We start from the raw sequence: 57,002 nt of genomic DNA on the forward strand, positions 1-57,002 counted from the left end.
CAAGGTCATCAAGCGTCGGGCCTATGGCTATCGCGACCAGGAATACTTCTTCCTCAAAATCCGCGCAGCCTTCCCCGGTAATGCTCGATGAACCACAAAAAAGCCGGGGCGCAAGGCCCCGGCAATGGGTACAGTCGTTGGAGAGACCACAGTCCTTGGGCGGCCCTCAGGCCGCGTGCGATTCCTTCGCCTCGCGGGCGGCCTTCGCCTGTTCCGGATCATAGGCGGCTCCGGACCAGAGCATCTCGTAGGCGATCTCCTCGTTCCCGTTCTCGCACAGTTCCAGAACCTGCTGGAACAGCGGCTGGAAGGTTTCGCTCTGGTGCGAGGCCTCGTGTTCCTCGAAGCTGTTCCAGAACGTGATGATCAGCGCTTCCTTGTCCTTCATCGGGCTCTCGACCGCCTGGCCGATGGTGGATCCCTCGTTGGAGACGGCCCCGGAGTTCAGCGCCACAAAGCCGCCCACGAACCCGGTATCCGAGTGATAGGTCTTCACGTTCTCGCAGAGGACGGCGACACGCTCCTGCAGGTCGTCGATGGTGTATTCCGGCTTGAGGATCACGCGATTGATGGTGACCACGCCGTCGGCCGGGAAGTTGTTGATCAGTTGGCTCATGACGTCCTCCTTTTACAGGGGAAGGGTGCCCGGAGGCACAGGGTGCTCATTCAGTTAGTAAGCAACTTCTAATCGAAGTTCCCGAGTAACGTACTCGGGAATTAGCGTGCCTGCCAGGATCACCCAAAAACCGGAGGGGCGGACCGATGGCGAACCTCGGGGAAGGGGCGTGGATCCGCGAAGGCCTCGTGCGGCCCCGGGGGTTGCGCGAGCGGTTTCGATCTTATAGCTTACATTCTAACGAATATTGGAATGTAAGCTGTGTCCGGACGCGAACTCAAGGATCTGCTGTACGAGCAAGTGGCCCGTATTGCCCGGGCCGCGGCCAGCCCGAAACGGCTGGAATTGATCGAGGTGCTGGTGCAGGGCGAGAAGAGTGTCGAGCAGCTGGCGGCGGATGCCGAGATCAGCGTGAAACTCGCCAGTGCCCATCTGAAGGAGTTGCGCCAGGCGCGGCTGGTCGAGGCGCGGCGCGAGGGTCGGCGCATGTTCTATCGCCTGGTGGACCGGCATGTCGCCGATTTCTGGGTGATGCTCCGCAGTCTGGCGGAAGAACGTCTGCTGGAGCTTCAGGCCGCCACCCGCGAGATGGCCGAGGGTCCCGGCGAGCTGGCCCCGATGGCCGGGCCGGAGCTTCTCGAGCAAGCCCGCCGCGGAGATCTCATCGTTCTGGATGTCCGTCCGGGCATGGAATACGCGAACGCCCATCTGCCGTATGCCCGGTCCATCCCCATCAACGAACTGCGCAACCGTCTGGACGAGCTGCCGACGGATCGCCCGGTGGTGGCGTATTGCCGCGGTCCGTACTGCCTGATGGCCAGCGAGGCCGTCGAGATCCTGGGTACGCACGGCATTCGCGCGACCCGGCTCGAGGATGGCGTGGCCGAGTGGCGCTATCAGGGCCTGCCCATTACCCAGGACGCGGAATCCAGGTAACCCAAGTAACCCATGCAGATGCAGAGACCGGAAGTCGGTCCAGGAGGCGTGTCATGTTTTTTCATCAGTTGCCCACGCGGGAATCGTCGCTGTCCTATCTGTTCGGCTGTGGCTCGCTGGGGAAGGCGATCGCCGTGGATGTCGTGGACGGGGACCAGGACTGGTTCCTAGAGCGTGCCCGCGAGGCGGGTGTGGCAATCACCCATGTGATCGACACGCATGTCCATGCCGACCACTATTCTGGCGGCCGTGACCTGGCAAGGCGGGCCGGCGCCGAGTACTGCCTGCACGCATCGGATCGTTCGGTGGTCGAGTTCGACTTCCACGCGCTGGAGGATGGCGATCGCATCGTGGCCGGAAATGTCGAGGCCGAGGTGATCCATACCCCGGGTCATACCGAGGACAGCGTGTGCCTGTTGGTGACGGACAAGCGGCGCGGCGATCAGCCCTGGTTCGTGCTGACTGGCGATACGCTGTTCATCGGCAGCATCGGGCGCCCCGACCTGGCCGGGCGCGAGCGCGAGATGGCCGGTCGCCTGTTCGACAGCCTGCATGAACGCCTGCTGGGTCTGCCGGACGAACTGGAGATCTATCCGGGCCATTACGCCGGCAGTGCCTGCGGCGCGGGCCTGTCCGGCAAGCCGTCGTCCACGCTGGGCTTCGAGAAGCGCTTCAACCCCGGGCTTGCGATCCGTGACCGCGAGGCGTTCGTCGATTTCCTGACCCAGAACATCCCGCCACGCCCGGCGGGCATGGATGCCTACGTCGCCGCGAATATCGCGGCCTGATCCGGAACCAGAGGGATACGTCATGACCGACCATCACAAGGCCGCGGAGGCCTATTCCCACCTGACGCACGGGATCCGGGAGAACCTCGGGCAATTCGGCCAGCAACTGATCCAGGTCTTCTTCGTGGGCCTGACGATCGGGATGATGCGCACGGTCGTGCCGGCGCTGGCGGAGAGCGAGTTCGGCGTGGCCGAGGGCTCGTTCATGTTGCTGACCGCGTTCGTGGTGGCCTTCGGCGTGGTCAAGGGGGCACTCAATTTTGTTGCCGGGCGCCTGTCCGAGCGGCTGGGCCGCAAGACCGTCCTGATGCTGGGCTGGGTGGCGGCGATCCCGATCCCGTTCATGATCCTCTACGCACCGTCCTGGAGCTGGATCGTGGCCGCGACCGTGCTGCTGGGCGTGAACCAGGGCCTGGCCTGGTCGATGACCCAGACCGCCAAGATGGACATCACCCGTGCCGATGAGCGCGGCTTCACCATGGGCATGAACGAGTTCTCCGGCTATGTCGGGGTTGCGGTGGCGGGGATCGTGACCGGCTACATGGCGGCCGCCTTTGGCCCCCGTGTAGGTCTGCTGATCTTTGGCCTGGTCGTGATCGCGCTGGCGATCATCATGACCGCGGTGTTCGTGCGCGAGACCCTGGACTGGGCCAGGGCCGAGGGCGCCCGGCATGCGGCCGGTCAGTCCACCGGCCCGGCGCCGCGCTATCCGAAGAACATCGCGGACACGCCCACCACGTGGGAGGTATTCACGCTGATGTCCTGGCGCGACCGGCGGATGGCCGCGTTCAGCCAGGCCGGGCTGGTCGAGAAGTTCGTGGATGCCCTGGTCTGGGTGTTCTACCCCGTGTTCCTGTACCAGCAGGGGCTCAGCCTGGCGGCGATTGGCTGGGTGGTCGGGATCTACGGCTTCGTCTGGGGCGGCTCCCAGTTCATGACCGGGCGCCTGTCGGACCACATCGGGCGCCGCCAGCCGATCATCTGGGGCATGTGGATCTGTGGTGGCGGGGTGGCCCTGACGCTGCTGGGCGAGGGCGTGCTGTGGTGGTCGTTCGCGGCCGCCGTGACCGGTCTCGGCATGGCGCTGCTGTACCCGAATCTGAGCGCCGCGGTGGCGGATATCGCCCATCCGAACTGGCGCGGATCGGCCATCGGCACTTACCGCTTCTGGCGTGATCTCGGATACGGTGTTGGTGCGCTCGGGCTGGGCATCGTGGCTCACCTGGGCGGATCGGTGATCTGGGGATTCTGGTTCGTGGTGATCGCGATGTTCCTCTCCGGTGGGCTGGTCTGGTGGTGGGGCGAGGAGACCCATCCGCGCCTGAACCCGGACGACTGAACGGCCACTGACGGGGGTGGGGAGGGCCGCGAGGCGCGCTACCAGCGCGCCTTGTCCCACATCTCCGGGTTGGCCCAGAAGCGGGCGTTGAGCCAGTCGGGCGTCAGCTTGTAGTCGTACAGACTGGTGCGATAGACGGCGTGGTCCGGTGCGGCCGTCTCGGCCTCCGGGTCGTGGCGAAAGCCCAGGGCCAGGAAGTCGTTCAGGCCCCAGCGTTCGTCGTCGCGCCGGTGCAGGATCAAGACCTCGTCGGCCCAGCGATCGCGCAAGCCGCCCAGCAGTTGCTGCCCCGTCGCGGTGTCCAGCGCGCTCAGCGTATCCGGGAGCACGACCAGCGGCACGCGTGGCCCGGGCGGCTGGCGGAGAAATGCTTCCACCGTTTCGGTTTCGGCACCCGGAGGCGGTTCGGTGTTTGCGCCGTCGGTCACCAGCACGATGGCGCGCCCGTCGCGCAGGCGCCTTGGCAGGTGGCGGCGCAGGACCTCGATGTCGATCAAATGATCCTCCTTCGGCATGTTCGTGACCCCGCTTCGGGGCTTCGTTCGTTATACTCTAAAGCCTCTCACAGCCCATTGCGGACCCGTCAGAAGGAACCCTCTCCATGTCCAAGGAACTGCTGACCGAATTCCTCTCCAAGCACCCGATCTCCGCGTCACTGACGCCGGCCGAGGTCGAGGTCCTGCTCGAGTACCTGGAGGTGGTGGAGACCCACCACAAGCAGGTGATCGCCGATATTGGCGAGGTCGGGGAGTCGCTGTTCTTCGTGGTCAGCGGGACCGCCGCGCTTTATCACGACGACGGCAGCCAGGAGATCGAGGTCGGTCGCATGCAGACCGGCGAACTGGCGGGTTCCATGTCGTTCTTCGACCGTGTGCCGCGGGGCGTGCGCATGCGCGCCCTGAGCGACAACACTCGTCTGCTGCGGCTGTCGCGCTCGATGTACGACCGCCTGCGCGTCGAGCAGCCGTACATCGCGGTGAATCTGCTCGAGTTCGCCATCATCAGTCTGGATCACCTGATCCGCCGGGTCTCCGAGGACGTGGCCACCTACGCCCACTATCTCTACTCCCCGGGCAAGAAGTAAACCCGACCGCGGGCGGAGACCGCCGTGCTCGCCACCCTGCAAACGATCGCCGAGCACCTCCTGCTGCCGCCCGGGCTGGGTATCGCGCTGACCCTGGTCGGTGTAGCCTTCTGGCGCGCCGACTGGCGCGGCGGGCGCCCGCTACTCGCCGCAGGCCTGCTGGCGCTGGTACTGCCGAGCCTGAACGTCGTGGCACAGCCGCTGGCCCACAGCATGGAGCACGACCTGCGCGACACGGTGATCGCGGTGGGCCGGGCCGATGCCATCGTGGTGCTGGGCGGGGGACGCTGGCCCGGACGCGGGGAGGACGGCGGACGCGATGCCCTGAACCCGTGGACCCATGAGCGTCTGCGCCATGCCGCCCGGCTGCACCGCGATACCGGCCTGCCGATCCTGGTCTCGGGCGGGCGTCCGGGGGCACTACCCGGCCGGCGTTCCGAGGCCGAGTTGATGGCGGCGTCGTTGCAGACGGATCTGGGGGTGCCGGTGCGCTGGCTGGAGAGCACGTCGCGCAATACCTGCGAAAACGCCGCCCACACCCGTCAGCGGCTTCAGCACAGTGACGTGCAGCGGGTGCTGGTGGTGACCCAGGCGCTGCATCTGCCGCGGGCGCTGGCCTGCTTCGAGCGTGCGGGGCTGGCCGCCGATCCGGCCCCGGCGGGTTTTCGCGGCCCCACCGGCGACCCGCGCCGGGTCGAGGATTTCCTGCCGCGCCTGGAGGCCCTGGAGGTCTCCCGCTTTGCCCTGCGCGAGTGGCTTGCCCGGCTCGCGCGCCCGCTGCGCGATCGCCTGCCGGAGCGGGGCGACCCGGTCTGATGGACGCGCTGCGCGGGGCACCGGGTGGGGTTTCCGCGGCGGCCGGCCTGGTGCTCTTCCTGCTGGCGGGGGCCGTCATGGCATCGGAACCCGCGAATGCATCCGGCGGTATCCAGCTCGATCTTCAGATTGAATCCCTGTTGCGCGAGGACCTCGAGGCTCGCGGTCTGAGCACGCAGGTGCAGTGGACCCCCGCCGGTTTGTCGCTGGAGATGCGCGCGGAGCGCGTGCAATTCCCCGAGCCACTGGGGACGCTGAGGCAGCTCCGTGTGGAATGCGGTGACCTGCGGATTGGTCGTGCCGAGATTCGCTGCGATGCGGCGCGACTGTGGGGGGATGCGGGGGATCTGCACCTGCACGGGGCCCGGGTGGGCCTGCGCTGGGGACGCGAGGCGGGCGAGTTTGCGCTGGCGGGCGCGTGGCCGGGCTGGTACGGGGCGAGCGGAGACTTTCGCGTACATCGGGACTCCGCTCGGGGCTGGGATGTGCGGGCCGATCTGGAGGGCATCGACCTTGCGGCCCTGGCCGCGTCCCCGCGCCTGCCGCTGGAGCTGCCCGTACAGCTGGGTGATGGCGCGGCGGATCTCGCGCTGCGCTGGCGCCAGCACGGGCACTCGATGGCCACGCTGGTGGTTCACGATCTGGCCTTCAGCGACGATCTCGGGCTCCAGGCGGGCGAGGAGCTGGATGGGCAACTCCGGGTCTCGGGGGATGCGGGGGGCTGGGACGTGGATGCGGCCGTAACCAAGGGTGTCGTGTTCGTCGATCCGTGGTTCGTGGATCTGGATGCCGAAGGACCGGTGAAGCTGGAGGCCCTGGGGGTCGTGGCGGATGGGGACGGCATGGCGCTACGGGCGCGCTCGTTGGCGATGGAGTATGGCGAGGCTGCGTCGCTGACCGGACAGGGCCTCGCGTTTTCGCCCGAGCGCGGTCTCGACGGACGATTCCGGGGCGAGGTCGCCGCGCTGGGCGTGATCTACGACAGCTTGCTGTCCCCCTGGCTGGTGGGGACCGCCCTGGGGGAACTGGACGCGGCGGGCCGCTTGGGCGGCGAGATCGAGCTGGAGGCCTCAGCGCCGCGTTACGCCCGCGTTGCATGGTCCGGGGTGGAGGCCCAGGATCGGCGCGGACGCTTCGGTGTGAGCGGTGCCCGGGGCGAGCTGGACTGGTCGGATACGGTGCCCGGTGGACCGGGTCGGGTCGGGTTCGAGGGCGCCCACCTGTACGGACTGCCGTTCGATGCCTTCACCGCCCGCGTGCGCACCCGGCCGCAGGGGCTGGAGCTGCTGGAGGCGACCGAGATCCCGATCCTCGACGGGGGGCTGCGGGTCCAGGCCTTCAGCGTGCAGCAGACGGATACGGGGCCGGATGTGCAGTTCCAGGGCGGGATCCGCGCGATCAGCCTGGAGGCGCTGACCGGGGTGCTGGGCTGGCCCCGTTTCTCCGGGCAGGTCGCCGGGATGATCCCGCGGGTGCGCCTGGAGGACGGTGATCTGAACGTGGACGGGCGCTTGCTGGTCCAGGTGTTCGATGGCGAGGTGGTGCTGCGCGATGTCTATATTCACGATCTGTTCGGGTATGCGCCCGAGCTGGGGCTGTCGACGCAGATCCAGCGCCTGGACCTGGAGCTGGTCACGCGGGCGTTCGACTTCGGGCGCATTCAGGGCCGGTTGTCGGGACATGTGAACGATCTGGTCATGGTGGACTGGTCGCCGGTGCACATGGATCTGGAGCTGATGACACCAATGGACGATCCGGGGCGTCGCCGGATCAGCCAGCGGGCGGTGGAAAACATCACCGAGCTGGGTGGCGGGCTCCAGGCGGCGGCTTCGTCGATCTTCCTGCGTTTTTTCGAAAACTTCAGCTATCGCCGCCTGGGCTTCCGCTGCGAGCTGCGCGGGGACGTATGCACCGCCTCGGGTGTCGCGGATCGCCCGGATGGCGGGTTCGTGCTGGTGCAGGGGGGCGGTTTGCCGCAGATCCAGGTGATCGGCTACAACCGCCGGGTGGACTGGCCGGAACTGATCGACCGCCTGGCGACCATCCAGGCGGGCGACGGCCCGGTAGTACAGTAATTCCTGGGCCGCGTTTGGTTGCCATTCAGGCGGATGGTGTAGATTGGGCACACGCGGGGTTCACCCGCCCGAACAAGGGAAGACAGGCATGAAGGCTTTGTGGAGTGTTCCGGGACTGGCGCTGCTGTTCACGCTGCTTGCGGGTTGCGTGACCATCAATATCTATTTCCCGACCGCTGCGGCGGAAGAGGCGGCCCGCGCCATCGTGCGCGACGCGCTGCAGGTGCCGGACGGCGAGGTTGTACCCGAGCCCGAGTCCGAGTCGGGAGCGCTGCTGCCGGCGGAACAGCCAGTGCACGCGGGTGGGGTGGGCGCCACGCCGGTATTGGCGTGGGTGCTGGAACGCCTGGTCAGCCCGGCCGCGGCGCAAAGCCCGGACCTGCAGATCGAGACCCCCGCGATCAACCGCATCCGGGCGTCGATGCGCGAGCGGTCGCCGCAGCTGGCCCCCCACTTCCGTAGCGGGGCGATTGGCTTCGGCAGCAATGCCGACGTGGTGATCCGCGACCTGTCCGAGGTCCCGCTGCGGGATCGCAGCACGGTACAGCGCCTGGTCAGCGAGGAGAACTCGGACCGCGATTCGCTCTACCGCGAGATCGCCCGCGCCAACGACCGCCCGGACTGGGAACGCCAGATCCGCGAGACCTTCGCCCGCGTTTGGGTGGAGGAGGCCCCCTCGGGTTACTGGTACCAGGACCGCAACGGCCAGTGGCAGCAGAAGTAGGGCCACGTGACGGGAACCCCCAACCGCGGGAGTGACGGGTGGCGAGTGTAGCCTGGGCCGAGCGCCTGGACGCCCGGCGTCGCCAGCTGACCGAACTGGTCAATGACACGGACCTGTCGGCGCTGCCGCGCTGGAAGGCCGTTCCGCTCGGGGTGGTGCGCGGTCTTTTCGCTCTGGTGCGAGAGGTCTCCGACGGGCAGCTGACCCTGCGCGCGATGAGCCTGGTCTATACCACGCTGCTGTCAATGGTGCCGTTGGTGGCGTTGTCGTTTTCGGTACTCAAGGCCTTTGGTGCGCATAACGCGGTGGAGCCGTTCCTGCTGGGCGTGCTCGAGCCCCTGGGCGAGCAGGGGGTGGAGATAGCCCACAACGTGCTCGAGTTTGTCGACAACATGCGCGTGGGCGTACTCGGATTCGTGGGTCTGCTGTTCCTGATCTATACGGTCATCGCGCTGGTGCAGAAGATCGAGCTGGCCTTCAACACCATCTGGCGGGTGGAGAACAGCCGCAGCCTGGCGCAACGTTTCTCCAACTACCTCTCGGTCATCCTGATCGGTCCGGTGCTGGTGGTCTCGGCGCTGGGGATTACCGCGACGGTGATGTCATCCGCGGCCATGCAGGCAATTGCCGGGGTCCAGCCCTTGGGCATGCTGATCACCGAGATCTCGCGGCTGGTGCCGTATTTCCTGATCATTGCCGCGTTTGCCTTCATCTACGTGTTTGTGCCGAACACCCGGGTGAAGGTGATTCCGGCGCTGATCGGGGCCGTGGTGGCGGGGTTGCTGTGGCAGAGCGTGGGCTGGGTGTTCGCCAACATGGTGGCGGGTTCCACCCGCTATGCGGCGATCTACTCCAGCTTCGCAATCATGATCATGCTGCTGATCTGGATCTACCTCGCCTGGCTGATCCTGTTGATCGGGGCGAACGTCGCCTTCTTCGTGCAGCACCCGGAATACATGAACGTGCGCGGCATCCGTCCGCGCCTGTCCGGTGCGGCCCGCGAGCGCATGGGCCTGCACCTGATGCAGCAGGTCGGGCAGCGTTTCCATGACGGCCATCCGGCGCCAACGCTGGACGAGGTCGCTGGCGCGCTGGCGGTTCCGGGCAACGCCCTGGGCGATGCGGCGCGGCGGCTGGAAGAGGCGGGGCTGCTGCTGAGGGCGGGCGAAGACCGCCAGCTACTGGTCCCGGCCCGGGACCTCGACGCCATTCGCGTGGACGCGATCCTGGAGGCCTTGCGCGAGGACACCGACGATCACGCCATCCGCCGCCTGCGCGGCAGCGCTGCGGTGGAGACGACCCTGAAGGAAGTCGATTCGGCCCGTCGCGAGCGGCTGGACGGGCGCACGCTGCGCGACCTGCTGAATATCGACGGTGAGCCCGGGGCGGTGACCGACCCGGCCTGACGGGGTGTCAGGGGCGGGCTGCCTCGGCGTCCAGCCGCTGCTGCGCGCGGGCCATCAGTTGTCCCGATATCCGCTCCACCAGGGACTGGGCCGCGCGCCGCACCGCAGCGTCGAGGAACGGGTTCAGCTTGTACTCCAGCTCGAATTCCACCCGGGTGTGGCCCTCGCCGTCGGGGCTCAACCGATAGCTTCCGCGGTTATGAACGCCGCGGATCGAGCGCCAGGCGAAGTGCTCGGGGGCGATGGCGCTGCAGACCTCGACGTCGAAGTCCATGCGCATCCCGGCGGCGCGCACGGTCCAGCGATAGCAATCGTTCCCGAGACACTCGATGTGCTCCACGTGGTCGCACAGGTCCACGAAATTGGGGACATGGCTCAGCAACTCGAAGACCCGGTCCGGTTCGGCGCGCAGGCAGGTGGCGTGGCTGATGGTTCGCATGGCGGATCGTCTTCGCTGGCAGATGGTGACGGGGCGTACATCTCTTCCTGAGAGCCTCGCGTTTTTCCGGGGTTCCGTGCAAGGGTGATGCAGGTTGTCCGGGGGGCGGGCGTCCTCCGTCGGTCCGGGCGTGCATATTGGGCGGCGTTTCCCCTACGATGGCGGGATACTCTGGCGACCCCCGGAACCCCCGCATGTCCACCGCGCAAAAAGACCCCGAGTCCGACTTCCTGCGACGATTCGAGGCCGGTTCCACCGGTATTCTCCACTGGGAGCAGCTGGACGAGTTGTGGCAGCGCCTGCGCGAGCGCGCGGACGCCGGCTGGTTTGTCTACGCGGTGGGAGACGCCGTTCCGGAGGATCCGGCGCCGGAGGAGACCTTCCTGCGTTTTGTCGACGAGGTCGATGCCCTGTTGCGGCGCGACCACGACGAGGACTACTGCGGGATCGTCTATGTCGACGACCGCGAACACCCGGAGTTCGTGAAGATATTCGACCCCAACAACCTCGGCTCGAGTTGCGGCTCCTCCGGGCTGCGCGTGCTGCCGGGATGGGTCGTGTCGCGGGTCCCGCCGGTGGACCTGGAAGTTGCCGTGCCGCCCACCGGTAGCCGCCGGCGCTGGTGGCAGCGGCTGTTCGGATCGACGCAATGAGCCGATCGCTGTGGTCGCGCCTGCGCGGCCAGGCCCGATTGCTGGTCGCACTCGGGGTGGTGGTGCTGGTCGTGGCCTGGATTGCGTCCGGGATGTTCGGGCGCGAGGCGGACGAACCCCGCGAGGCCGCGGAGCCGAGGCCGATGACCGTGGCAGTCACCGAGCTGGAGGCCGAACCGGTGGAGCGGCTGCTGGTGCTCCAGGGCCGAGTGGAACCGGACCTGCGGGTGATGGTCCGGGCCGAGACCGCCGGCCAGGTGGCGGAATGGACCGTGGCGCGGGGCGCGACGGTCGCGGCGGAGGACTTGCTGGCACAGTTGCGCATGGACGACCGTGAGGCGCGTCGGCGCCAGGCGATCGCCCGCCTGCGGGGGGCGGAGAGCGAATACGAGGCGGCGCAGCGCCTGCATGACCAGGGGCATGTGTCGCGCACACAGCTGGAGGCGCGCGAGGCCGAGCGCGAGGCCGCCCGGGCGGAACTGCAGGCGATCGAGCTGGATATCCGCAATACCCGAATCACGGCCCCGGTCGCGGGTGTCGTCAATCAGCGCCTGGCCGATCGTGGCGAGTTCGTCGGCCGGGGGGATCCGGTGGCCGAGGTGGTGGACAACGATCCGCTGCTGGCGGTGGTGCATGTGGCCCAGCACCAGATCGGCCGGGTCGAGACGGGGCAGCGGGCGCGCATCCGGTTTCTCGACGGGCGCCGCGCCGAGGGCGAGGTGCGGTTTGTTGCACGGGTGGCCGAGCCGGGGACGCAGACATTCCGGGTCGAGATCGCCGTGCCGAACCCGGAGGCGGCGCTGCCCTCCGGGATCAGCGCGGGGGTGGAGATCCCGACCGCGACGGTGCTGGCGCACAAGCTTTCGCCGGCGTGGATGGGGCTGGATGACGAGGGCCGGGTGGGCGCCAAGACGGTCGACGACGATGACCGGGTGGTGTTTCACGGGGTGGAGGTGATCCGGGCCGCGGCCGACGGCGTTTGGGTAACCGGTCTGCCGGAGCACGTCCGCGTGATCACCATCGGTCAGGGGTTCGTGACCGCCGGGGAACGGGTGCAGACGCAGCCGGTGGACCGGGAGGCCGAGGCCCCGGGCGCGACGGCGCCGGATACGGTGGACGGGGCATTGCCGTGAAATCCCTGATCGCCTGGGCCGTTGCGCACGCCCGGACGGTGCTGCTTTTTTTGCTGCTGATTCTGGCGCTGGGCGCGACGGCCTACAGCATCGTACCCAAGGAGGCGGCGCCTGAGATCGACGTTCCCATCTTCTTTGTCTCGGTGCCGTATCCCGGTGTCAGCCCGGAGGATGCCGAGCGGCTGATGCTGCGGCCGCTGGAGCGCGAGCTGCAGTCCCTGCCCGGGGTAGACGAGATGCACTCCTGGGCGGGCGAGGGCTTCGCCCTGGTGCGGCTGGACTTCGAACCGGGCTGGGACAACCGTCGCGCGCTCTCGGATCTGCGCGAGGAAGTCGACCAGGTGCGCCCTGAGCTGCCGGCGGGCGTGGAGGAACCCAGCGTCTCCGAGGTCGATCTGTCGCTGTTTCCGGTACTGACGCTGAACCTCTCGGGCCCCCTGGACGAGCGCACGCTGGTGCGCCTGGCGCGCGACCTGCGCGATCGGGTCGAGGCGATCCCCGGAGTGCTGGAGGCCGATGTCGGCGGCGACCGCGAGGAGCAGATGGAGGTCCTGGTCGACCCGCTGGTGCTGGAGACCTTCGAGCTGTCGTTCAACGAACTGACCCGGGCGATCGAGCGCAACAACCGGCTGGTGGCCGCCGGTGCGCTGGATACCGGGGCGGGCCGCATCCCGCTGCGCGTGCCGGGCACCATCGACGATGTCAACGATGTGCTGGACACCGCGATCCGTGTGGAGGGCGATGCGGTGGTCCGGGTGCGCGATGTCGCCGAGGTGCGCCAGAGCTACCGCGACCCGGAGGGGTTCACCCGGATCGATGGCCAGCCTTCGGTGTCACTGGAGATCCGCAAGGCCTCCGAGGCCAATATCCTGGAGGTGGTCGCGGCCGCCCGTGCGACCATCGACGCGGCGCGCGACGACTGGCCGGACTCGGTAGAGGTGACCTACCTCCAGGACATGGCGCGGGATGTCGGCGACCTGCTGGGGGATCTGGAGAACAGCGTGATTACGGCCATGCTGATCGTGGCGCTGGTGATTCTGACCATGATGGGGGCGCGGGCGGCGCTGCTGGTGGGGCTGGCGATCCCGGGTGCCTTCCTCGGCGGCATCCTGGCGATCTACCTGATGGGCTTCACGCTGAATGTGGTGGTGCTGTTCGGCCTGATCCTCGTGGTCGGGATGCTGGTGGATGGCGCGGTCGTGGTGGTGGAGCTGGCGGATCGCTATGTGGCCGAGGGTATGGCGCGGGCGGATGCATTCCGTGCCGCCGCCCAGCGCATGGCCTGGCCGATCACCACGGCCATCGGCACGACGCTGGCGGTGTTCGCGCCCATGTTGTTCTGGCCCGGGATGGTGGGCGAGTTCATCGTCTACCTGCCGGCCACGGTGATCGTGACCCTTGTGGCCTCGCTGGCGATGGCCCTGGTCTTTATCCCCGCGCTCGGATCGGTGATCGGTCAGACGCGGCCGATCAATGCCGCCCAGACAGGCTACGTACGCGCGGCGGAGGAGGGACGCTACGACGAACTGCAGGGCATCACGCGGGCCTATATTCGCCTGCTGCAGCCACTGGTTCGCAGTCCCGGGTGGACGCTTCTCGCGACCCTGGCGGTGGTGCTGGTCGCCTACGCGCTGTACGCCAGCCAGGGGCGGGGTGTCGAGTTCTTCCCGCAGGTGGAACCGGACTTCGTGCAGGTCCAGGTGCAGGCGCGTGGCGACCTCTCCGTCTGGGAGGCGGATGCCCTGGTGCGGCAGGTGGAGGGCCGGCTGCGGGGCGTGCCCGAGATCCGGCACGTCTATGCGCGGACCATCGGCACTCAGCTGGGGCGCCTGCAGGGCGACTACGCCGAGGACGTGATCGGGCTGATCCAGCTGGAACTCGTCAACTGGCGCCAGCGGCCGCCGGCCCGGGAGATCATCGAGGACCTGCGCCGGCGCACCGGGGATCTTCCGGGGCTGCGCCTGCAATTCCGCGCCCAGGAACGCGGCCCCAGTGAGGGACGCCCGATCGTGGTCGAGGCGTCCAGCGCCGATCCCGAGCGCATCGCACCGGTGATCCGGCAGCTGCGCGCCGAGATGGACCAACTCGGCGGGTTCGAGGATGTGACCGACGACCTCCCCCTGCCGGGGGTGGAGCTGGAGGTGCGTTTCGACCGGGAACAGGCCGCCCGTTTCGGGGTGGATGTCCCGTTGCTGGGCGACGGGGTGCAGCTGATCACCAGCGGCATCCTGCTGGGTACCTATCGCCCGGACTACAGCGACGAGGAGGTCGATATCCGCCTGCGCCTGCCGGCGGAGCAGCGGCATCTGCAGCAACTGGCCGGCCTGAACCTGCCCGGGGCCGCGGGCCTGGTGCCGCTGGCGCATTTCGCGGAACTGGTGCCGGTGCCGGCGACTGGCCTGATCAAGCGTCGGGATGGCGACCGCGCCTATACCCTGGAGGCGGACGCTGCCCCGGGCTATCTGGTGGACGAGCGCCAGCGCTCGCTCGAAGGCCGGATGGCCGGCATGGAGCTTGACCCCCAGGTGCAGCTGCGCTTTCGCGGCCAGGCCGAGGAGCAGGCCGAGGCGACACGCTTCCTGCTGGGGGCGTTCGGGCTGTCGCTGTTCCTGATGCTGGCGATGATGGTGACCCAGTTCAATCGCTTCTCCCAGGCCCTGCTGGTGCTCTCGGCGATCGTGTTTTCCACCGCCGGAGTACTGCTCGCGCTGCTGGTGCGCGGCGAGCCCTTCGGCATCGTGATGAGCGGGATTGGCGTGCTGGCCCTGGCCGGCATCGTGGTCAACAACAACATCGTGCTGATCGATACCTACAACGAGCAGCGCGGGCGCGGGCTGGATGCGATGGAGGCCGCCCTGCGCGCGGCGTCGCAGCGCATGCGGCCGGTGCTGCTGACGGCGATCACCACCATCCTCGGGTTGTTGCCGATGGTCCTGGCGTGGACCGTGGATTTCGCCGGGCGCGACTTCTATGTGGGGGCACCGGTGACCGGGTTCTGGGTCCAGCTGGCGACCGCGATTGCCGGCGGCCTGCTGTTCGCGACCCCGCTGACGCTGCTGTTCACGCCGGCGGCGCTGGTGCTGCTGGATCGCTGGGGTCTGGATCGACCGCCGGTGGCCGCCAAACGGGCGGCTAGCGGCTCGCCAACCGCTTGAGACACTCGAGGTAGGCGTTCTCGTCCGGCGCGGCGTTGCTGCGCTGGGCCTCCCACAGGGTCTGGCCGAGGCATTCCATCATCCGGTGCTCGGCGTCCATGACGCCGAAGCGCCCACAAAGGCCCTGATGCAGCTGTCGGATCCCGGCCGGGCGGTCGGTGCGGGCCTGGTCGCGCAGGCTCAGGTGCATCGCCATGTGCAGGAACGGGTTGGAGGTGCCGAGCTCCGGCGGGAACTCGCCGGTCAGCGCGGTCTCGCGGTCCTTCAGGTAGTCGTGGTACTCGGGGTGTTCCGAGATCACGTCCACCAGTTGCTGTTCCAGATCGGTCAGGGCCTCGCCGGCCTGCGCCTTTTGCCACGCGTCGACGAACTGGGTGCGGATCTGGTCGCGGTTACCGTACATGGGATGTTCCTTGAAGGGGACAGGTTCGTTCAGGCGCCGGCGGGCGGTGGTGTCTTTGCCTTGTATTCGCACAGGTCCGCGATCGGGCAGCGCCAGCACTCCGGCTTGCGTGCCTTGCAGACGTAGCGCCCGTGCAGGATCAGCCAGTGATGGGCGTCCTGCAAGTAGGCCTTCGGGGTCAGGCGCATCAGGCGCTTCTCCACCTCCAGCACTGTCTTGCCCGGGGCCAGGCCGGTACGGTTGGCGACCCGGAAGATGTGGGTGTCGACCGCGATGGTGGGGACGCCGAAGGCGGTGTTGAGGATGACGTTCGCGGTCTTGCGCCCGACCCCGGGCAGGGCCTCCAGCGATTCGCGGTCGCGCGGAACTTCGCCGCCGTGGCGTTCGACCAGCATGCGGCAGGTCTTCATTACGTTCTCGGCCTTGGCGTTGTACAGGCCGATGGTCTTGATGTGTTCCTTGAGGCCGTCCAGGCCCAGCTCGAGGATCGCCTCGGGGGTGTTCGCCACCGGGTACAGGCGGCGCGTGGCCTTGTTGACGCCGACATCCGTGGCCTGGGCCGACAGGATCACCGCGATCAGAAGCTCGAACGGTGTTTCGTACTCGAGTTCGGTGGTGGGCGCGGGGTTGGCCGCCTTCAGGCGCTCGAAGATGGCTTCACGCTTCGCGGCGTTCATGAATGCGGGGGCTCCAAACAAACCGGCCCCGCGTCGCGGGGCCGGTAACTCGCGTAATGGCGTTGCTCAGACGTGGCGGAAGAGGCCGACATCCGGCGCGGCGTCGCGCGGATTGGACTCGGCTTCCTTCTCCAGGTCCTTGATTAGCTTGGCGTGCTTCTCTTCCAGGTCGTGCATCGCCTTCTCGTCCAGCTTCGGGAAGATGACGTCACGGATGAACGAGCCCAGCTCGTCCAGGCAGCTCGGCCAGTACTTGTCGTTCAGGTGGAACGAGTGATGGGCATGGGTGCCCATCGGGTAGCTGTCGAACTTGCGGATCATGGTGTAGGACAGGTCGCTGTCCTTCTCGACGAAGTCCTTGGCCCAGTCGTACCACCACTTGTAGTACTTCTCCTGCAGGTCGTCGTTGAACCCGTGGTTCTCGAAAAAGGCGGCGATGGTGCCGCGCGGGGCGAGGCCGTAGCGCGTGCCGCGCTTGCCAGCAAACGGGAAATGTCCAGCCATGCCTATCTCCTGGGACGTTTGAGTGTCCGGGGCGTGTGGCCCCGGTAGAACGAATTCGTGGCGCCGGAAGTTTACCGGCTGACGGCCAGGAATCAAGGCCGGAGCCGATCAGGCGTTGTCGGGGCTCGCCTCGGTTGCGGTCGCGGTCTCGTCGCCGGTAGGGCTCGGTTCCGCTTCGAACTGGCTGTCGATCCAGTTCTTGGCGGCGATCAGCAGGCCCATGGCCATGAAGGCGCCGGGGGGCAGCAGGGCCAGCAGGAAGCCGTGCTCGGACGGGTAGAGCTGCAGGGTCATGCCGTGGCCCCAGTCGCCGAACAGGAGGTGGGCGTTGGCCATCAGGGTGCCCTGGCCGAGGACCTCGCGCAGGGCACCCAGGGCAATCAGCACGCCGGTGAAGCCCAGCCCCATCATCAGCCCGTCCAGCGCCGCGCGCGGGACCGAGTTGCGCGAGGCGAAGGCCTCGGCGCGGCCGATGATCGCGCAGTTGGTCACGATCAGCGGGATGAAGATGCCGAGGATCAGGTACAGCCCGTGAAACCAGGCGTTCATCGCCAGTTCGATGGCGGTGACGATGGAGGCGATGATTAGCACGTACACCGGGATGCGGATCTCCGGGCGCGCGTGGTCGCGGATCAGCGAGACCAGCACGTTCGACAGCAGCAGGGTGAGGGTGGTCGCGATGCCGAGGCCAATCGCGTTGACCATGGTCCCGGAGATTGCCAGTAGCGGGCACAGGCCCAGCAATTGCACCAGCCCGGGGTTGTTGTGCCACAGGCCGTCGCGAATGATGTCGGTCAGGGTCGGATTCATCGGTTTGCCTCGTCGTCCCCGTTGGCTTCGGACTGAGGGAGCGGTGCTGCCACGGAACCGGTGTCGTCGGGCCGGGTGGACAGCAGTTCCTCGCGGTGTTCGTCGAAGTATTCCAGGGTGCGGTAAACGGCGCGAACCACCGCGCGCGGGGTGATGGTGGCCCCGGTGAACTGGTCGAAGGCGCCGCCGTCCTTGCGTACCCGCCAGTCCTCGGCCGGTGGATTCCCCAGCGAGCGGCCGTCGAAGTCGTGGATCCAGTCCGATCGCTCGGCCTCGATCGCGTCACCCAGCCCCGGCGTCTCGCGATGCGCGGAGACGCGCACGCCCTGGAGCTCGCCGCGGCGATCCACGCCGATCAGCAGGTGAATGTCGCCACTGTAGCCGTCCGGAGCGACCGCGGAAAAGACGATGCCGACCACCTCGTCGTCGGCATCGCGGGCGAACCAGGCGGGCAGGTGGTCCCCGCCGAGCAGTTCGTGGCCCAGCTTGACGGTGTCATGGACCGGGTCGTTGCGGTAATCGAGATCGCCGGTCAGCTCCGCAATGCGGTTGCGGTTGACCGCCATGCGGTTGTCCTCGATACGCGCCTCGGTGGCGTCCTGCACCAGGGCGACGACACCGGCGCCGACCGCGGCAAAGCCGGCGAGCAGGGCCGTGGCCACCAGGATGTCGCGGGGTTTCAGGTCAAGCATGACCGTCCCCCGGGGGTGGCCCGCGCCGCGAGCGCCCGAAGATGCGCGGTCGCGTCAGGTGGTCCAGGGTCGGGGCGACCATGTTCATCAACAGCACGGCGAAGGCGACCGCGTCCGGGTAGCCGCCCCAGGTGCGGATGACGAAGATCAGCACGCCAATGCCGGCCCCGTAGAGGATGCGGCCCAGCGGGGTGGTGGAGGCGGAGACCGGATCGGTCGCGATGAAGAAGGCCCCGATGATCACGGCCCCACTGAAGACGTGGAACGCGGGCGACGCGAAGGAGTCCGGGTCGAGCATCCAGAAGAAGCCGGCCGGGATCGCCACGCCGAGGATGACCGCCACCGGGATATGCCAGTGGATGATGCGCCGGAACAGCAGGTACAGCCCGCCGAGCAGGAAGAAGTTGCCGATCCATTCCCAGCTGGTCTCGCTGAAGCTGCCGAACAGCGGGCTCACGGTGATCTCGCTGACCGTGCGCCCGGAAGCCAGGCCCTCACGCATGGCATCCAGTGGCGTGGCACGGGTGATTGCGTCCCACTCGTGGGTCCCCGGGAGGCTGCCGGTGAGGACCGCCTGCAGCGTCTGGCCCAGGCCCAGCGACATGTCGGCCAGGGTGTCCGGTGCCGGCCACAGGGCCATTTCCCGCGGGAACGAGACCAGCACGACCACATAGCCGACCATGGCGGGATTGAACGGGTTGTAGCCCAGGCCGCCATAGAGGTGCTTGGCCACGATGATGGCGAAGGCGATACCGATCAGGGTGACCCAGACGGGCGTGAGGGGCGGGACGGCCAGGGCAAACAACCAGCCGGTGACGATGGCCGAGTTGTCGCCCAGGGTGGCCATGACCGGGCGCTTGCGGGCAGCGACGATCGCCGCCTCGAAGGCCACGGCAAACAGGACCGCCAGGACCACGTTGACCAGCACGCCCCAACCGAAGAACCAGGCCATCGCCAGGGTGCCCGGCACCAGCGCCATCAGGACCTGCTGCATCACCCCGCCCACCGAGTGGGACGGAATCATGTGCGGCGAGGATTCGGTGCGAAAGCGCATCAGCGGTGGCCCGTGTCCGTGGGATCGGATTCGCCGGACTCGGCGGTGGTCCCGGTGCCATCCGGGGCCGTGGCGGCCTTCTCGGTGTTGTTATCCTCGTTGGTCCCGCCGGCCTTTGCGGCCTTGCGCGCGCGGGCGCGCTCGAGCGCGGCCTGGATGGCGGCCTGTTTGTCGCTGTCGCCGCCTTCCTCGCCTTCCTTCTTCTTGACCGCAGCCTTCTTCTTGGCCAGGCGCTCGGCCTTCTCGCGTTCCTCGCGCTCGATGCGTTCCTGGCGGAACTCGTAGCGTTCGCGCGCGATGTCCGACTTCTGGCGCTCCTTCTCCCGCGCCCAGATCTCGTTCTTGGCGTAGCGGTAGTACTGCACCAGCGGGATGTTGCTGGGGCAGACATGGGCGCAGCAGCCGCACTCGATGCAGTCGAACAGGCCGTAGTCCTGGATCGCATCGAAATCCTTGGCCTTCGCCTGCCAGTAGAGCTGCTGTGGCAGCAGCTGGGCGGGACAGACGGCCGCGCACTCACCGCAGCGGATGCAGGGCATGACCGGGCCCGGGGGTGGGGTGTCCTGCGGCCGGGTGGCGAGCAGGCAATTGGTGCCCTTGATCACCGGGATGGCGTCATCGTGGACCGCGAAGCCCATCATCGGGCCGCCCATCACCAGCCGGTCCACGCCCTTGGCATAGCCGCCGGTGGCGGCGATCACGTCGGCGAACGGGGTGCCGAGCAACGCCTCGACGTTGCGCGGGTGCCGCACGCCCGGCCCGGTGACGGTGACGATGCGCGACAGCAGGGGGCGCCCCTGGATGACGGCATCGCAGACCGCCTTGAAGGTGCCGGGGTTGTTGCAGACCATGCCGATGTCCGCCGGCAGACCGCCGCTCGGCACTTCCTGGCCGGTCAGGACCTTGATTAGCTGGCGCTCGCCGCCGGTGGGATACAGCGCCGGGACCGAGACGAGCTGGATCAGCTCGCGCAACTCTCCGGGGAGGGTTTCGGTGAGCGCCCGCATGGCCTCCGGCATGTTGTCCTCGACCGCGAACAGGACACGGTCCACGCCGAGCAGGTGGGCGACGATGCGGATTCCCTCGAACACCGCCTCCGGGGCCGTGCGCAGCAGCATGTCGTCGGCGCTGATGTACGGCTCGCACTCCGCCCCGTTCACGATCAGCGTGTGGATGCGCTGCCCCGCCCGCGGGTTCAGCTTGACCGCGGTGGGGAAGGCGGCCCCGCCCAGCCCGACGATACCGGCGTCACGGATGCGCTGGCGCAGCTTGCGCGGGTCGCGGGTATCCCAGTCCAGCCAGGGCTCCATGCGGGTGTCGCCCCAGGCGTCGCGGCCGTCGGTCTGGATCACCATGCAGGGTGCGCTGAGCCCGGAGGGGTGGGGCACGGCATGCGGGGCGATCTCGATCACCTCGCCGGAACTGGGCGCGTGCACGTGGGCCGCGATGTAGCCCTTCGACTGGCCGATACGCTGGCCCTTGGTGACGTGGTCGCCGACCGTCACGCAGGGTTCCGCGGCCTCGCCGATGTGCTGGCCCAGCGGGACAATCAGCTGCGACGGCACGCCCATCACCAGCACCGGATCGCGGGTGCTGGCTTCGGTCTCGTCGGCCAGTTTCAGGCCCCCGTGGAAACGATGCAGCTGCATAAGCGTATTCTAACGGTTTGCGGGCTCCGGCTTAGCCGGATCGCGAACCGTCCGCGATGGCGTGGATGGGCCGCTCGATGGGCGAGGGTTCCGGCTCCGACCAGCGCCATTCGGTGATGTCGGTGCCGACCGGGACCATGGTGATGCAGTCCACCGGGCAGGGCTCGATGCACAGCTCGCAGCCGGTGCATTCCTCCTCGATCACGGTATGCATCTGCTTGGCGGCCCCGAGGATCGCGTCGACCGGGCAGGCCTGGATGCACAGGGTGCAGCCGATGCAGATGTTCTCGTCGATGATGGCGACGGCCTTCTCCTGCTCTTCCTCCTCCAGTGGGGTGGGTTCGCGGTCGAGCAGGTCCGCAAGGGCCTGGACGGTGGCCTGGCCGCCGGGCGGGCAGCGGTTGATGTCCGCCTCGCCGGCGGCGATGGCCTCGGCGTACGGGCGGCAGCCGGGGTAGGAGCACTGGCCGCACTGGGTCTGCGGCAGCAGGGCGTCGATCTGATCCACGACCGGGTCGGACTCCACCCGGAAACGCTGGGCGGCGAAGCCCAGGATCACCCCGAAGGCGGCCGCCAGGCCACCGATCGCGAGGATGGCGTAGAGCACGCTCACAGCCGCACCAGCCCGGAGAAGCCCATGAACGCCAGGGACATCAGCCCGGCGGTGACCATGGCGATCGCGCTACCGCGGAACATCACCGGCACGTCGGCCACGGCGATGCGCTCGCGGATGGCGGAGAACAGGATCAGCACCAGCGAGAAGCCCACGGCGGCGCCGAAGCCGTACAGGGCGGACTCGACGAAGTTGTGCGCCTCCTGGACGTTCAGCAGGGCCACGCCCAGTACCGCGCAGTTGGTGGTGATCAGTGGCAGGAAGATCCCCAGCACGTTGTAGAGCAGCGGCGAGGTCTTGCGCACGACCAGTTCGGTGAACTGCACCACGGCGGCGATCACCAGGATGAAGGCGATGGTACGCAGGTACTCGAGCCCGAGCGGGATCAGCAGGTGTTCGTTGATCACATAGGAGCTGACCGCGGACAACGTGAGCACGAAGGTCGTGGCCAGGCCCATGCCGGTGGCCGTCTCGACCTTGCGCGAGACCCCCATGAACGGGCACAGGCCCAGAAACTTCACCAGTACGAAGTTGTTCACGAGGATCGTACTGATGAGGATCAGGACGTATTCCACGAAAAATCCGAGTCGTCAGGTCAACAACACAGTATCGGCGACGGGCCGTGCCCGCTCAACCCTGCCCATTACGGGGCGATTGCCCTGTCCGGACGTAAATCCCCGCCCTGGAGCGGGATGAGGGCCGGGTCGTCGAAACAGCTTACCGGTCGCCGGCGCCGTCGGGGATGAGCGAGGTCAAGGACCGGACCGGATGGTCATCCCCGGCCTGCGGATCCGCCGCCGGGCGTGCGGTCAGCAGCCAGGCCTGGTGGGCGGCATCCAGCTCGTCGCCGCGGGTGGACAGTACCAGAACGGCCTCCGGCGTCAGGCCGATCTCCGCCGCCAGGCGGCGGTAGCTGCCGGCATCGCGGCGCCCGCCGATGCGGGTGTCGAACCATCCGGCAAGGCGTTGCTCGACCTCCGGATGCGGGCCGTGGCGCAGCCAGTCGCGCTGCACCGGTGCCGGGGTTGCCCCGAAGCTGTACAGGGCGACGCCGGACTGGTGCAGCCGGTCCAGTGCGGCTGCCGTGGTGTCGTCGAGTTCGGGCTGCAGGGCCCCGGCTTCCAGTGCGTCGGCCCAGACCATCCCCTGGAGCTGGCGCACCGGCGTGATGTCCTGGCCGCCGCGGATCCAGGCGTGGATCTGGGCGAGCAGCCCGTCGACGTCCAGTTCGCGTCCGGAATAGGCCAGGATGTCCGTCAGGGTGCGCTGCACGGCGGTGGTTTCGGCGTGGCGTTCGAGGAAGTCCGGCAGCGCCTCCAGCGCATGGGGCTCCAGTGTCTCGCGCAGCACGCCGGAGGGGACGAGGATGCCCTCGAAGGCCAGGATGACGGCCTGCGGGGCGGGGTGTGCGTCGCCGCGGTTCATTGGGGCAGCTGGCGCGCCAGCGACTCGCATTCGAACATGAACTCGAAGGCCTCGGTGCGCTGCATGGCCCGTTCGACGGTCTGGCCCCAAGTGTAGAGACCGTGGCCGCTGATCAGGTAGCCGGCAAGCGCCGGATCGCGGTCCATGGCGGCATCGACCCGGGCGGCCAGCTGCTGCATGTCCGGGTGGTTGGCGAAGACCGGGACCTGGATGCCGCGCGTGGGGTGCTCGCAACCCGGGAGTTCGCGCAGGGCCTCGTAGTCGCGCAGCAGCAGGGAGCCCCCGACCTGACGCGACAGCACCGTGCCGTGGATGCTGTGGGTGTGGAGCACGGCCCCGAGATCGGCGTCGCGGCGGTACATGATGATGTGCAGGAAGGTCTCGGGGCCGGGCTCGCCGCTACCGGAGACCAGGTGCCCTTCGAGATCGACGACCATGAAGTCGTGCGCGTCCAGAAGGTCCTTGCTGCGGCCCGGTGCGGTAATGGCGATGTGCTGGTCATCCAGGCGCGCGGAGAAGTGCCCGGTGCGCGCGGGGAGCCAGCCGCGGTCCGCGAGCTCGCGTCCGGCGTCGGCCAGCAGGCGGACCTGCGCTTTGAATTCGGGGCTTTGTTCCATGCGTCCGGGTGTCGACAAAAGAGCGGCAGCTTACGCGAGGCTCGGGTGCAAATCCATGGGCCGTCGCGGTTCGGCGCGAAACACGCGATCGGGAGCGGGCATTACTTGACGCGCATGCCGGGGCGGGCGCCGTCGTCCGGGTTCAGGATGTAGAGCTCCGAACCGCCCGGCCCGGCGGCCAGCACCATGCCTTCGGAGACGCCGAAGCGCATCTTGCGCGGGGCCAGGTTGGCGACCATCACGGTGTGTCGGCCGATGAGGTCGTCGGGGGCGTAGGCGGACTTGATGCCGGCGAAGACCTGGCGCGTGTCGCTGCCGATGTCCAGGGTCAGCTTCAGCAGCTTGTCGGCGCCCTCGACGTGCTCGGCGTTGGCGATGCGCGCGATGCGCAGGTCCACCTGGGCGAAGGTGTCGAAGTCGATGGTCGCGGCGATCGGGTCCACGTTCGCCTCGGGGGTGGCGTTGCCGGGGGCGCTGGATGCCTCGGTGGCGGCCAGCGTGGCCTTCGAGGCCTCCAGCAGCTTGTCGATGGTCTCCGGCTCGATGCGGGTCATCAGCGGCTTGAACTTCTGGATGGAACGCCCGACCAGCGGCTCGCGGCTCGCCCAGCGGGTGTCCTCCAGGTTCAGGAACGCGGCGGCGTCGGCGGCCAGTTTCGGCAGCACCGGGGCGAGATAGACGATCAGGATGCGGAACAGGTCCAGGCCCTGGGTGTTGATCGCCTGGACCTCGGCCTCGCGCCCTTCCTGTTTCGCCAGGACCCAGGGCTGGGCCTCGTCGATGTACTGGTTGGCCTGGTCGGCCAGGGCCATGATGCGGCGCATGGCCTGGGCGAACTCGCGCTTCTCGAAGGCCTGGGCGATCGCCTCGCCCTCGGCGACGAAGGCCTCGTGCAGGTCGGGGCGCGGGAGTTCTGCGGCCAGTTCGCCTTCGAAACGCTTGTTGATGAATCCGGCGCAGCGACTGGCGATGTTGACCACCTTGCCGACCAGGTCCGAGTTCACCCGTTGTACGAAGTCGTCGAAATTCAGGTCCAGGTCGTCGACGCTGTCGCCCAGTTTGGCGGCCAGGTAGTAACGCAGAGACTCCGGGTTCAGGTGGTCCAGGTAATCGCGGGCGCGGATGAAGGTCCCGCGCGACTTCGACATCTTCTGACCATTGACGGTCAGGAAGCCGTGGCAGAACACCGCCGAGGGGGTGCGATAGCCCGCACCGTGCAGCATGGCCGGCCAGAACAGGGTGTGGAAGTAGGCGATGTCCTTGCCGATGAAGTGATACAGCTCGGCATCGGAGTCCGCGCCCCACCAGGCGTCGAAGTCCAGGCCCTGCTGCGCGGCGTAGGCGCGAAAGCTCGCCATATAGCCGATCGGCGCGTCGAGCCAGACGTAGAAGTACTTGCCCGGCGCATCGGGGATCTCGAAGCCGAAGTAGGGTTTGTCGCGGGAGATGTCCCAGTCGCTGAGACCGGTGTCGAACCACTCGTCCAGCTTGTTGCGGATCGCGTCCTGCAGGCGCCCGGAACGGGTCCATTCGCGCAGGAAGGCCTCGAAGTCCCCGAGCTTGAAGAAGTAGTGCTCGGAGGCGCGGGACTCGGGCCGCGCGCCGCTGATCGCGGAGACCGGATCCTTCAGGTCCAGTGGGCTGTAGGTGGCGCCGCAGGCCTCGCAGGAGTCGCCGTACTGTTCTTGCGCCCCGCACTTGGGGCAGGTGCCCTTGATGAAACGATCCGGCAGGAACATCCCGGCCTCGGGGTCATAGGCCTGATCGATCGTGCGGGTCTCGATGTGTCCGGCGTCGCGCAGCGCGGTGTAGATCTGCCCGGCCAGCTCGCGGTTCTCGTCCGAATGGGTCGAGTGGTAGTGGTCGAACCCGATCAGGAACTCGCCGAAGTCGGCCTCGTGCTCCTGGCGCACACGTGCGATCAGCTCCTCCGGCTCGATGCCCTCGGCGCGTGCCTTGAGCATGATCGGGGTGCCGTGGGCGTCGTCCGCGCAGACATAGATCACCTCGTGACCGCGCGAACGCTGGAACCGCACCCAGATATCGGTCTGGATGTATTCCACCAGATGGCCCAGGTGGATCGGGCCGTTGGCGTAGGGCAGGGCGCTGGTGACGAGGATCTTGCGCGGGGTATCGGTCATTGCTTGGCTCGTTTGGGTGGCACCGGGCGCGGGTGCAGGGGCGCTATTGTCGGGTTTGGCTCGAGGGTTGTCGAGGCGTACAGCGGGCCTCGGCGTGTTGTCCACAGAACCTGTGGATAACTCTGTGGGAAACCCGGTGGAATCCGTCGCCAGGCCTTGCCACACAAGGGCTCGTGACAGATTGGTTAAAAATCGACCAACATTCGAAATAGCAATAATAACAATCGGATATAAAACTATTGTGCAGCGGTTTGGATGCTTGTGCGCCTATCTCGGGCCGTTTCCTCCATCGGCACGCCCTTTGTGCATAAAAACGGCGCCAGGGGGTTGACACTCGCCTGGTATCCGCCCGGTCGGGAGGCATCGACAGGTCCGGAAAGGACTGGCGGCGCGTGGTGCCATTGGCGTGGTCCGCCGGGGCCAGTAGAATCGCGCGGTCACCCCCCAATTGCTGGATGGAACGAACACCATGGCCGAACTCTCGCGCGAGCAGATCGAAAACGCCCTGAAGACCGTTCAGGACAAGTACCTGGAGCAGGACTTGGTGGCCGCCGGCGCGGTCAAGAACATCCAGGTGGAAGGCGCCCGCGCCTCCATCGCGATCGAGATGGGGTATTCCGCGAACGGCTATCACGATGAACTGCGCGCCGCGATCCAGGGTGCGCTGGCCGCGGTGCCCGGGCTCGAATCCTCCGAAGTCACGATCGGCACCAAGGTCACCACCCATGCGGTGCAGAAAAGCCTGAAGCCGATGGCCGGGATCAAGAACATCATTGCCGTCGCCTCCGGCAAGGGCGGGGTGGGCAAGTCCACCACCGCAGTCAACCTGGCGCTGGGCCTGGCGGCCGAGGGCGCCCAGGTCGGTATCCTGGACGCGGATATCTACGGCCCCAGCCAGCCGCGCATGCTGGGCATCAAGGGCAATCCGGAGTCCAAGGATGGCAAGAGCATGGAGCCGCTGGAACGTCACGGCGTGCAGGCCATGTCGATCGGCTTCCTGATCGAGGAGGACACGCCGATGATCTGGCGTGGCCCGATGGTCACCCAGGCGCTGGAGCAACTCCTGAACGAGACCAACTGGAAGGAGCTTGATTACCTGATCATCGACCTGCCGCCGGGGACCGGCGATATCCAGCTGACCCTGTCGCAGAAGATTCCCGTGTCCGGCGCGGTCATCGTGACCACGCCGCAGGACATCGCGCTGCTGGACGCGCGCAAGGGCCTGCGCATGTTCGAGAAGGTCGAGGTGCCGGTGCTCGGGATCATCGAGAACATGAGCATCCACATCTGCTCGAAGTGCGGGAACGAGGAATACATCTTTGGCCAGGGCGGTGCGGAGAACATGGCGGAAGAATACGGCGTGGACATGCTGGGTGCCCTGCCGCTGGATATCCGCATCCGCGAACAGGCCGACGGTGGCGAGCCGACCGTGATCGCCGATCCCGACGGCCGCATCACCGAGATCTACCGCGAGATTGCGCGGCGTACTGGGGCCAAGCTGGCGGAGCAGTCCAAGGACTACAGCAGCAAGTTCCCCAACATCGTGATCCAGGACAGCTGATCCATGGGGCACCAGGGACAGGGCCAATGAGCATCAAGTCGGACCGCTGGATCCGGGAGATGGCCGAGACGAAGGGCATGATCGAGCCCTTCGAGCCTGGCCAGATCCGCTATCGCGACGACCAGCGCATCGTGTCCTATGGCACGTCCAGCTACGGCTACGACGTGCGCTGCTCGGATCACTTCAAGATCTTCACCAACATCAATTCCAGCATCGTCGACCCCAAGGGGTTCGACGAGGGCAGCTTTGTGGATGTGCAGTCCGAAGTCTGCATCATCCCGCCGAACTCCTTTGCCCTGGCGCACACGGTGGAGTACTTCCGCATCCCGCGCGACGTGCTGACCATTTGCCTCGGCAAGTCCACCTACGCGCGCTGCGGCATCATCGTCAACGTGACCCCGCTGGAGCCCGAGTGGGAGGGCCACGTGACCCTGGAGTTCTCCAACACCACGCCACTGCCGGCCAAGATCTACGCCAACGAGGGCGTCGCGCAGATGCTGTTCCTGCAGTCCGACGAGGTCTGCGAGACCTCCTACAAGGACCGTGGCGGCAAGTACCAGGGCCAGCGCGGCGTCACACTGCCCCGCACCTGATCGTTCCCCGGGAGGAGGCCCCGCCATGCGCATCGTGATCGCGCTGGGCGGAAACGCCCTGCTGCAACGCGGCGAGACCCTGTCGGCCGAGGTCCAGCAACGCAACGCACGACAGGCGGCCGCGGCCATCGCGGCCGTGGCCCGCGAGCACGAGGTGGTTGTCACCCACGGGAATGGCCCCCAGGTGGGTCTGCTCGCCAACCAGGCGGAATGCGATCGCATCGCCTGGCCGCTGGACGTGGTGGGCGCCGAGAGTCACGGCATGATCGGATATGTCCTCGCGCGCGAGCTGCACAACGCGCTGGGGCACGACCGGGTGGCGAGCCTGCTGACCCAGACCGAGGTCGACCCGAACGATCCCGCCTTCGGCCATCCGGAGAAATTCATCGGCCCGACCTGGGACGAGGCCCGTGCCCGGGCGCTGGCCGACGAGCGCGGCTGGGAGGTCGCGCCGGATGGCGAGGGCTGGCGGCGCGTGGTCGCCTCGCCGGAGCCGCAGCGCCTGCTGGGCATGGACGCCGTGCGCAGTCTCGTGGATGGCGGAGCGGTCGCGATCTGCGCCGGGGGCGGGGGTGTGCCGGTCGCGCGCGACGCGGGCGGGCGCCTCCAGGGCATCGAGGCCGTGGTCGACAAGGACCTGACGGCCGCCCGCCTGGCCGCGCATGTGGAGGCCGACTGGCTGCTGATGCTGACCGATGTCGACGGGGTCTACATGGACTGGGGCACGCCGGAGGCCCGGCGCCTCAAGGCGCTCCTGGTCACGGCGGTGGACCCGGCGGCATACCCGGCCGGCTCCATGGGACCGAAGATGGAGGCCGCGCGCCGCGCGGCGGGCGAAGGGATCCGGGTCGGGATCGGTGCGCTGGGTGATGCCACCGCCATCCTCGGCGGGCAGGCCGGGACCCGGGTCCTGCCGGTGGGGGCGGCCTGAAGCCCGCCCCGCGCGCGCCGGCGCTTGCGCCGCCGGTGCGCAGGCTGCAGGCTTTCACTGTCTATGGACCAAGAGTGACGACGATGCGAGAGATTCAGCGAGCCGCCCCCCTGGTGATCGGCCTGACGGCCGTCGGCCTGCTGGCGCTGGGCTGTGGCAACGGTGGCCCCGAGGAGCAGTCGACCGGGCCCGCCCAGGGCCTGGAACAGGGCGGCATCACACCGCAGGACATGTCCAGCGACGAGGCACGACGGCCGCAGCAAGGCGGCATGCCCGCCGCGGACGTGAAGCGCGCGACGGACTGACAACCGCCGCGGTGTTCCGGTCCGCCGGGACCGACTTCACCACATGAGGTCGTCGGGTACCACGTAGTCCTTGTACGGATCGTCCGGGTCGGGATCCGACGTGGCGTCGTCCTCGGCCGGGATCACCAGTGGCCACTCGGGATCGCGCTCGCGGATGCGGTCCGCGGTCTCCCGCGGGATGACCCGGAACCCCTTCTCCGGCCGGATATCCAGACCGGCAATCGCGGCGCGGCCATCGGCCAGGCGCTTTTGCAGGTCGGCCGTCACCGGGAGGTGGCGGATTTGCCCGCCCTGCTGGAAGTGATAATCCAGCGCGGCATCGCCGGTGGGAATCGGCGCCAGGTGAGTGCTGACCAGTTCGCGGATCTGGGCGTGGCGGGCCCGGCGCTCGGCCCGCTCCTGCTGCTCGCGGTTCTTCTGCCGCGAACGCTCGGCCTGCTCGGCTTTGCGCGCTTCGGCCACGCCCGGCTCGGGACCGCTGCCGCGGTCCTTCTTCTTTTTCGCGTTGCCCTTCTGGGCCTTGTGCTTTTGCGACTTGGCCTTGCGAACCTGTTTTTCGTCCACCAGCCCCGTCTTCAGGAGCTGGCTGCGCAGATCATCCGACATGAATCCTGCCGTGTTCGGTCAATGTGCGGGGAGGATATCCGGAATAAGGGCTCGCGTGTAGCAGGGCCCCCTCAGGCGGAGGTGAACTCGCGCAACCCGTCGCGGATCTCGGTGTCTGGAAGGTCGGGGAACAGGCTGCGTAGCCGGCGTTCGGGGTCGATCACGGCAGCCCCGTCCACCTGACCGTGCAGGTGGCTGGCGTGTGTGTGCAGTTGGAGCGCCGCCAGGCGCTCGCTTTGCAACTCCAGTCCCAGCATCGCGCGGTAAAGCGGGTTTCGGTCGGGGGTGTAGAGGCGCCGGCGCAGCGCGCGGATGCGCGCGGTCCTGGATGTATTCCAGTGGTGGGCTGTCTGTCGCAGTGCGTGCCATTGCGACGCGCCCAGCGGGTGTGGATACCACAGGGCGAACGAAACCAGCATCACGTCCACGTCGAAGCCGTCCTGCCAGTGCATCAGGCGTTCGCGGGCGGCGGGATTGGCCCACAGCGCGCCGGCGAATGCCCAGAAGGCGTCGAAGTCCGTGGCCGGCTCCGGGGTGTCCCCGGCTTCAGGCACTGCTCGCGGCGGAGGTGAAACTGACCCCGGCGGTGTTGCGCAGGGTGTCGGGCTCGAGGATCTCGAGATCGCGGGTGTGGAGGCTGATCACGCCCTGATTGCGCAGCTGGGTGAACAGGCGACTGATGGTCTCCTGGGTCAGACCCAGGTGGTTGGCGATGTCGGCCCGTGACATCGGAAGGTAGAAGCGTTCGGGGGAGAGACCACGCGCGCGATGGCGTTCCGACAGTGTGATCAGGAAGGTCGCCAGGCGCTGTTCCGCCGTGCGCTGGGCGAGCAGGGCGTGCAGGCTGTCGTCCTGCGCCAGCTCCTGGCTCATCACGCTCATCATGTGCTGGCGGAACGTCGGCAGGCGGCCGGCGAGGTCATCCACATGCCCGTAGGGCACGGCACAAACGCTGGTGGATTCCAGGGCGATGGCGCTGACCGGGTGCTTGCCGGAGTGGATCGCGTCCAGCCCCAGGAGGTCGCCCGCCAAGGCAAAGCCCGTGATCTGTTCGGTGCCGTCGTCGGAGATCAGTACCGTCTTCAGCGCGCCGGTGCGGACTGCGTACAGGGCGAGGAACTGGCTCCCCATGGTGAACAGGGCCGCACCCTTGGCGATCGGCCGGCGCTGCTGGACGATCTCGTCGAGCTGCCAGAGTTCGTCCTGGGGCAGGCCCACGGGCAGACAGAGCTGGCGCAGGGTGCAGTGCTGGCATGCTTGGGTGGGTCGTAGCGTCATGGGTGCAGGGTAGCCGTTTTCTCGAGGTTGGGGAAAGGGATTTCGGGGGTCTGCCATCCGCGTCGGGAATACGGTACTGTCCCTTTGGGTAGAAGGTTTTTCGTGGGTGCGCAATCGCCGCCGCCGGGGTGGTTGACCCGGGCAACGCCACATCCCTGGCCAAGTGGACAACCCCAACACCCGCTTTTTAGACTAATTCTACATCGGGAAGAACGAATTTCAGGCCGGGATTGCATCAGAAAGCTGCGAGACCCGACCACCAGTACAGGGACAGGGGTAGAGATGGTCGAGCGATTACTCGAGCAGTACATCCGGTATGGAACGTTCGTGCTGCGGCACCCGGATGGGCGAGAGCAGCGTTTTGGGCAGGGCGCGCCGGAGATCACGATGCAACTGCACGACTCCAGTGCCCTGCGCAAGATCGGACGCGACCCCGGATACCAGCTGGGCGAGACCTACATGGATGGCCTCTGGGCACCTGGGCCGGAGGGCCTGCAGGTGTTCCTCGACGTGGCCATGCGCAATTTCGCGCCGATGTTCAAGCAGCGGGTCAACCCGGCCGTGCGGATGCTGCGTGCCCTGATCGAACAGGGCAACAAGGTCGCGCGCTCCTACCAGAACATCGCCCATCACTACGACGTCGACGAGTGGCTGTACCGCCAGTTCCTGGACGAGGGCATGTTCTACAGCTGTGCGTACTTCGAGCGCCCGGACATGACGCTGGAAGAAGCGCAGCAGGCCAAGTGCGCGATGCTGCGCAAGAAGCTCCTGCTGGAACCCGGCATGCGCGTACTGGACATCGGCTGCGGCTGGGGCGGTCTGGCCTTTCATCTCGCGGAGCACGCCGGCGTGCAGGTGGACGGCGTGACGCTGTCGAAGGAGCAGCTGCGCGTGGCCCGGGACGAGGCCAGACGCCGGGGACTGGGGGACCGGGTGCGATTCCTCTACCAGGACTATCGCGAGCACGACGACCAGTACGACCGGATCGTCAGCGTTGGCATGTTCGAGCATGTCGGTACGCCGAACTACGGCACGTTTTTCCAGCGGGTGCACGACCTGCTGAAGCCGGACGGTATCGCGGTGCTGCATACCATCGGCCGCCAGGAAGCGCCGGGCACATCCAACCCCTGGCTGAACAAGTACATCTTCCCGGGCGGTTACACGCCGGCCTTGTCCGAGGTGATGAGCGCGCTGGAGCCCACTCCTCTGTACACCACCGATATCGAGTTCTGGCGGCTGCACTATGCCGAGACCCTGGCCGAGTGGTATCGACGCTTCCAGAAGATTCGTTCCGAGGCGGTGGAACGCTTCGACGAGCGCTTCTGCCGCATGTGGGAGTTCTACCTGGCCAGTTGCGAGGGCACCTTCCGCTGGTGGGACCAGGTGGTCTTCCACGTGCAGATGGCCAAGCAGCAGGACGCGGTGCCGCTGACCCGCGACTACCTTTATCGTGACGATGCCCCCGAAGTGATCTCCACCCCGCCCGGCGATGCCCGGGCAGAGCGCAGCGACGCCGCCTGAGGGCGTACCAGGCGCGCGCGGACCGCTCGCGAAAATACCGCCCGCCGCGCGCGAACCGAACACGGTTTCCCTACACTAATGGGCACGTTGCCGCCATGCCGGTGGTAACCATCCATTCCGGAGCAGGGGCGCGTGTTCGGTCGCTTTCGTAAACGCAGGGAGGCACAGGGCCAGGAAGGCCCGCAGGCCGTCGGTCCGTCGCAGGAAAACGTCCTGATCGAGGCGGCTGGCCGCAGCCGCATTACCGAGGTGGCGGCCACCGCGCGGCGGGTCCCCTGGTCGCTGAACTTCCTGCAGCTGCTGTGGGCGGCGGGGCCGGTCACGTTCCTGGCAATGCAGGGCGGGTACTTCCTCGGGTTTGGGCATGCCGCCCCGGCGCAGAACTTCATCTTCTTTGCCGTCTATACCCTGCTGTTCGGGGTGATCGGCCTGGTCGCGCGCTTCGTGGCGGATGCCACGCGCGGCAAGCGCCAGGAACAGTCGCGTGACCAGCTGCGCAACACCATCGACCTGCTGCCGGACCTGCTGTTCGTGACCCGCGACCTGGCAATGGGCGAGCTGGCTCCGGACATGCGCCGGCGCAAAGCCGCCGAGGTGCTGTTGCACGAGGTGGATATCTCGCCCGAGGGCGTCGCCGTCGCGGTGCGCGAGATGACCGGGGACACCAGCCTGGCGACCGCGGCGGAGCAAATCGAGATCTACCGCCGCCTGGGGCTGCGCTCGCGCGTGGGTGATCTGGTGGATGCGACCGAGGACGCCCGGTTGGCCGCCCTGGAGAAGTTGCACCACGAGGCCCCGGAGGTCGCCGACCTGTTGCGGGATCGCCTGCGCGGCGTGGCGCCCACCCAGGAGGATGGCGTGCGGCGCGTGGACCAGTTCCTTGACCGGTTGTTCTCGGCCGCCGACGCCGACGATCTGGCACGCTGCACCCTCGACGACGTGCAGGCGATCTTCGTGCTCGCCTTCGAGCTGGTGAACGGGCGCCAGATCAAGCGCCTCAGCTTCGAGTGGTCTGGTGGCTGGCAACTCGGGGCCGCGCTCGACCGGCTGGAATCCCAGGGCAACCGCTTTCGTGTGGCCCAGGCGGGCGTGGTCAGCCGTCTGCGTTCGCTCGGCATTCTGCTTTCCCAGAGCGAGGCCTCGGGGCTAAACCCGCAGGCCCTGCGTGAGCCGGTCGCCAGCCTGGGCCGCCAGGTTCTGGACGCGCTGCGTGAACTGGAAGACCGGGAACCGCCGGAAAACTCCCCCGATGGACAGCTCCTGGGCCTTGCGCTGCGCCGGGTCGAGGATCTGCGGGAAGCCCGCGACCAGCTCATGCAGGCGCAGAGCCGTTACGCCAATGCGGTGGAACGCTGGGAGGCGCTGCGTCTGGCCCAGGTGGAGAAGCGGGGCGAGAAGCGCTGGTTCAAGCGGAGTGTGCGTGGCATCCGCGTCAGCGAAGAGCTGATCGAGCTGACCGACGACCAGAAACTCAAGCTGGCCAATAATTTCTGCAACTTCCTCAAGGAACTGAAGATCCAGCGCGAGGGCGACCTGTTCTACTTTGGTGGTTCGGCACTGGACGCCGAGACGGCGAAGCGCATCGGCATCCAGCTGGCCCTGATCATGGAGCCACTGGTGGACCTCACCAATCCGAGCATCCAGCGCGCGATCTATGCCAACCCGGCCGCCTATCTGGGCGGGCTCTACGTGGGGATGAGCGCGGATGCGAAGGCGGGTCTGGGATCGGCGATGGTGCGCAAGGTGCGGCAGGACCTCGGGCGCATGGCCGAATGGCTAGCGCTGCGGCTCACGCGTATCTACCACCTGCCGCTGAGTGATTCGATGCGCGATTTCCTGGTCGATCACTACGGTGCCAACCGCGAGCGCCTGGAGATGCTGGCGACACATGCCGGAGACGAGTCGCACCCGGTGGCGTTGCGTGCCGAACGCTCCCCCGAGTTCGACGCCATGCTGCAGGACAAGACCTGGGGCCTGCTGCTCAAGCGTGGGGCTCGCTACCTGTACGCCGAAGAACGTCGCCGTCGCCGATAGGGGCGCGTAGGCGGGCATAACGGCGGCGGCAGGATCGCCCGCGCATGGCGGGCCCGGCTGGTAATTTTGCGCCCAATTGTGTAGGGTTCGCTGCGTTCCTCGGTGCCCGGCCAGGCCTGGCTTGGCGGGTTAAACGGGAAGATCGGTGAGCCTCCAGCGGCTGCAAGGCCCGGAGACGAATCCGACGCTGCCCCCGCAACGGTGATCGAGCGAGAGACCGTCCGTCGGTTTCTGATGGTCGCGGCCAGTGCCACTGAACATGATGTTCGGGAAGGCGCCGCACCGGACGCTCGTCAGCCCGGAGACCGGCCAGGGAATGATCGCGCGGCATGCGGCGGGCATGCGAGGCGGATGATCGTGCCGGGCCGTTCGCCGGTCCTGGCCGATCCCCCTCGTGTCTGTCTCCCCCTGTCTGCGCGATCCCGACGAATCAACGGCGTGCGGGCGGCTCGCCGGGAGACTCTACACAATGAAACGCACAGCACTTTCCGCGGCCATCCTGCTGGCCACCAGTCCCGCCCTGGCGGACACACCGAATACCGACGATGCCCAGACGCTGGAGACCGTCCAGGTCACCGCCTCGCGCATCGCCCAGACGGTGGACGAGACGCTCGCTTCGGTGACCATCATCGACCGCGAAGAGATCGAGCGCCTGCAACCCCAGCAGTTCACCGATCTTCTGGAGGCGCGCGCGGGGATCGAAACCTCCCAGAATAGCGCCTTCGGCAAGTCCACTTCTGTGTATACGCGTGGCACGAGTTCCGACCATACGCTGCTGTTGATCGACAGCGTGCGCATGGGTTCCGCGACGACGGGCGGCGCAAGCTGGCAGTTCCTGCCTCCGGAAGAGATCGAGCGGGTGGAGATCGTGCGCGGTCCGCGCACCAGCATCTATGGTTCGGACGCGATTGGTGGGGTCGTGCAGGTCTTCACCCGGGAAGGCCGCAAGGGCCCGCCAAAGGTCAATGCGTTTGTTGGTGGTGGCAGCTTCAATACCTGGGAAACGGGGGTGGGGGTCGCTGGCGGTACCGACAACACGAACTACAGCCTTTCGGTCAGCCATTTCGAGACCGACGGTATCAACGTCCAGGACGGAGTGGGCGATGAAGACCGCGATGGCTATGACAACACCTCGCTTGCCACCAAGGTCTCGCACCGGCTCGATAATGGAGTCGAGGTTTTCGGTAATGTGCTGTACTCAGAGGGTAGGTCCGAATTCGATGGCACCGAAGATGAAACCGATTTTCGGCATGCCGCCCTTCGTGCTGGCTTGCGAGTGGCTGTAACCCCCCTTTGGGATACCGAACTCAGTGTTAGTCACAGTCGCGATGAGAACGATAATTTCAACGATGGTGTCTTTTCGTCGCGCTTCAATACGAAACGCGACGGCGTGGATTGGCGAAACGATTTCGAGATAACGGACCGTGTTTACTTGATTGCCGGGCTTGATGCGTATGAAGACCAGGTGGATAGCACCGCCGATCACGTTGAAGATTCGCGCTACAACGTCGGTGCTTATTCCGTCGTCCAGGTTGACCTGGGTCGGCATGATCTGGAGGGCAGTCTGCGCTTTGATGACAATGAGCAGTTCGGTGACAAAGTCACCGGGCAGGTGGCTTGGGGGTTGCAGGTAACGGAACCCCTGAGATTGCGCGCTTCCTATGGTACCGCCTTCAAGGCTCCAACTTTCAATGATCTCTATTTCCCAGAGTCGTCGTCTCCGTATGGGACATATCGAGGGAACCCGGGGCTAAATGCAGAAGAATCTGAAACGGTCGAGATTGGAATGCGTTACAGCATCAACGAGTCGTATCTCGACTTAAGCGTGTTTGAAACTCACGTTGATGGTCTTATCCAATACCAATGCGTTACCAATTGTAATGACCTCAACCCCGCTACGGATGTGAACGAGCCTCGAAATGTTAACGAGGCGCGGATTCGTGGGTTGGAGATCGAGGGCGGACACGATATCGGCGCATGGAGCTCTCGTGCTGCTCTGACGATACTGGATACAGAGAACCGAGACACTGGTAATGAATTGTCTCGCCGCTCTCCTCTGACTGTCCGCTTCGATCTGGACCGTCAGTTCCAGCGCATTTCCCTCGGAGGGTCAGTAATTGCGAAAAGTCGGGCAAAGGAAGATCTGTTTGGTGGGGATCAGGCACGTTTATCCGGCTATGGGCTGTTGAACCTTCGAGCGAGCTATCAGATTCATCCGGAATGGCAGCTTCAGGCTTCGGTCCAGAACGTGTTCGACAAGGACTACGAGACGGCGGGCGGCTACAACCAGCCGGGGCGTGCCGCGTTCGTGAAACTGCGTTATCAGCAGAGGTGATCCATGGGTAATCGACTGTCGAAGATTGCGACCCGCACGGGTGACGAAGGCCGAACCGGCCTTGGTGACGGCTCGCGGGTGGACAAGGACTCGCATCGCGTCGAGGCCTTCGGTGATGTGGATGAACTGAACAGCGTCGTGGGTCGCCTTTTGATCCACGACCTGCCCGAGGAGGTTCGTCGGAGCTTGGCCCTGGTGCAGCACGAGCTGTTCGATCTGGGTGCAGAGCTGGCGGTGCCGGGTCATCAGGCCTTGCCCGATGCCTCGGTCGAACGACTGGACGTCGAGCTGGAGTCCTTCAATGCGGATCTGCCGGCCCTGAAGGAGTTCATCCTGCCGGGCGGTGGGCCCGCCGCGGCGGATTGCCATATCGCGCGTACCGTGTGTCGGCGCGCCGAGCGGCGGCTGGTGGCGCTCAATCACCACGAGGCATTGCGCCCCGGTTCGCTGGCCTACATCAATCGGCTCTCGGATCTGCTGTTCATCCTCTGTCGCGTGCTGGCGCGCCACGAGAACGGGCAAGAGGTTCTCTGGCAGCCGGCGAACCAACGCGGCTGAGACGTTCTCGGTCCCGAGCCAGCAGCCCGCGTAGCCGGGTGCCGTGTCGACGGCACCCGCACTTGTTGCCGAATGGCCCGATGCCGGGCCATTCCGGCGAACTCACGGCTTGATCTCGTATTCGGAGAGTTCCTGCATGCCGTTTCTTCTTCCTGTCGTTTTGCTTCTTCTCGCGGTCTTTCCTGCGGGAGCCCTGGCGGCCGATGACCCGAAGATCGTTGGGGTGGTGTCGGATCGCTCCGCGGCGGAGGTGACAGCCGGGGCGCACCGGTTCCTCGAGTCCCATCCGCACGCCGAGATTATCCTGCGCACGCCCGAGCAGCTGGCGGACAAGTCCGATGGTTCGCTGACGGCATTGTGGCGCGATGCCGATGCTGTGCTGGTCGCGGCAGTGTTCGGTGACGAGGCAGGGCGGCTGGAACGCCTGCTGCGGGCCGAACCACCCGCCGACGGGGTGCCGATCCTGGCGATCAACAGCGAACGCCGCCTGACGGTGTTGTCGCGCATCGGCGGCGACGCCGTGCTGGAAGGGCTGGATGACGATGCCCGTACGGAGCTGGCCGAGAACCCCGAACCCGGCGAGGACCCGCGCGATCATCTGACAAAGCAACAGGAGCGCTTTCCCGAGCAGGCGGACTGGCTAAAGGGCCGTGCGTTGTATCAGGGGCGCACGCCGGAGAACATGGAGGGCCTGATGCGCTGGCTGGCCGCGCACGGCGGCCACGCGATCGACGTGCCCGATCCGGACCCGCGCGAGACCATCCGTTATTACCGTCATGGCGGTTCCAGTCCCGATCCGGACGCTCTCGACCTGGAGGCGGGTCCGGCCGTGGCGCTGCTGGATCTGGATACCGGTGACCGGCCGGGCGACCGCGCCCTGCTGGATGCGGCCTGTGAGGCCCTAGAGAACCGAGATATCCAGTGTTTTGTGGTGCTCGCGCGCTGGGGCGGGGCGAGCCGCGAAGCGGTCGAGACCCTCGCGGATGCGACCGGACCGGCGAATCTGGCGGGGGTTGTCAGCCTGCAGGACTTCGTGGTCGGCGGGGGTGGCAACCGCGAGGCGGTGGCCGAGGCCTTCGGCGAGCTGGATGTCCCGGTGATCAAGGGCATCCGACTGGCGGCCGTGAGCGCGACCCAGTGGCGGCTGTCGCACGAAGGCATCCCCTGGGACAAGGTGCACTACCACGTGGCCATGCCGGAGTTGCAGGGCATGAGCCAGCCGATGGTGCTGGCAGCCGCGGGCACCCCGGAACAGGACGAACGCACGGGCGTGCGCCTGACACTGACCGAGCCGGTCGGCGAGCGTGTCGAGGCCCTGGCCGACCGGGTCGCTCGCTGGCAGCGTCTGCGCAGCCTCGACAACGCGGACAAGCGGGTGGCGGTCGTCTACTACAACCATCCGCCGGGTCGCCAGAACATCGGCGCCGACAAGCTGGACGTGCCCGAGTCGTTGCTGGAGATCCTGCAGAACCTGGAGGCGGCCGGCTATGACCTGGGGGGCACAGTGCCGGAGGATGCCGAAGCCCTGCTGGACATGATCCAGGACCGGGCGGTGAACCTTCCGGAGCAGGCGGACGCGCTGGACGCGATCGCCGGCCGGGTGCCCTCGCTCGATCGCGAGCAGTACCAGGCCTATTTCGACACCCTGCCGGAGTCGATCCGGGCCGAGTTGGTGGATGGCCCGATCGGCTATCTGCAGGCGCGCCTGGGGGCAGCCAAGGCCGCCGACAAGGTCGAGCTCGCTCAAGCCGCGCTGGAAAGCGGCGTTGGCGATCTGCGCCACATGCTCGAGAGCTATCCGCACGCGGCCCAGGACCGGGCACTGGACCTGCTGGCCCAGTACGAGGAGGCCTGGGAGGCCACGCTGGCGGGGGAAGACGCGCATGCTACGACCGAGCAACTGCGCAAGGCGCTGGTGCGTACGGGCATCCCGGGCCTGACCGGCTGGGGCGAGCCGCCGGGCGAGGCGATGACCCGCGACGGCGAGATGCTGTTCCCCGGGATCGAGTTCGGCAACGTGTTCATCGGGCCGCAGCCGACGCGTGGCTGGGAGGTCAGCGAGCGCCTGCTGCACGCGAATACCACCTTCCCCCCGACCCACCAGTATGTCGGCTTCTACCACTGGATCCGCGACCACTTCGAGGCGGATGCACTGGTCTATGTCGGCCGCCACTCGACCCGCGAATTTCTGCCGCGCCGGCGCGCGGGGCTGGCGCCGGATGACTACCCCGAGATCCTCGGGGGCGCCCTGCCAATCATCTATCCCTACATCGTCGATGGCGTGGGCGAGGGCATCCAGGCCAAGCGCCGCGCCATGGGCGTGATGATCAGCCACCTCACCCCGCCACTGGCGGCCACGGAGCTGTACGACAGCCTGCTGGAGCTGCGTCAGCTGGTGGAGACCTACGAGGCCGCCGCGCAGCCGGATGCCGCGACGCGCTCGCGAGCCGTCCAGACCCTGCGCGAACGCATCGAGGACCTCGGCCTGACCGAGACCATCGAGCGCGAGCTGGCCCGGGGCCATCACCACGATCACGGGCATCACCATGATGACCACGGCGATCACCACGAGGGCCACCACGACGCGTCCGACTCCGGGGATGGGGAAGGGCATGCGGACGAACACGGCGATGAGCATCGCGATGCGGACCATCACCGCGAACACGGGGAAGAAGAACACGAACACGCTCATGAGCATGACCACGCGGACGAGCATGCGCACGAGGGTCTTGACGAACACACAACGACTCCGCTGGCCGAGATGGACGAGGAGTTGCTGGTCCACGAGATCGGTCACTATCTGACCGACATGCAGGAAGACCAGATGCCGCTGGGGCTGCATGTGTTCGGGCGTGACTGGAGGGACGAGGCCGTGGACACGATGCTCGAGTCGATGGCGGGTGACGACGCGTTCGGCGGCGACTGGGACGCCAAGCTGCGTGGATCCCCGGCCAGCGAGCGCGCGCATCTGCTGGCGGCGCTGGAAGGCCGTTTCGTGCCGCCCGGGCAGGGAAATGACCCGATCCGCACTCCGGAGGTATTGCCGACCGGGCGCAACTTCCATGCGCTGGCGGCGGATCTGGTGCCCACACGCATCGCCTGGGGCATTGGCCAGGAACTGGCCGCGGATGCCCGCGCGCACGGCGATCCCGAGGCGGATGGCAGCGAGGCGATCATCCTCTGGGCATCGGATACCGTGCGCGACGAGGGCGTGATGATTGCCTTCGGCATGGACATGCTGGGCATCCGCCCGGCCTGGAACAGCCGCGGGATCGTCCAGGGACTGGAGCGCATGGACCTCGACGAGGCCGGGCGCGATCGCCGTCGCGATGCCCTGTTCACCACCTCCGGTCTGTTCCGCGACCTCTACGAGGATCAGCTGGTGTGGCTGGATCGCGCCGCCCGCCTCGCGCTGGACGGCTCGTCCGAGATCATTCTTGAGGAGCACCCCGAGCTGGAAGAGGCACTGGACGCGGCCCTGGCCCCGCTGGGGCCGGACCTGCGCGATCCGGGCGCCGAGCCGCTGGCGCGCAACGACGTGGCCGCCCAGTGGGTGGAAGACACCCAGGCCCTGCGCGGCGCAGGCCTCAATGGCGTCGAAGCGGGTCAGCAGGCCGCGCTGCGTGTGTTCGGTACCGCCCCCGGGGCCTATGGGGCCGGGGTCAATCGTCTCGCGGACCGTTCCGGTGCCTGGGAGGACCGCGCCGAACTGGGGGCGGCCTACCTCCGCCGAATGGGTCATGCCTATGGCGCGGATGAGTCCGGTGGCTCCGCACACGAGGCGTTCGAGGCCCGTCTGGGCCAGGTCGGGCGCACCTACCTTGGGCGCGCCTCGCACCTCTACGGCCTGCTGGACAACGACGACGGTTTCGATTTCCAGGGCGGGCTGTCCACCGCGGTCGAGAGCATCCGCGGCGCGGTGCCGGACAACCGCGTGCTGCAGCACGCCGATCCGGACGACCCGCGGGTGGAGACCCTCGGCCGCGCGCTGATGCGCGAGCTGCAGGGGCAGAACCTGAACCCGCAGTGGATCGAGCCGCTGATGGATCACGGCTATGCCGGGGCGCGCACGATGGCGCGGGATTTCGTCGACAACCTTTGGGGCTGGCAGGTCACCAACCCGGAGATCATCCGCTCCTGGGTCTGGGACGAGGTGCACGACGTGTATCTGCAGGACCGCCACGGGCTGGGCCTGGACGCGTTCCTGGCCGACGGCCACAACGTGCACGTGAAGACCCATCTGCAGGCCGTTCATCTGGTCGCGGCGAACCACGGATTCTGGGACGCCGATCCCGAGGTGCTGGATGCCCTGTCCAAGCGCTTCGCGGAACTGGTCGTCGAGCATGGCCTGCCGGGCAGCGGCCATACGCGCCCGGACCATCCCATGCTGGACGAGGTGGCCGAGCGCCTGGACGACGCTGACCTGCGCGAGGCCTTCGAGGCGGTGCGGGCGGCCGCGCAGATCGACCGGGCGGAGCCCGAGGCCGACCCCAGTCGCGCCACCGAGATCCAGCCGCTGGAAGACCCTACCGCGCAGGAGGTGCAGGAGATCCCCGAGCCGGCCGAGGCCGACGGCGGCCAGGAGACCGGCGACGAGGCGGCGGGCATGCCCTGGCTCCCCTGGCTGGTTGCCGCTGCGCTGTTCCTGCTGCTGCTCGGCGGCATCGCCACGGGCCGGCGGCGTTAACGGCTGGGGGCGGGAAATCCCCGGGCCCTGTACTTGTAGGAGCCGAGCCCTCTCGGCGATTGCGGCATCGGCCACGCCCCATCGGCCAGAGGCTGGCCTCCTACAGAAGGCCGTACGAATGGCTGAACAAAGGTTAGTGAGGTAAACCGAATGTCTTTCTCGATCACGATGGAGCTGATGGACACCGTGGTGCGCTGGCTGCTGGAGCCGGTAATCGTCGGCCTGCTGGTGCTGGTCGCGGTGGCCGTCTGGGAGCTCGGGCTGGCCCTGGGTGAACGCTCCGGTGGGGTACGCCGCTTGGAATTGAGCGGCGATGTCGAACGCCTCGCCTACCGTGCCCGGCGGCGCATCGACCGCGCCGATCTGCTGGCGCGCATCGGACCGATGCTCGGGCTGATGGGTACGCTGATCCCGCTGGGTCCGGGGCTGGCCGCGATGGGTCGGGGCGAACTGGAAATCCTCGCCCAGGCCGTTACGGTGGCGTTCAATACCACGGTTCTGGGGCTGCTGGTCGGCATTCTCGGCTTCCTGCTCGGGCGCCTGCGTCGCCGCTGGTATGACGCGGCGATGGAGCGTATGGAGGCGGCGGCATGAGGGTCCCGCACTACCGCGCCTCGCGCTTCGACGCGCCCGACGAGGAGCCGATGGGCCCCTTGGCCAATCTGGCCGACATCATGCTGGTGTTCGCCGTCGGCCTGATGGTGGTGATGGCCGCATCGGGCAGCGGGCTGGAACCGGCCAGTGGCGGTGCCGAGATCGAACCCGGGCGCGAGATCCCGGATCCTCCCGCCGGCGCCGGCGAGGCTGGCTCGGGTTTTGAATCCATGGGGCAGGTCTACCGCGACCCGGAGACCGGCCGGATGATCCTGATCGGCGAATAGCCATTCCCGGGGCCGTCCGAACCCCCGTATGACGCAACGATGCAAGGAGTAACAAGAACATGAGCGACGACACCGAAGCGGCTCGCGCCGAACGCCACGCTCAGCGCATGGCGCGCAAGAAGGAGATCGTGGACCGCAAGATCGCCGAGGCCCAGGAGGAGAAGGGCGTGTTCCTGATCCTGACCGGCAACGGCAAGGGCAAGAGCTCCTCCGGCTTCGGCATGGTGGCCCGGGCCCTGGGGCACGGCATGCACGTGGGCATCGTCCAGTTCATCAAGGGGCAGTTCGCCACCGGCGAGGAGGCCTTCTTCCGCGGTCAGGACAACGTGCAGTACCACGTGATGGGCGAGGGTTACACCTGGGAGACCCAGGACCGCGAGAAGGATGTCGAGGCCGCCCGCGATGCCTGGGCGCATGCCCGCGACATGCTGCGCGATCCGAACGTCGACCTGGTACTGCTCGACGAGCTGCACATCGCGCTGAAATACCAGTACCTGGACGTGGCGGAGGTCCTCGATGACCTTGCCAACCGCCCGCCGATGCAGCACGTCATCACCACCGGCCGCGCCGCGCCCAAGGCCCTGATCGAGGCGGCCGATACCGTCAGCGAGATCGGCGTGGTCAAGCACGCCTTCCAGGCCGGCATCAAGGCACAGAAGGGCATCGAGCTGTGAGTGCGAGCTGCCCCGCCGCGTTCGTGGCGGCCCCGGCCTCGGGCCAGGGCAAGACCACGATCACCGCCGCCATCGCCCGTTACCATCGCAACCAGGGCCGGCGCGTGCGCGTATTCAAGACCGGCCCCGACTTCCTCGACCCAATGATTTTGGAGCAGGCCTCCGGCCATCCGGTGGATCCGCTGCACCTGTGGATGGTCGGCGAAGCCGCCTGCAAGGCGAAGCTGTACGAGGCCGCCCAGGAGTCGGATCTCATCCTGGTCGAGGGCTCGATGGGTCTGTTCGATGGCGATCCGTCCGGAGCGGATCTGGCCGTCCGCTTTGGCCTGCCGGTGCTAGCCCTGATCGACGCCGGGGGCATGGCGCAGACCTTTGGAGCGATTGTGCACGGGCTGGCGACCTACCGCGCGGACTTGTCCCTTACGGGAGTCATCGCCAACCGCACCGGTAGCGCGCGTCATGGCCAGATGCTGGCCGAGAGCATGCCCGCGGGCGTGCACTTCTACGGCGCCGTCCCCCGCAACGAAGAACTCAGCGTGCCGGATCGCCACCTGGGCCTGGTCCAGGCCGGCGAGATCGACGATCTCGATGCCCGGCTGCAAGCGGCGGCGACCGCGATCGAAGAGGCCGGCGTCACGGAGCTTCCAGCACCGGTCACGTTCGAGCCCGAGCCGATGCCGGAGATCGCGCGCGAGCTCGAGGGCGTTCGGGTCGGTATCGCGCGGGATGCCGCGTTTGCGTTTACGTATCCCGGCAACCTGGATCTGCTGCGCGCGTTGGGGGCCCAATTGGCGTTCTTTTCTCCGGTTGCAGGGGATCGTCTTCCAGACGTCGATGCGGTTTGGTTGCCCGGTGGATACCCGGAACTGCACCTGGACACCCTGGCGGCCAATACCGGGCTCAAGGAAGACCTCGCCAAGCATCAGGCGGCGGGGCGACCGTTGCTCGCCGAGTGTGGCGGTTTTCTCTATCTGCTGGATGAACTGACGAACCGGGACGGTCACAGCGCGCCCATGGCCGGTCTGATTCCGGGGCAGGCCCGGTTGGAATCGAAGTTACAGGGGCTGGGGCTGCAGAGCGCCCCGTTTCCCGAGGGTGAGCTTCGTGGCCACACCTTCCACCACACCCATGCGGATGTGGAGTGGGAGCCGATTGCCCATTGTCGGCGTGCCCGAGACGGGGGAACGGCCGCCGAGGCCATCTACCGAGAGGGGCGCCTGACGGCGGGTTATCTGCACGCGTACTTTCCCTCCAATCCCGATGCCGTGGCGGGTCTATTTCGGGGCTGAACACGCTTCCTTCGTGTCCGTTGATCTGGATCAACGGAACGTTCGATTTTGATCGCGTCCGGTTTCCCGCGTGGGTAGGGTGGGTTTCAGGCGATCTGGACTGAGTCTAGATCGGTCCGAGCCGACACTCATTCCCCAAGGGAGACCTGCCATGAAGACACTTTCCGGATTCCGCGTGACGGCACTGGCCGCCTGTGCGGCACTTGCGTTCGGGGCCTCGGCGCCAGCGCTGGCCGATACGGACTACTCGCAATATCGCGACGTGTTCGAGCCGTTGCCGGCGCTGCCGCCGATCCCGGCGGACAACTCGATGACGAAAGAAAAGATCGAGCTGGGCAAGATGCTGTTCTTCGAGCCACGCATCTCCAGCTCGGGCGTGATCTCCTGCGCGACCTGCCACAATCCGGCGCTGGGCTGGGCGGACCGCATCCCGCGCGCGGTGGGGCATGATGGTCAGGTCGGCGAGCGCAACACCCCGACGGTGCTGAACTCCGGCTTCTTCACGGCGCAGTTCTGGGATGGCCGCGAGGACGACCTGGAAGGCCAGGCGCTGGGTCCGATCCAGGACGCGATCGAGATGGCGATGCCGCTGGAGGACGCAATCGAGCGTCTGGAAGAGTTCAACGAGTATCAGGAGAAGTTCGAGGCGGCCTACCCCGACTATGACGGCGACAACGTGATCAACACCGATCACGTGGCCAAGGCCCTGGCCACCTTCCAGCGCACGCTGAACACCCCGAACTCGCCGCTGGATCGCTGGCTGGTCGGGGACGAGGGCGCGATGAGCGAGCAGCAGATGCGCGGGATGAAGCTGTTTGCAGACAACGGCTGCGTGGCCTGCCACGCGGGCCCGGCGCTGACCGACAGCAACTTCCATCGGATCCAGGTGCCGGGCTCGGAAGACGAGGGCCGTTACCTGGTGACCGGGGAGGAGAGTGATCGCTTTGCCTTCAAGACCCCGACCCTGCGCAATGTGGCCCTGACCTACCCCTACATGAACAACGGCGAGACCGCGACGCTGGACGAGGCGATCCGCATCATGGGGCAGGAGATGCTGGGTATGGAGTTCAGCGACGAGGAAGTCGCGGACCTCGAGGCCTTCATGCATGCGTTGACCGGTGACATGCCGCAGTTCGAGATTCCGGCACTGCCGTAAGCGAGCGGTCGCCACTGGCGATGACAAGCCCCCTCCGGGTCCGGCGGGGGCTTTTTTGTGTCGCCTATTCGACGGTGATGGTGATCTTGTCGGAGGTCACCGGCGGGTCGAAGCTGAGGTGGCGGTAGTCCATGAAGAGCAATTGCAGGGTGTGGGTGCCCGGCTCCAGTTCGATTTCGCCTTCTGTCTGTCCGCCTCCGAAGTGTCGCTTGTGGTCGGAGAAGGGGAGCGACGTATCCAGATCGACTTCGTCCAGCGGTTTGTTGACCAGCAGGTGGTGATGCCCGGTGTTGTCAGCCTCGACACCGGCTGGTGCGATGCCCATGCCGCGAAGGCCCATCTGAATGCGCACGGGACTCTCGACGGTGTCGCCATCCTGTGGGCTGATGAAATACACCTTGGTCTCATCGGGGGCCGAAACGCGTTCCATGCTGGCGACATTGCCGACGGCCAGGGTGAACCCTCCAGTGACCAGGGCGACGGTTGCGAGGCGGGTGAACGAAACGGTTGTCATCACGACTCCTTCGGGCGGTGGATGCCCGTGCGGTTGCCTGTCTCGAGTATAGCCGGCGGAAACGGGACCACCGGGTCATCGGGGCGCATCGTTCTGCTACCCTAGGCGCCCCTTTTTTGCTCACCGGTATCGAGTCCACACGCATGACGTTCAAAACCCGTTTTGCCCCCAGTCCCACCGGTTATCTGCACATCGGTGGTGCCCGTACCGCACTGTTCTCCTGGCTGTACGCCCGCCACCACGGTGGCGAGTTCGTGCTCCGCATCGAGGACACCGATCTCGAGCGCAGCACGGCCGAGTCGGTGAACGCCATCCTCGAGGGCATGAACTGGCTGGGGCTGACCTACGATCACGGGCCGTTCTATCAGACGGAACGTTTTGACCGGTACAAGGAAGTGATCGATCAGCTGATGGCTGCCGGCCACGCCTATCGCTGCTACTGCACGAAGGAAGAGCTGGACGCGATGCGCGAGGAGCAAAAGGCGCGCAAGGAAAAGCCGCGCTATGACGGTCGCTGCCGCGCCCGCACCGAGCCGCGCGAAGGCGTGGAGCCGGTCATCCGCTTCCGCACCCCGGACGAGGGCGTGACGGTCGTCGACGACATGGTGCGCGGCAAGGTCGCCTTCCAGAACAGCGAACTGGACGATCTCATCATCGCCCGCTCCGATGGCTCGCCGACCTACAACCTGACCGTGGTCGTCGACGACATGGACATGGGTATCACCCACGTGGTCCGCGGTGACGATCACCTGAACAACACCCCACGCCAGATCAACATCCTCAAGGCGCTGGGCGTGGAGCCGCCGCGCTATGGCCACCTGCCGATGATCATGGGCCCGGACGGTGCCAAGCTGTCCAAGCGCCATGGCGCGGTGTCGGTCATGCAGTACCGCGAAGAGGGCTACCTGCCGGAGGCGTTGCTGAACTATCTGGTGCGCCTGGGTTGGGCCCACGGTGACCAGGAGATCTTCTCGGTGGACGAACTGGTGCGCCTGTTCGATATCGAGGACGTCAATCAATCCGCCTCCGCGATCAACCCCGACAAGCTCCTGTGGCTGAACCAGCACTACATCAAGACGCTGGACCCGGACCACGTGGCGCTGGAGTTCGGCTGGCACCTGGGGCAGCTGGGGATCGATCCGAGCCACGGGCCGGCGATGCGCGATGTCGTCATTGCCCAGCGCGAGCGTGCCCGCACGCTGCGCGAGATGGCCGAGAACAGCGTGTATTTCTATCGCGAGTTCGAGGACTACGACGAGAAGGCGGCGCGCAAGCAGCTGACCGCCGAGGCCAGGCCCGTCCTGCAGACCCTGCACGACGGATTCAGCGCCCTGGGCGCCTGGGAGAAGGAGCCACTGCACGAGGTGGTGGTGCATACCGGCGAGCGGCTGGATCTGAAGCTGGGCAAGGTGGCGCAGCCCCTGCGAGTGGCCCTGACCGGGGGTACGGTGTCCCCGCCAATCGATGATACGTTGGTGCTGATCGGGCGCGAGCGCGCACTGGCCCGGATCGACCGCGCGTTGGAGAAAATTTCCGCCGAGGCGGGTTGACACATTTCGGGGTGCTGGCTACAGTACGCGCTCGCCTGACACGGGGCCATAGCTCAGCTGGGAGAGCGCCTGCATGGCATGCAGGAGGTCGGCGGTTCGATCCCGCCTGGCTCCACCATTCAGGGGTACTGCGAGTTCATTAATGCATCGTTTTGGAGTCATATCGCTCTACGTTGGATTGGTGCTGGCAGTGGTCGGATTGATCGGCGGTTTCGGGCTGATGCTCACCGGGGAACAGACCTGGTCGAAGCCCCTCATTGCGCTGGTGCCGATCGGGTTTTTGCTGGTATTCAACGGGCTGGTGACGACGCTTCTGCATCGCGCACCAGGTAGCGAGGAAGACCGGCCCAAGGGCCCACCCGAGTAAGAAGAAAGAAGACGTTGCCTCTACGTCCCCATCGTCTAGAGGCCTAGGACACCGCCCTTTCACGGCGGCGACCGGGGTTCGAATCCCCGTGGGGACGCCATATCCCGAAAAGGCCCGAACCGCAAGGTTCGGGCCTTTTCTTTTGTGGTGCAGGCAACCCCGGCAAACAACGTATTGGAAAGCCCTGGCGGAAGAGTGTCCGGCAGCCGGCCGGTACGCGCGGCCTCGAGGGCGTAACGCGTGAGCTCCTCGAGAAACAGCGGGACGCCCTCGCCACGTTCGATCAGCTGGTCGCGCGGGCCACTGGAAAGGCGCCCATTCGGGTCCATGCGGTCCACCAGGATGAAACGGCTCCCGAGTGCTGCTGCCCGCGCTGGTGGAAAAGTCTGGGGCGGCAGGTTCGTGGCGGTCGCCGGGCGCTTGCCCCGGCAGGGTGGATGTCAGGCGAGACGCGGGTCGCGCTGGCGGGGTTCGTCGGGGTGCGAGCGGGGGATGATGCAGTGGTTGATCCGCAGGAGTTCGCGTTCGGCCCAGGTTTGCACCTGGGAGTCGGTGGCGAATCGGGCGTAATCGAGCAGGGTCTGGCGTTCGATATTGGGGTTGCCCTGTTCGTGGGCGATCCGGCGGGCGCGCTCCAGTTCCTTCCAGCCCTCTTCGTCTTGCGCGTCGCTGTTGGCCAGCAGCGCGACCGCGCGCAGTCGCCGGATTGCGGGTTCGAAAGCGAGATCTCCGCGTTTTCGACAGCCGGAGAGGGCCTCGTCCGCGACTGCCAGACACTGCTCCGGGGCGGTGTCACTGGTCTGCAGGGCATCCAGCAGGACCAGCTGGAAGATGGTGTTGACGCCATCCATGATGTGGCGCATCGCCTCCACCTGCTGTTCGATGGCCTCGTGCGCGTCGGCTTGCCCCTGCCGGGCCAGGGCCCAGCTCTCGAGGGTGATGCCCGCCGCGCGCCACAGCGGGTAGTCGTACTCCCGGGCGATGGAGAGCGCGCGGCGCGCGGCGGGCAGGGCCGACTCCGGGTCCGCGCAGTAGAAGCCGAGGACCGAGCGGAAGGTATGCACGAAGGCCTCGGTGGGCCGGTGGCCAAGCTGGTCCGCCTGCTTGCAGGCGGCATCCATCTCGGTCCAGGCGCGGGCGTGATTGCCCAGATGGAGCAGGGTCCAGGCCATGAAACCACGGGCGCTGATCGCGGGGTTTTCGGTGTGGCGCGCCACCAGGGTGGCGTGATCCTCGTCGCGGTAGAGCTCGACCGCCTGCGTCTGGTGTTCCAGGGCTTCGGCGAAACGCCCGGTCCAGAAGTGGGTGTTGCCCTGCACATAATGCGCCGCGATCTTCAGCAGACGGTCGCCGGAGCGTTCGGCCAGCTGTTCCATCTCGGCGGCGAGGCGATGTGCCTCCTGGAATCCGTGCCAGGAGCCGGCGCCATGCCACAGGCCCCAGAGGACACGGAAGTACTGGACCGGGTCCTGTTCCGGGGCGGTCAGGCGCATGGCGCGCTCGAAGATGTCGTTGACCATGCGGGACCCGTAGCCCAGCAGGGCCAGGTTGGAGGCCCCCAGGCCGCCCAGGGCGCGGAGGGTGTCCTGTTCGTAGCCCCCCTTCTTGCCCTTTTCCTGCGCCTCCGGATGGCGCTCCAGGCAGCCGAGGGCATCCTCGAAATACTGCGAGGCCTCCGGGAGGATGCCGCGCGCAAAGGCAGCCTCGCCCGCCCGCAGCCAGGCGGCCACCGCCTCCGAGTAGCGACCGGCGTGGTAGAGGTGATCGGCGATGCGGCCCCAGTCCGCGGTCTGCATGCCGTTTTCGCCGTCTTCCTGCATCAGGTCGGCCAGCTGGCCGTGCAGACGGGTGCGGTCGCTCAGCAGCATCGATTCGTAGGCCGCCTGGCGGAACAGGACGTGGCGGAAGCGATAGCGCACACCATCTACCATGCCGGCGGGTTCGATGAAGCCCTTCCCGGTCAGGCGCGTCAGCTGGCGACGGATCGTATCGGCCGGCTGGCCGCGCAGGCGGCTGAGGATTCGGGTATCGAAGTCGCGGCCGATTACGGCTGCCGAATGTGCCAGTTCGCGGGCGCTGCCCAGTTGTTCCAGACGGGCGACGAGAAGATTGGAAAGCCCCGGCGGAAGGGTGTCCGGCAGGCGGCCGGTACGCGCGGCCTCGAGGGCATAACGTGTGAGCTCCTCGAGAAACAGCGGGACGCCCTCGCCACGTTCGATCAGCTGGTCGCGCAGGCCACTGGAAAGGCGGCCATTCGGGTCCAGGCGGTCCACCAGGTCGTGTGCGGCGGCATCGTCCAGCCCGTGGAGGCGGATGTGCTCCAGCGACAGGTCGCGCCAGGAGGAGCGAAAGCTCATGCGCGCCGTCAGGATGGCCATGATCGGCTGGCGATGCAGGCGCTGGTACAGCCGTCGCAGGAACTCCGAGGTGCCGGAGTCCATCCAGTGCAGGTCGTCGCAGATCAGCAGGGTCGGGCCATGGGCGGCACGGCGGTGGACCAGTTCGACCAGCGTGTCGATGATGCGGTCGCGGTCCAGCCCCTCGTGGGCAAGGCTTTCGGGACCGTCGGCGTCCGGGTGGGTCAGCCAGTGGGCGAGGCGTGGCGCGAGCTCGGCGGCTGTCCCCGCATGCTTGAGGGCGCCTTCCAGATGCCGCTGGCGGGCCTCGCGCAGGCTATCGTTTCCCATCCAGGTGGCGAAGGCCTGGCGTACGGGCGCCAGGAGCTGCCGGGTACGATCCTCGCGGCACTTGAGCAGGTAGCGCGAGCGAGCCTGCCCGCGGACTTGCTGGTCGAGACCGCGGGCAAGCCGGCTCTTGCCCAGCCCGGCCTCGCCCTGGACCAGCACGAAGCGGAGCTCGCCGCTCTCCAGGACCTGGTCCCAGTGCCCGCGAAGCTGCTGCAGTTCCGGACTGCGCCCGGTCAGGGGCGTCAGGCCGCGCAGGCTCTGTGCATCCACCCGGTCCAGCGGACCGGGGTCGCTGGTGACGCGGTAGGCACCGGTGCCGTCCTCTGCCTCGCGGAAGGTGAAGTACCCCGAGACGCGAGCGTAGGTCGGTTCGCTGACTCGCAGGGTGCCGGGATCGGCATGCTGGGCGCAGTCGTGGACGCGAGCGGTGAGCTGGCCGGTCGGATCGGGCAGGTCGGGGTCGACACCGGTGACAATCAGGTCGGTATCCACGGCCAGGCGCAGTTGACAGTCGGCGGGAGCGGTCTCCAGGGCTTGCCAGGCGGCATGCACGGCGTCGACGGTCGCCTCCTCGCGCCCGGCCGGGTAGCCGAAATAGGCCAGCAGCCCGTGTCCCGGGGAGGGCACGACATGGCCGTGATGGCTCAGCAGGACGAAGTCGACATGCTCCAGGGCGCGGTTGACCTGCTGCTGCTGGACCTCGATGTCGGCGCTCGCATCGGGCTGGACATGGCAGGCCACGACCGTGACGCGGCGGCGTTCGGGGCGCAGGATGGCCGGTTCGGGCTCCTCGGTGTTGACGTGCTGGCTGCTGGCCTCGGCGCGTTCGGCGCCGAGGATTTCCTCGCGCGTGCGCGCCAGGAGCTCGCCGGGCGCCTTGCCGGCCTCGGCCTCGAGATGGCAATAGTGATCGAGCGCGCGCTTCGGGTGGCCGCTGGCTGCGAGGGCCTTCATCAGGAGATGGTGCAGGGTCTCGTCGTGTGGCTCCATTGCCAGCAGGCGGTGGAGCTCGGCGAGCAGCGGCTCGCCCTCGTTGGGCTTGGCCAGCTCGACAAGGTTGTGGGTGATGAAGACGAGAAGATTTTGCCAGTGATGGTCGCGCTGGGCCTGGGCCCAGGCGGACAGTTCCGGGAGATCCTGCAGGGCGCGCAGGCCCTCGAGGAAGTGCCCGCGGTAGTCGCAGACGATCGACAGGTTCGGATGTGCGGCGGTGGCTGCGCGGCTTTCGGCGGTGCGTCGCTCGGCGCGGGCACGCTCGGCAGGCGGGGTGGTCGTCTCGCGGCCCTCGGCGGCGCGGCGTTCGGCGCGCGCACGATGCAGGGTGAGGAAGTCGATGGACGATCCCGGTTGTGGCTGGAAGCGGACATAGCGGGGCGTGGCGTCGAGCAGCGGGGGATCGCTGTCCGGAAGCTGGCGGCGCAGCTGGAACAGGCCCTGGCGCAGGTTGACCCGGGCGCTGTCGGAGTCGAGGTCTGGCCAGAACAGGCGTGCCAGCTCCTCGCGCGGGATGCGCCGGGGACTCTCGGCCGCCACATAGGTCAGGAGCAGACCCAGCTTGGTCCCGGACAGGGCGGGTATGTCACGGTCCTGCACGCGTACGCCGACGGTGCCGAAGGTCGTGATTTCCATATGCGCCAAAGCGGTCTCCGTCTTTCTCGGCAGTCGTTGGCTGCCATTCGTGTGCCGGTCAAACAACCTGGCTACCGTACCCTCCGGCGTGATTCCGGCGCGGGGTTCGTGTCCGCCTGACTGGATTGTACCGGCATTCTGCCGTACGGGTCAGTCAATGCGGATGGTGGTGTAGCCCTGGTTCTCGTAGCCCATGATCGACAGGAACGTGTTGCCCACCAGTTCAATCCCGGGCAGCAGGTCATCCTGTGCGAGGTCGAAGCGCCGGGTCGCGATGTGGCAGGCCTCCATGTGGATGCCGTCCAGCGCCTGCAGGCCCTCCAGACGTTCGTGGACGTGGCGTACGGCGGACACGTCTTCGATGTCGAGGTGATCGGTCGAGCGGGCGATCAGCGCGGCCGCGCCGCCACGGAAGGCGAAGACCATCTGCGGCTCCAGGCCCTGGCGCTGCATGTCTTCATAGGTCTCGCGGATCACGCTCAGGCGGGCGATCAGGCGCTCCGGTTCGGCGATGGTGATGTCCCAGAGGATGCGCCCGGTGTCCATGCCGGCAATGGCGCGCTGGTCGCCGGGCTTGTCGGCGAGCGCCAGGCTGGGGAGCAATAGGGCGCACAGCAGGAAGGAAGCAAGAAGGCGTTGCATGGCGTTCGTCCCTTTTTGGCGGAAATCCTGCCTTGAGAGTAGCAGGCTCGCTGGCGCTGTGTGCACACGAGTCCGGGGTCCAGCCCGTGGCGGGGGAGGCCGGACCCGGGGACGGCGGGTTCCGGCCTCCGCAAGCGCCGCTTAGTGACCGTGGTGGCCGTGATGCAGGTATTCCACCCCGTCGAGGCTCTGGATCTCGATCTCGCGCACCGGGATGAAGCGTGCCGATCCCGGGCTCACGATCTCCTCGGTGACGCGGATGCGGTAGGGGGCCTCGTGGTTCAGCAGCTGGCCGACAAAGCGTTGCCCTTCGTGGGTCACGCGTACCGGCGTGGTGTCGTCGTAGCGGCTGAAGTTGTAGCTCACGTCCTTGGGGTATTTCAGGTTCTGTTCGGAAAAGGTCATGGTTGGGCCCGTTGCAGTCAGTGGTCTTTTACGGCCTGGAAGGCCTCGAGTGCGGCCTGGCGGCTGGCTTTCAGGTCCACGATCGGGTCCGGATAGCCGCGGGCGCCGCCGGCACCTGGCGCGTGAATATACCGCGTTTCGACGTCCTGGAGCACGGGGACGAAGCGACGCACAAAGGTCCCGTCCGGATCGTGGCGTTCGCCCTGGGTTCGCGGATTGAAGACGCGGAAATAGGGCGCCGCGTCGGCACCGCAGCCGCCGGCCCACTGCCAGCCGAGGGTGTTGGCGGCGAGGTCGGCGTCCACCAGGGTATCCCAGAACCAGCGGGCCCCGTGCCGCCAGTGCAGGCGCAGGTTCTTGGTCAGGAAGGATCCGACCACCATGCGCAGGCGGTTGTGCATCCAGCCGGTTTCCCATAACTGGCGCATCGCCGCGTCGACGATCGGGAGCCCGGTCTCGCCGTGCTGCCAGGCCTGCAGGTCGCGTCGGGCCTCGCGCCAGGGGAAGGCCTCGAAGCGCGGGTTCAGCGGTTGTTCCGGGGTGTGCGGGAAGTGGTAGAGCACGTGATGGGCGAACTCGCGCCAGCCGAGTTCGCGGACGAAGGCCTCGGGGCCGCCGCTGTCCGGGTGCAGGCCGGCCTGGCGCAGCGCGCGCAGGATCTGGTGCGGTGATATCTCGCCGAAGTGCAGGTGCGGCGACAGGCGCGAGGTGCCGTCGTGGTCCGGACGGTCGCGCTCCACGCCGTAGTGGCGCACCGCGCCGTCGAGGAAATGTTCCAGCCGTTCGAGGGCCGCTCGCTCGCCGGGCGTCCATGCGGCGCGCAGGCCGGCGGCCCAGTCGATGGCGGGCAGGAGTTGGAGGTGTTCGGGCTGCAGGCGGTCGGGCCAGGTGCCGGGTGGCGCGAGGGTAGCGGGCGCGGGCAGCGGGTCGCGGTCGATGCCGCGCTTGAGGCAGGCCTTCCAGAACGGGCTGAAGACCCTGTAGGGCCGACCCTGGCCGGTCTCGACGTCCCAGGGCTCGATCAGCAGGTGGGCATTGAAGCTGTGCACCTCGAGTCCATCGGCGCGCAGCCCGGCCTTGATTTCCGGGTCGCGCAGGACGAAGGCGGGGTCGTACAGGCGGTTCCAGTAGACGGCGGTGGCACCGGTTTCGCGCACGAGGCTTCGCAGGGTCTCGAGGCTGGGGCCGGCGCGCAGGGTCAGGCGGGAGCCCAGCGCGCGCAGGTCACGCTCCAGAGCCTGGAGGCTGTGGTGCAACCACCAGTTGGAGGCGGCGCCCGACTGCCATGGGGCCTCTTCCTCCGGGGCATGGATGAAAACCGGGATGACCGGGCCCCCGCGTTCGCAGGCGGCGTGCAACGCGGGCTGGTCGGCCAGGCGCAGGTCGCGACGCAGCCAGACGAGGGTGGGGCCAGGATCCGGCATCAGATGCGGCCTCCCTGCGCGAGTGCATTGCGGATGTGGCCGGCCCGGTCGCGGATGGCCTGCAGGCGTTCGGGATCCATCTTTTCGACGTGCTTCCATTGCAGTGCGGTGCGCGGATGACGGGCGAAACGGTCGCGGTGGCGGTCGAGGAAGTCCCAGTACAGCGTGGTGAAGGGGCAGGCGTTCTCGCCCACGGCCTCGGCGGCGTCGAACGGGCACTGCCGGCAGTAGTTGCTCATGCGCTGGATGTAGCGCCCGGTCGCAACGTAGGGCTTGGAGGCGATGCGCCCGTCGTCCGCGTACTGTGACATGCCGATCACGTTGGGGAGCTCCACCCACTCCACGGCATCGACATAGATGCCCAGGTACCAGGCGTGGATCTCGGCGGGGTGCACGCCCAGGAGCTGGGCGAACAGCCCGGTGACCATGAGGCGCTGGATATGGTGTGCGTACCCGAGTTTCAGCGTCTGATCCACCGTCTGGTGGAGGCAGTGCATGGAGGTGTCGGCGTCCCAGTAGAGGGCCGGCAGCGGCTGGTCTGCCGCCAGGGCGTTCCACTCGTGCCAGGACTGGCCAAAGTGGAAGTACAGCCCGCGCACATACTCGCGCCAGCCGAGGATCTGGCGGATGAAGCCCTCCACGGAGGGGAGCGGCGCGTGGCCGTCGCGCCAGGTCTGCTCGGCCGCGTCAATCACGCTGCGCGGGTCGATCAGGTGCAGGTTCAGCGCGGCGGACAGGCGGGCGTGGTAGAGCCAGGGACGGTCGGTCCACATCGCGTCCTGACAGGTGCCGAACGCGGGCAGGCGGTGCTGGATAAAGTCGTCGAGGGCCTGCTGCGCCTGTTCCGGGGTGACCGGCCAGTCGAAGTCATCGGCGTGACCCGGAAGGTCCGGGAGGTGCCGGGTGATGTCCTCCAGGCACTCGCGGGTGAGCGCGTCGGGCGGGAAACCCACGGGCTGGGGCAGGGGGCCCGGGCCATCCCGTCCGAAGTGTCCGCGGTTATCGGCGTCGAAATTCCACTGGCCGCCCGCCGGCTCGTGGCCGTTCATCAGCACGGCCAGGGCCGCGCGCTGTTCCCGGTAGAAGTACTCCATGCGCAGCTGCTTGCGCCCTTTGGCCCAGGTCCGAAAGGCCTCCAGCGGGACCAGGAAGTGCGGGTCGTCCAGTATCTCCAGCGGGATGCCCCGGTCGGCACAGGCTCGTTCCAGCTGGAGGAGGACGCGGTGTTCCCCCGGCTGCAGGACCCGGACCTGCCGCGGCCGGAGCTGGTCGAGATCCGCAAGCAGGGCGTTGCCCAGGGTCTGTCGGCTGTGTTCGCCCAGACGGCGGTAGGAAACGGTCAGGCCCTCGTCGCGGCGCTGCGCGGCGAAGTGGCGCATCGCTGACAGGAACAGAAGGGTGCGGGCAACGTGTGACGGCACGTGCCGGGATTCTTCGGTGACCTCGGCCATCCAGAGACAATCCTGCTCGGGGTCCAGATGCTGCAGGCCCGGGTGGTCCGGAGCGAGCTGGTCGCCGAGCACGACCAGGAGGGTGCGCACGGTCGCGGGCGAGGTGGACGGGGCCACGGAGCCGGGAAACGGTGGGGACGGCTACTGGGGCAGGTGCCGCGAGAGCCGCGCCGCG

Annotated in this window: 52 protein-coding genes, 2 tRNA genes, 1 pseudogene and 1 riboswitch (1 of these 56 running past the window's edge); of the genes and pseudogenes, 29 read left to right on the plus strand and 26 right to left on the minus strand. The window is 67.2% G+C overall.

From position 1 onward, the window contains the following. Positions 1-166 precede the first annotated feature (166 nt). On the minus strand, positions 167-616 hold the full coding sequence (locus F817_RS0113120; protein WP_024328074.1) for a hypothetical protein: 450 nt from the start codon (positions 614-616) through the stop codon (positions 167-169). 261 nt (positions 617-877) lie between these two features. On the opposite strand from F817_RS0113120, the gene F817_RS0113125 reads away from it, so the two are divergent. The 3 genes from F817_RS0113125 to F817_RS0113135 are packed head-to-tail and all read left to right on the plus strand — an operon-like array spanning position 878 to position 3,679. Next, entirely contained in the window at positions 878-1,552 is a 675-nt protein-coding gene (locus tag F817_RS0113125) for a metalloregulator ArsR/SmtB family transcription factor (RefSeq protein ID WP_024328075.1), read from the plus strand. Positions 1,553-1,605: 53 nt separating this feature from the next. Continuing rightward, a complete protein-coding gene (locus tag F817_RS0113130; RefSeq protein WP_024328076.1) occupies positions 1,606-2,340 on the plus strand; it encodes an MBL fold metallo-hydrolase in 735 nt (244 codons plus the stop codon). Between the two features lie 22 nt (positions 2,341-2,362). Next, positions 2,363-3,679 (plus strand): MFS transporter, encoded by a 1,317-nt coding sequence (locus tag F817_RS0113135; RefSeq protein ID WP_024328077.1) that lies wholly within the window; start codon positions 2,363-2,365, stop codon positions 3,677-3,679. Positions 3,680-3,717: 38 nt separating this feature from the next. On the opposite strand, the gene F817_RS0113140 is transcribed toward F817_RS0113135, so the two are convergent. Further along, the gene (locus tag F817_RS0113140; RefSeq protein WP_024328078.1) at positions 3,718-4,176 is read right to left on the minus strand and encodes a DUF6231 family protein; all 459 of its coding nucleotides are present in this window, start codon (positions 4,174-4,176) and stop codon (positions 3,718-3,720) included. A gap of 104 nt (positions 4,177-4,280) precedes the next feature. Between F817_RS0113140 and F817_RS0113145 the strand changes: the two genes are divergently transcribed. The 5 genes from F817_RS0113145 (at position 4,281) to F817_RS0113165 (ending at position 9,784) form a co-directional block, all read left to right on the plus strand. Then, positions 4,281-4,763, plus strand: a complete 483-nt coding sequence (locus F817_RS0113145) for a Crp/Fnr family transcriptional regulator (RefSeq protein WP_018866896.1) — start codon at positions 4,281-4,283, stop codon at positions 4,761-4,763. A 24-nt stretch (positions 4,764-4,787) separates the two neighbouring features. Beyond that, positions 4,788-5,579, plus strand: a complete 792-nt coding sequence (locus F817_RS0113150) for a YdcF family protein (RefSeq protein WP_024328079.1) — start codon at positions 4,788-4,790, stop codon at positions 5,577-5,579. After that, entirely contained in the window at positions 5,579-7,654 is a 2,076-nt protein-coding gene (locus F817_RS0113155) for a hypothetical protein (protein ID WP_024328080.1), read from the plus strand. The genes F817_RS0113150 and F817_RS0113155 overlap by 1 nt, the downstream gene beginning before the upstream one ends. A gap of 88 nt (positions 7,655-7,742) precedes the next feature. Then, on the plus strand, positions 7,743-8,378 hold the full coding sequence (locus F817_RS0113160) for a YdbL family protein (RefSeq protein ID WP_024328081.1): 636 nt from the start codon (positions 7,743-7,745) through the stop codon (positions 8,376-8,378). Positions 8,379-8,416: 38 nt separating this feature from the next. After that, positions 8,417-9,784: a YihY/virulence factor BrkB family protein gene (locus F817_RS0113165; RefSeq protein WP_024328082.1), complete on the plus strand. Its 1,368-nt coding sequence runs from the start codon at positions 8,417-8,419 to the stop codon at positions 9,782-9,784. Between the two features lie 7 nt (positions 9,785-9,791). On the opposite strand, the gene F817_RS0113170 is transcribed toward F817_RS0113165, so the two are convergent. Further along, positions 9,792-10,223 (minus strand): SRPBCC family protein, encoded by a 432-nt coding sequence (locus F817_RS0113170; protein ID WP_024328083.1) that lies wholly within the window; start codon positions 10,221-10,223, stop codon positions 9,792-9,794. A 194-nt stretch (positions 10,224-10,417) separates the two neighbouring features. Between F817_RS0113170 and F817_RS0113175 the strand changes: the two genes are divergently transcribed. The 3 genes from F817_RS0113175 to F817_RS0113185 are packed head-to-tail and all read left to right on the plus strand — an operon-like array spanning position 10,418 to position 15,164. After that, the gene (locus F817_RS0113175; protein WP_024328084.1) at positions 10,418-10,876 is read left to right on the plus strand and encodes a hypothetical protein; all 459 of its coding nucleotides are present in this window, start codon (positions 10,418-10,420) and stop codon (positions 10,874-10,876) included. Continuing rightward, the gene (locus F817_RS0113180) at positions 10,873-12,009 is read left to right on the plus strand and encodes an efflux RND transporter periplasmic adaptor subunit (protein WP_024328085.1); all 1,137 of its coding nucleotides are present in this window, start codon (positions 10,873-10,875) and stop codon (positions 12,007-12,009) included. The genes F817_RS0113175 and F817_RS0113180 overlap by 4 nt, the downstream gene beginning before the upstream one ends. Next, positions 12,006-15,164 (plus strand): efflux RND transporter permease subunit, encoded by a 3,159-nt coding sequence (locus F817_RS0113185; protein ID WP_024328086.1) that lies wholly within the window; start codon positions 12,006-12,008, stop codon positions 15,162-15,164. Before F817_RS0113180 ends, F817_RS0113185 begins: the two co-directional genes overlap by 4 nt. Here the strand turns inward: F817_RS0113185 and F817_RS0113190 are convergent. The 12 genes from F817_RS0113190 to metG all read right to left on the minus strand — a co-directional run bounded on the left by F817_RS0113190 (position 15,142) and on the right by metG (position 25,749). Beyond that, on the minus strand, positions 15,142-15,567 hold the full coding sequence (locus F817_RS0113190; protein WP_024328087.1) for a DUF1841 family protein: 426 nt from the start codon (positions 15,565-15,567) through the stop codon (positions 15,142-15,144). The two genes, F817_RS0113185 and F817_RS0113190, sit on opposite strands and share 23 nt — an antisense overlap. A gap of 29 nt (positions 15,568-15,596) precedes the next feature. After that, on the minus strand, positions 15,597-16,244 hold the full coding sequence (gene nth / locus F817_RS0113195; RefSeq protein ID WP_024328088.1) for an endonuclease III: 648 nt from the start codon (positions 16,242-16,244) through the stop codon (positions 15,597-15,599). Between the two features lie 66 nt (positions 16,245-16,310). Then, positions 16,311-16,748, minus strand: a complete 438-nt coding sequence (locus F817_RS0113200; RefSeq protein WP_024328089.1) for a hypothetical protein — start codon at positions 16,746-16,748, stop codon at positions 16,311-16,313. A 108-nt stretch (positions 16,749-16,856) separates the two neighbouring features. Next, entirely contained in the window at positions 16,857-17,558 is a 702-nt protein-coding gene (locus tag F817_RS0113205; protein ID WP_018146041.1) for an electron transport complex subunit E, read from the minus strand. After that, a complete protein-coding gene (gene rsxG, locus F817_RS0113210) occupies positions 17,555-18,250 on the minus strand; it encodes an electron transport complex subunit RsxG (protein WP_024328090.1) in 696 nt (231 codons plus the stop codon). The genes F817_RS0113205 and rsxG overlap by 4 nt, the downstream gene beginning before the upstream one ends. Continuing rightward, positions 18,243-19,304, minus strand: coding sequence for an electron transport complex subunit RsxD (gene rsxD / locus F817_RS0113215; RefSeq protein WP_024328091.1), 1,062 nt, complete (start codon positions 19,302-19,304; stop codon positions 18,243-18,245). Before rsxD ends, rsxG begins: the two co-directional genes overlap by 8 nt. Then, on the minus strand, positions 19,304-20,953 hold the full coding sequence (rsxC, locus tag F817_RS0113220) for an electron transport complex subunit RsxC (RefSeq protein WP_024328092.1): 1,650 nt from the start codon (positions 20,951-20,953) through the stop codon (positions 19,304-19,306). Before rsxC ends, rsxD begins: the two co-directional genes overlap by 1 nt. Before the next feature lie 31 nt (positions 20,954-20,984). Then, a complete protein-coding gene (rsxB, locus tag F817_RS0113225) occupies positions 20,985-21,566 on the minus strand; it encodes an electron transport complex subunit RsxB (protein ID WP_024328093.1) in 582 nt (193 codons plus the stop codon). Next, complete coding sequence (gene rsxA / locus F817_RS0113230) at positions 21,563-22,141, minus strand: electron transport complex subunit RsxA (protein WP_024328094.1); 579 nt, start codon at positions 22,139-22,141, stop codon at positions 21,563-21,565. The genes rsxB and rsxA overlap by 4 nt, the downstream gene beginning before the upstream one ends. A 142-nt stretch (positions 22,142-22,283) precedes the next feature. Then, the gene (locus F817_RS0113235) at positions 22,284-22,991 is read right to left on the minus strand and encodes an enolase (protein WP_024328095.1); all 708 of its coding nucleotides are present in this window, start codon (positions 22,989-22,991) and stop codon (positions 22,284-22,286) included. Beyond that, positions 22,988-23,608 carry a methylthioribulose 1-phosphate dehydratase gene (mtnB, locus tag F817_RS0113240; RefSeq protein WP_024328096.1) on the minus strand — a complete coding sequence of 207 codons (621 nt, stop codon included), beginning with the start codon at positions 23,606-23,608 and terminating at the stop codon, positions 22,988-22,990. Before mtnB ends, F817_RS0113235 begins: the two co-directional genes overlap by 4 nt. Positions 23,609-23,709: 101 nt before the next feature. Then, a complete protein-coding gene (gene metG, locus F817_RS0113245; RefSeq protein ID WP_024328097.1) occupies positions 23,710-25,749 on the minus strand; it encodes a methionine--tRNA ligase in 2,040 nt (679 codons plus the stop codon). Positions 25,750-26,218: 469 nt separating this feature from the next. Here metG and apbC point away from each other — a divergent pair, with 469 nt between their 5' ends. The 4 genes from apbC to F817_RS0113265 all read left to right on the plus strand — a co-directional run bounded on the left by apbC (position 26,219) and on the right by F817_RS0113265 (position 29,139). Further along, entirely contained in the window at positions 26,219-27,310 is a 1,092-nt protein-coding gene (apbC, locus tag F817_RS0113250; protein WP_024328098.1) for an iron-sulfur cluster carrier protein ApbC, read from the plus strand. A gap of 26 nt (positions 27,311-27,336) precedes the next feature. After that, complete coding sequence (gene dcd / locus F817_RS0113255) at positions 27,337-27,903, plus strand: dCTP deaminase (RefSeq protein WP_024328099.1); 567 nt, start codon at positions 27,337-27,339, stop codon at positions 27,901-27,903. Between the two features lie 25 nt (positions 27,904-27,928). Next, on the plus strand, positions 27,929-28,834 hold the full coding sequence (locus F817_RS0113260; protein ID WP_024328100.1) for a carbamate kinase: 906 nt from the start codon (positions 27,929-27,931) through the stop codon (positions 28,832-28,834). An 83-nt stretch (positions 28,835-28,917) separates the two neighbouring features. Further along, complete coding sequence (locus F817_RS0113265; protein WP_024328101.1) at positions 28,918-29,139, plus strand: hypothetical protein; 222 nt, start codon at positions 28,918-28,920, stop codon at positions 29,137-29,139. Between the two features lie 36 nt (positions 29,140-29,175). Here F817_RS0113265 and F817_RS0113270 read toward each other — a convergent pair whose 3' ends face one another. The 3 genes from F817_RS0113270 to fnr form a co-directional block, all read right to left on the minus strand. Beyond that, positions 29,176-29,745, minus strand: coding sequence for a DUF2058 domain-containing protein (locus tag F817_RS0113270; RefSeq protein ID WP_024328102.1), 570 nt, complete (start codon positions 29,743-29,745; stop codon positions 29,176-29,178). A gap of 71 nt (positions 29,746-29,816) precedes the next feature. Then, complete coding sequence (locus F817_RS0113275) at positions 29,817-30,299, minus strand: DUF2390 domain-containing protein (protein WP_024328103.1); 483 nt, start codon at positions 30,297-30,299, stop codon at positions 29,817-29,819. Then, on the minus strand, positions 30,292-31,023 hold the full coding sequence (gene fnr / locus F817_RS0113280; protein ID WP_024328104.1) for a fumarate/nitrate reduction transcriptional regulator Fnr: 732 nt from the start codon (positions 31,021-31,023) through the stop codon (positions 30,292-30,294). The genes F817_RS0113275 and fnr overlap by 8 nt, the downstream gene beginning before the upstream one ends. 282 nt (positions 31,024-31,305) lie before the next feature. On the opposite strand from fnr, the gene F817_RS0113285 reads away from it, so the two are divergent. From F817_RS0113285 to F817_RS0113330, 10 genes are all read left to right on the plus strand, one after another. Beyond that, positions 31,306-32,544: a cyclopropane-fatty-acyl-phospholipid synthase family protein gene (locus F817_RS0113285; protein ID WP_024328105.1), complete on the plus strand. Its 1,239-nt coding sequence runs from the start codon at positions 31,306-31,308 to the stop codon at positions 32,542-32,544. Positions 32,545-32,676: 132 nt separating this feature from the next. Beyond that, entirely contained in the window at positions 32,677-34,578 is a 1,902-nt protein-coding gene (locus F817_RS0113290) for a hypothetical protein (RefSeq protein ID WP_024328106.1), read from the plus strand. A gap of 83 nt (positions 34,579-34,661) precedes the next feature. Further along, positions 34,662-34,907: riboswitch (cobalamin riboswitch) on the plus strand. Between the two features lie 140 nt (positions 34,908-35,047). Further along, positions 35,048-36,913 (plus strand): TonB-dependent receptor domain-containing protein, encoded by a 1,866-nt coding sequence (locus tag F817_RS0113295; RefSeq protein ID WP_024328107.1) that lies wholly within the window; start codon positions 35,048-35,050, stop codon positions 36,911-36,913. Between the two features lie 3 nt (positions 36,914-36,916). Further along, positions 36,917-37,471, plus strand: coding sequence for a cob(I)yrinic acid a,c-diamide adenosyltransferase (locus F817_RS0113300; protein ID WP_024328108.1), 555 nt, complete (start codon positions 36,917-36,919; stop codon positions 37,469-37,471). A gap of 136 nt (positions 37,472-37,607) precedes the next feature. Continuing rightward, positions 37,608-42,158: a cobaltochelatase subunit CobN gene (locus tag F817_RS0113305; protein ID WP_024328109.1), complete on the plus strand. Its 4,551-nt coding sequence runs from the start codon at positions 37,608-37,610 to the stop codon at positions 42,156-42,158. Positions 42,159-42,308: 150 nt separating this feature from the next. Beyond that, positions 42,309-42,752, plus strand: coding sequence for a MotA/TolQ/ExbB proton channel family protein (locus F817_RS0113310; RefSeq protein WP_024328110.1), 444 nt, complete (start codon positions 42,309-42,311; stop codon positions 42,750-42,752). Next, entirely contained in the window at positions 42,749-43,039 is a 291-nt protein-coding gene (locus F817_RS0113315; protein WP_024328111.1) for a DUF2149 domain-containing protein, read from the plus strand. Before F817_RS0113310 ends, F817_RS0113315 begins: the two co-directional genes overlap by 4 nt. 59 nt (positions 43,040-43,098) lie before the next feature. Beyond that, positions 43,099-43,713 carry a cob(I)yrinic acid a,c-diamide adenosyltransferase gene (gene cobO / locus F817_RS0113320; protein WP_024328112.1) on the plus strand — a complete coding sequence of 205 codons (615 nt, stop codon included), beginning with the start codon at positions 43,099-43,101 and terminating at the stop codon, positions 43,711-43,713. Then, on the plus strand, positions 43,710-45,002 hold the full coding sequence (locus F817_RS0113325; RefSeq protein WP_024328113.1) for a cobyrinate a,c-diamide synthase: 1,293 nt from the start codon (positions 43,710-43,712) through the stop codon (positions 45,000-45,002). Before cobO ends, F817_RS0113325 begins: the two co-directional genes overlap by 4 nt. 151 nt (positions 45,003-45,153) lie before the next feature. Then, complete coding sequence (locus F817_RS0113330; protein ID WP_024328114.1) at positions 45,154-46,158, plus strand: cytochrome-c peroxidase; 1,005 nt, start codon at positions 45,154-45,156, stop codon at positions 46,156-46,158. 64 nt (positions 46,159-46,222) lie between these two features. Here F817_RS0113330 and F817_RS0113335 read toward each other — a convergent pair whose 3' ends face one another. Further along, positions 46,223-46,672, minus strand: a complete 450-nt coding sequence (locus F817_RS0113335) for a DUF4399 domain-containing protein (RefSeq protein WP_024328115.1) — start codon at positions 46,670-46,672, stop codon at positions 46,223-46,225. A gap of 143 nt (positions 46,673-46,815) precedes the next feature. On the opposite strand from F817_RS0113335, the gene gltX reads away from it, so the two are divergent. The 4 genes from gltX (at position 46,816) to F817_RS0113355 (ending at position 48,689) form a co-directional block, all read left to right on the plus strand. Beyond that, positions 46,816-48,222 (plus strand): glutamate--tRNA ligase, encoded by a 1,407-nt coding sequence (gene gltX / locus F817_RS0113340; protein WP_024328116.1) that lies wholly within the window; start codon positions 46,816-46,818, stop codon positions 48,220-48,222. Between the two features lie 42 nt (positions 48,223-48,264). Continuing rightward, a tRNA-Ala gene (locus F817_RS0113345) sits at positions 48,265-48,340 on the plus strand. Positions 48,341-48,364: 24 nt separating this feature from the next. Continuing rightward, a complete protein-coding gene (locus F817_RS0113350; RefSeq protein WP_024328117.1) occupies positions 48,365-48,589 on the plus strand; it encodes a hypothetical protein in 225 nt (74 codons plus the stop codon). Between the two features lie 24 nt (positions 48,590-48,613). After that, positions 48,614-48,689: transfer RNA gene (locus tag F817_RS0113355), tRNA-Glu, on the plus strand. A gap of 61 nt (positions 48,690-48,750) precedes the next feature. Here the strand turns inward: F817_RS0113355 and F817_RS14850 are convergent. From F817_RS14850 to F817_RS0113385, 7 genes and pseudogenes are all read right to left on the minus strand, one after another. Further along, a pseudogene (locus F817_RS14850) lies at positions 48,751-48,930 on the minus strand (hypothetical protein); the annotation flags it as partial. A gap of 99 nt (positions 48,931-49,029) precedes the next feature. Further along, complete coding sequence (locus F817_RS0113360; RefSeq protein ID WP_024328118.1) at positions 49,030-52,905, minus strand: AAA family ATPase; 3,876 nt, start codon at positions 52,903-52,905, stop codon at positions 49,030-49,032. Positions 52,906-53,055: 150 nt separating this feature from the next. Then, positions 53,056-53,547 carry a hypothetical protein gene (locus tag F817_RS0113365; RefSeq protein WP_024328119.1) on the minus strand — a complete coding sequence of 164 codons (492 nt, stop codon included), beginning with the start codon at positions 53,545-53,547 and terminating at the stop codon, positions 53,056-53,058. 141 nt (positions 53,548-53,688) lie between these two features. Next, positions 53,689-53,952: a hypothetical protein gene (locus F817_RS0113370; RefSeq protein WP_024328120.1), complete on the minus strand. Its 264-nt coding sequence runs from the start codon at positions 53,950-53,952 to the stop codon at positions 53,689-53,691. Positions 53,953-53,969: 17 nt separating this feature from the next. Beyond that, positions 53,970-55,376 (minus strand): deoxyribodipyrimidine photo-lyase, encoded by a 1,407-nt coding sequence (locus F817_RS0113375; RefSeq protein ID WP_024328121.1) that lies wholly within the window; start codon positions 55,374-55,376, stop codon positions 53,970-53,972. Continuing rightward, positions 55,376-56,944 carry a cryptochrome/photolyase family protein gene (locus F817_RS0113380; RefSeq protein ID WP_196801222.1) on the minus strand — a complete coding sequence of 523 codons (1,569 nt, stop codon included), beginning with the start codon at positions 56,942-56,944 and terminating at the stop codon, positions 55,376-55,378. The genes F817_RS0113375 and F817_RS0113380 overlap by 1 nt, the downstream gene beginning before the upstream one ends. A gap of 24 nt (positions 56,945-56,968) precedes the next feature. Beyond that, positions 56,969-57,002, minus strand: partial view of a MerR family transcriptional regulator gene (locus F817_RS0113385; RefSeq protein ID WP_024328123.1) — the 3' end only. 977 nt of this gene lie beyond the right edge of the window; only the last 34 of its 1,011 coding nucleotides appear in the window; the start codon falls outside the window, past its right edge — the gene reads right to left on this strand; it ends in the stop codon at positions 56,969-56,971.

The sequence above is a fragment of the Thioalkalivibrio sp. AKL19 genome (assembly GCF_000420165.1).
GTDB lineage: Bacteria > Pseudomonadota > Gammaproteobacteria > Ectothiorhodospirales > Ectothiorhodospiraceae > Thioalkalivibrio.

Bases quoted from the DNA above. Each gene is read 5' to 3' on its own strand.
- F817_RS0113120 (WP_024328074.1), bottom strand. From the start codon at position 616: ATGAGCCAACTGATCAACAACTTCCCGGCCGACGGCGTGGTCACCATC.
- F817_RS0113130 (WP_024328076.1), top strand. From the start codon at position 1,606: ATGTTTTTTCATCAGTTGCCCACGCGGGAATCGTCGCTGTCCTATCTG.
- F817_RS0113135 (WP_024328077.1), top strand. From the start codon at position 2,363: ATGACCGACCATCACAAGGCCGCGGAGGCCTATTCCCACCTGACGCAC.
- F817_RS0113145 (WP_018866896.1), top strand. From the start codon at position 4,281: ATGTCCAAGGAACTGCTGACCGAATTCCTCTCCAAGCACCCGATCTCC.
- F817_RS0113155 (WP_024328080.1), top strand. From the start codon at position 5,579: ATGGACGCGCTGCGCGGGGCACCGGGTGGGGTTTCCGCGGCGGCCGGC.
- F817_RS0113160 (WP_024328081.1), top strand. From the start codon at position 7,743: ATGAAGGCTTTGTGGAGTGTTCCGGGACTGGCGCTGCTGTTCACGCTG.
- F817_RS0113170 (WP_024328083.1), bottom strand. From the start codon at position 10,223: ATGCGAACCATCAGCCACGCCACCTGCCTGCGCGCCGAACCGGACCGG.
- F817_RS0113175 (WP_024328084.1), top strand. From the start codon at position 10,418: ATGTCCACCGCGCAAAAAGACCCCGAGTCCGACTTCCTGCGACGATTC.
- F817_RS0113180 (WP_024328085.1), top strand. From the start codon at position 10,873: ATGAGCCGATCGCTGTGGTCGCGCCTGCGCGGCCAGGCCCGATTGCTG.
- F817_RS0113190 (WP_024328087.1), bottom strand. From the start codon at position 15,567: ATGTACGGTAACCGCGACCAGATCCGCACCCAGTTCGTCGACGCGTGG.
- nth (WP_024328088.1), bottom strand. From the start codon at position 16,244: ATGAACGCCGCGAAGCGTGAAGCCATCTTCGAGCGCCTGAAGGCGGCC.
- F817_RS0113200 (WP_024328089.1), bottom strand. From the start codon at position 16,748: ATGGCTGGACATTTCCCGTTTGCTGGCAAGCGCGGCACGCGCTACGGC.
- F817_RS0113205 (WP_018146041.1), bottom strand. From the start codon at position 17,558: ATGAATCCGACCCTGACCGACATCATTCGCGACGGCCTGTGGCACAAC.
- rsxG (WP_024328090.1), bottom strand. From the start codon at position 18,250: ATGCTTGACCTGAAACCCCGCGACATCCTGGTGGCCACGGCCCTGCTC.
- rsxD (WP_024328091.1), bottom strand. From the start codon at position 19,304: ATGCGCTTTCGCACCGAATCCTCGCCGCACATGATTCCGTCCCACTCG.
- rsxC (WP_024328092.1), bottom strand. From the start codon at position 20,953: ATGCAGCTGCATCGTTTCCACGGGGGCCTGAAACTGGCCGACGAGACC.
- F817_RS0113235 (WP_024328095.1), bottom strand. From the start codon at position 22,991: ATGAACCGCGGCGACGCACACCCCGCCCCGCAGGCCGTCATCCTGGCC.
- mtnB (WP_024328096.1), bottom strand. From the start codon at position 23,608: ATGGAACAAAGCCCCGAATTCAAAGCGCAGGTCCGCCTGCTGGCCGAC.
- metG (WP_024328097.1), bottom strand. From the start codon at position 25,749: ATGACCGATACCCCGCGCAAGATCCTCGTCACCAGCGCCCTGCCCTAC.
- apbC (WP_024328098.1), top strand. From the start codon at position 26,219: ATGGCCGAACTCTCGCGCGAGCAGATCGAAAACGCCCTGAAGACCGTT.
- dcd (WP_024328099.1), top strand. From the start codon at position 27,337: ATGAGCATCAAGTCGGACCGCTGGATCCGGGAGATGGCCGAGACGAAG.
- F817_RS0113260 (WP_024328100.1), top strand. From the start codon at position 27,929: ATGCGCATCGTGATCGCGCTGGGCGGAAACGCCCTGCTGCAACGCGGC.
- F817_RS0113265 (WP_024328101.1), top strand. From the start codon at position 28,918: ATGCGAGAGATTCAGCGAGCCGCCCCCCTGGTGATCGGCCTGACGGCC.
- F817_RS0113270 (WP_024328102.1), bottom strand. From the start codon at position 29,745: ATGTCGGATGATCTGCGCAGCCAGCTCCTGAAGACGGGGCTGGTGGAC.
- fnr (WP_024328104.1), bottom strand. From the start codon at position 31,023: ATGACGCTACGACCCACCCAAGCATGCCAGCACTGCACCCTGCGCCAG.
- F817_RS0113285 (WP_024328105.1), top strand. From the start codon at position 31,306: ATGGTCGAGCGATTACTCGAGCAGTACATCCGGTATGGAACGTTCGTG.
- F817_RS0113295 (WP_024328107.1), top strand. From the start codon at position 35,048: ATGAAACGCACAGCACTTTCCGCGGCCATCCTGCTGGCCACCAGTCCC.
- F817_RS0113300 (WP_024328108.1), top strand. From the start codon at position 36,917: ATGGGTAATCGACTGTCGAAGATTGCGACCCGCACGGGTGACGAAGGC.
- F817_RS0113305 (WP_024328109.1), top strand. From the start codon at position 37,608: ATGCCGTTTCTTCTTCCTGTCGTTTTGCTTCTTCTCGCGGTCTTTCCT.
- F817_RS0113310 (WP_024328110.1), top strand. From the start codon at position 42,309: ATGTCTTTCTCGATCACGATGGAGCTGATGGACACCGTGGTGCGCTGG.
- F817_RS0113315 (WP_024328111.1), top strand. From the start codon at position 42,749: ATGAGGGTCCCGCACTACCGCGCCTCGCGCTTCGACGCGCCCGACGAG.
- cobO (WP_024328112.1), top strand. From the start codon at position 43,099: ATGAGCGACGACACCGAAGCGGCTCGCGCCGAACGCCACGCTCAGCGC.
- F817_RS0113330 (WP_024328114.1), top strand. From the start codon at position 45,154: ATGAAGACACTTTCCGGATTCCGCGTGACGGCACTGGCCGCCTGTGCG.
- F817_RS0113335 (WP_024328115.1), bottom strand. From the start codon at position 46,672: ATGACAACCGTTTCGTTCACCCGCCTCGCAACCGTCGCCCTGGTCACT.
- gltX (WP_024328116.1), top strand. From the start codon at position 46,816: ATGACGTTCAAAACCCGTTTTGCCCCCAGTCCCACCGGTTATCTGCAC.
- F817_RS0113350 (WP_024328117.1), top strand. From the start codon at position 48,365: ATGCATCGTTTTGGAGTCATATCGCTCTACGTTGGATTGGTGCTGGCA.
- F817_RS0113360 (WP_024328118.1), bottom strand. From the start codon at position 52,905: ATGGAAATCACGACCTTCGGCACCGTCGGCGTACGCGTGCAGGACCGT.
- F817_RS0113365 (WP_024328119.1), bottom strand. From the start codon at position 53,547: ATGCAACGCCTTCTTGCTTCCTTCCTGCTGTGCGCCCTATTGCTCCCC.
- F817_RS0113370 (WP_024328120.1), bottom strand. From the start codon at position 53,952: ATGACCTTTTCCGAACAGAACCTGAAATACCCCAAGGACGTGAGCTAC.
- F817_RS0113375 (WP_024328121.1), bottom strand. From the start codon at position 55,376: ATGCCGGATCCTGGCCCCACCCTCGTCTGGCTGCGTCGCGACCTGCGC.